The 57,671-nt window shown below is 35.5% G+C and carries 53 protein-coding genes, 1 tRNA gene and 1 pseudogene (2 of these 55 cut by a window edge); 24 read left to right on the top strand and 31 right to left on the bottom strand.

Features of this window, described 5'->3' with window-relative positions; genetic code table 11:
- From PXD56_RS12600 to PXD56_RS12655, 12 genes and pseudogenes are all read right to left on the bottom strand, one after another.
- Nucleotides 1-328 carry the 5' portion of a serine hydrolase domain-containing protein gene (locus tag PXD56_RS12600; protein ID WP_276493701.1) on the bottom strand. 74 nt of this gene lie to the left of the window's left edge, so the window shows 328 of its 402 coding nt (coding positions 1-328); it begins with the start codon at nt 326-328; its stop codon lies off the left edge, out of view.
- 41 nt (nt 329-369) lie between these two features.
- Entirely contained in the window at nt 370-1,644 is a 1,275-nt protein-coding gene (locus tag PXD56_RS12605; RefSeq protein WP_276493702.1) for a metal-dependent hydrolase family protein, read from the bottom strand.
- Between the two features lie 1,045 nt (nt 1,645-2,689).
- Nucleotides 2,690-2,912: pseudogene (locus PXD56_RS12610) on the bottom strand (hypothetical protein).
- Between the two features lie 68 nt (nt 2,913-2,980).
- A complete protein-coding gene (locus tag PXD56_RS12615) occupies nt 2,981-3,364 on the bottom strand; it encodes an endonuclease domain-containing protein (RefSeq protein WP_276493703.1) in 384 nt (127 codons plus the stop codon).
- Nucleotides 3,365-4,098: 734 nt separating this feature from the next.
- On the bottom strand, nt 4,099-4,605 hold the full coding sequence (locus PXD56_RS12620) for a hypothetical protein (RefSeq protein WP_338088460.1): 507 nt from the start codon (nt 4,603-4,605) through the stop codon (nt 4,099-4,101).
- A 172-nt stretch (nt 4,606-4,777) separates the two neighbouring features.
- Nucleotides 4,778-5,602 carry a sugar phosphate isomerase/epimerase family protein gene (locus PXD56_RS12625; RefSeq protein WP_276493873.1) on the bottom strand — a complete coding sequence of 275 codons (825 nt, stop codon included), beginning with the start codon at nt 5,600-5,602 and terminating at the stop codon, nt 4,778-4,780.
- Nucleotides 5,603-5,685: 83 nt separating this feature from the next.
- The gene (locus PXD56_RS12630; protein ID WP_276493705.1) at nt 5,686-6,369 is read right to left on the bottom strand and encodes an NUDIX hydrolase; all 684 of its coding nucleotides are present in this window, start codon (nt 6,367-6,369) and stop codon (nt 5,686-5,688) included.
- 177 nt (nt 6,370-6,546) lie between these two features.
- Nucleotides 6,547-7,410 carry a GNAT family N-acetyltransferase gene (locus PXD56_RS12635; protein ID WP_276493706.1) on the bottom strand — a complete coding sequence of 288 codons (864 nt, stop codon included), beginning with the start codon at nt 7,408-7,410 and terminating at the stop codon, nt 6,547-6,549.
- Nucleotides 7,411-7,442: 32 nt separating this feature from the next.
- Nucleotides 7,443-8,642 carry a glutamate-5-semialdehyde dehydrogenase gene (locus tag PXD56_RS12640; RefSeq protein WP_276493707.1) on the bottom strand — a complete coding sequence of 400 codons (1,200 nt, stop codon included), beginning with the start codon at nt 8,640-8,642 and terminating at the stop codon, nt 7,443-7,445.
- Nucleotides 8,642-9,430 carry a glutamate 5-kinase gene (gene proB, locus PXD56_RS12645; protein WP_276493708.1) on the bottom strand — a complete coding sequence of 263 codons (789 nt, stop codon included), beginning with the start codon at nt 9,428-9,430 and terminating at the stop codon, nt 8,642-8,644. The genes PXD56_RS12640 and proB overlap by 1 nt, the downstream gene beginning before the upstream one ends.
- Nucleotides 9,423-10,238: a pyrroline-5-carboxylate reductase gene (proC, locus tag PXD56_RS12650; protein ID WP_276493709.1), complete on the bottom strand. Its 816-nt coding sequence runs from the start codon at nt 10,236-10,238 to the stop codon at nt 9,423-9,425. Before proC ends, proB begins: the two co-directional genes overlap by 8 nt.
- Before the next feature lie 372 nt (nt 10,239-10,610).
- On the bottom strand, nt 10,611-11,471 hold the full coding sequence (locus PXD56_RS12655; RefSeq protein WP_276493710.1) for a sigma-70 family RNA polymerase sigma factor: 861 nt from the start codon (nt 11,469-11,471) through the stop codon (nt 10,611-10,613).
- 370 nt (nt 11,472-11,841) lie between these two features.
- Between PXD56_RS12655 and PXD56_RS12660 the strand changes: the two genes are divergently transcribed.
- From PXD56_RS12660 to PXD56_RS12685, 6 genes are all read left to right on the top strand, one after another.
- The gene (locus tag PXD56_RS12660; RefSeq protein ID WP_276493711.1) at nt 11,842-13,494 is read left to right on the top strand and encodes a PAS domain-containing sensor histidine kinase; all 1,653 of its coding nucleotides are present in this window, start codon (nt 11,842-11,844) and stop codon (nt 13,492-13,494) included.
- A 317-nt stretch (nt 13,495-13,811) separates the two neighbouring features.
- A complete protein-coding gene (locus tag PXD56_RS12665; RefSeq protein WP_276493712.1) occupies nt 13,812-14,354 on the top strand; it encodes a helix-turn-helix domain-containing protein in 543 nt (180 codons plus the stop codon).
- A gap of 38 nt (nt 14,355-14,392) precedes the next feature.
- A complete protein-coding gene (locus PXD56_RS12670) occupies nt 14,393-14,833 on the top strand; it encodes a response regulator (RefSeq protein WP_036156688.1) in 441 nt (146 codons plus the stop codon).
- A gap of 130 nt (nt 14,834-14,963) precedes the next feature.
- Complete coding sequence (locus tag PXD56_RS12675; protein WP_276493713.1) at nt 14,964-16,895, top strand: sensor histidine kinase; 1,932 nt, start codon at nt 14,964-14,966, stop codon at nt 16,893-16,895.
- 123 nt (nt 16,896-17,018) lie between these two features.
- Nucleotides 17,019-17,180 carry a hypothetical protein gene (locus tag PXD56_RS12680; protein WP_276493714.1) on the top strand — a complete coding sequence of 54 codons (162 nt, stop codon included), beginning with the start codon at nt 17,019-17,021 and terminating at the stop codon, nt 17,178-17,180.
- Nucleotides 17,171-18,166: a helix-turn-helix transcriptional regulator gene (locus tag PXD56_RS12685; RefSeq protein WP_276493715.1), complete on the top strand. Its 996-nt coding sequence runs from the start codon at nt 17,171-17,173 to the stop codon at nt 18,164-18,166. The genes PXD56_RS12680 and PXD56_RS12685 overlap by 10 nt, the downstream gene beginning before the upstream one ends.
- Nucleotides 18,167-18,351: 185 nt before the next feature.
- Here PXD56_RS12685 and PXD56_RS12690 read toward each other — a convergent pair whose 3' ends face one another.
- Nucleotides 18,352-18,795, bottom strand: a complete 444-nt coding sequence (locus tag PXD56_RS12690) for a response regulator (protein ID WP_276493716.1) — start codon at nt 18,793-18,795, stop codon at nt 18,352-18,354.
- Nucleotides 18,796-19,001: 206 nt separating this feature from the next.
- Nucleotides 19,002-19,433, bottom strand: coding sequence for a BLUF domain-containing protein (locus PXD56_RS12695; RefSeq protein ID WP_276493717.1), 432 nt, complete (start codon nt 19,431-19,433; stop codon nt 19,002-19,004).
- 339 nt (nt 19,434-19,772) lie between these two features.
- Here PXD56_RS12695 and PXD56_RS12700 point away from each other — a divergent pair, with 339 nt between their 5' ends.
- Nucleotides 19,773-21,029 carry a tyrosine-type recombinase/integrase gene (locus PXD56_RS12700; protein WP_276493718.1) on the top strand — a complete coding sequence of 419 codons (1,257 nt, stop codon included), beginning with the start codon at nt 19,773-19,775 and terminating at the stop codon, nt 21,027-21,029.
- 78 nt (nt 21,030-21,107) lie between these two features.
- On the opposite strand, the gene PXD56_RS12705 is transcribed toward PXD56_RS12700, so the two are convergent.
- The 3 genes from PXD56_RS12705 to PXD56_RS12715 all read right to left on the bottom strand — a co-directional run bounded on the left by PXD56_RS12705 (nt 21,108) and on the right by PXD56_RS12715 (nt 23,023).
- The gene (locus PXD56_RS12705) at nt 21,108-21,767 is read right to left on the bottom strand and encodes an SDR family NAD(P)-dependent oxidoreductase (RefSeq protein WP_276493719.1); all 660 of its coding nucleotides are present in this window, start codon (nt 21,765-21,767) and stop codon (nt 21,108-21,110) included.
- A 100-nt stretch (nt 21,768-21,867) separates the two neighbouring features.
- The gene (locus PXD56_RS12710) at nt 21,868-22,401 is read right to left on the bottom strand and encodes a peroxiredoxin-like family protein (RefSeq protein ID WP_276493720.1); all 534 of its coding nucleotides are present in this window, start codon (nt 22,399-22,401) and stop codon (nt 21,868-21,870) included.
- A 52-nt stretch (nt 22,402-22,453) separates the two neighbouring features.
- Nucleotides 22,454-23,023, bottom strand: a complete 570-nt coding sequence (locus PXD56_RS12715; RefSeq protein ID WP_276493721.1) for a Crp/Fnr family transcriptional regulator — start codon at nt 23,021-23,023, stop codon at nt 22,454-22,456.
- 361 nt (nt 23,024-23,384) lie between these two features.
- On the opposite strand from PXD56_RS12715, the gene PXD56_RS12720 reads away from it, so the two are divergent.
- The 6 genes from PXD56_RS12720 (at nt 23,385) to PXD56_RS12745 (ending at nt 30,568) form a co-directional block, all read left to right on the top strand.
- Entirely contained in the window at nt 23,385-24,101 is a 717-nt protein-coding gene (locus PXD56_RS12720) for an MIP/aquaporin family protein (RefSeq protein WP_276493722.1), read from the top strand.
- A 48-nt stretch (nt 24,102-24,149) separates the two neighbouring features.
- Nucleotides 24,150-24,992, top strand: coding sequence for a TorF family putative porin (locus PXD56_RS12725; protein ID WP_276493723.1), 843 nt, complete (start codon nt 24,150-24,152; stop codon nt 24,990-24,992).
- A 104-nt stretch (nt 24,993-25,096) separates the two neighbouring features.
- Nucleotides 25,097-26,167 carry a dihydroxyacetone kinase subunit DhaK gene (gene dhaK / locus PXD56_RS12730; protein WP_276493724.1) on the top strand — a complete coding sequence of 357 codons (1,071 nt, stop codon included), beginning with the start codon at nt 25,097-25,099 and terminating at the stop codon, nt 26,165-26,167.
- 33 nt (nt 26,168-26,200) lie between these two features.
- Nucleotides 26,201-26,848 carry a dihydroxyacetone kinase subunit DhaL gene (gene dhaL / locus PXD56_RS12735; protein ID WP_276493725.1) on the top strand — a complete coding sequence of 216 codons (648 nt, stop codon included), beginning with the start codon at nt 26,201-26,203 and terminating at the stop codon, nt 26,846-26,848.
- A gap of 1 nt (nt 26,849) precedes the next feature.
- Nucleotides 26,850-29,342 (top strand): phosphoenolpyruvate--protein phosphotransferase, encoded by a 2,493-nt coding sequence (ptsP, locus tag PXD56_RS12740; RefSeq protein ID WP_276493726.1) that lies wholly within the window; start codon nt 26,850-26,852, stop codon nt 29,340-29,342.
- A 344-nt stretch (nt 29,343-29,686) separates the two neighbouring features.
- A complete protein-coding gene (locus PXD56_RS12745; protein WP_276493727.1) occupies nt 29,687-30,568 on the top strand; it encodes a helix-turn-helix domain-containing protein in 882 nt (293 codons plus the stop codon).
- Nucleotides 30,569-30,736: 168 nt separating this feature from the next.
- Here PXD56_RS12745 and PXD56_RS12750 read toward each other — a convergent pair whose 3' ends face one another.
- The gene (locus PXD56_RS12750) at nt 30,737-30,973 is read right to left on the bottom strand and encodes a hypothetical protein (RefSeq protein ID WP_276493875.1); all 237 of its coding nucleotides are present in this window, start codon (nt 30,971-30,973) and stop codon (nt 30,737-30,739) included.
- On the opposite strand from PXD56_RS12750, the gene PXD56_RS12755 reads away from it, so the two are divergent.
- The 3 genes from PXD56_RS12755 to PXD56_RS12765 all read left to right on the top strand — a co-directional run bounded on the left by PXD56_RS12755 (nt 30,897) and on the right by PXD56_RS12765 (nt 34,546).
- Nucleotides 30,897-32,393 carry a dihydroxyacetone kinase subunit DhaK gene (locus tag PXD56_RS12755; RefSeq protein WP_276493874.1) on the top strand — a complete coding sequence of 499 codons (1,497 nt, stop codon included), beginning with the start codon at nt 30,897-30,899 and terminating at the stop codon, nt 32,391-32,393. The two genes, PXD56_RS12750 and PXD56_RS12755, sit on opposite strands and share 77 nt — an antisense overlap.
- Before the next feature lie 138 nt (nt 32,394-32,531).
- On the top strand, nt 32,532-33,545 hold the full coding sequence (gene fbp, locus PXD56_RS12760) for a class 1 fructose-bisphosphatase (RefSeq protein WP_276493728.1): 1,014 nt from the start codon (nt 32,532-32,534) through the stop codon (nt 33,543-33,545).
- A 173-nt stretch (nt 33,546-33,718) separates the two neighbouring features.
- Nucleotides 33,719-34,546, top strand: coding sequence for an RteC domain-containing protein (locus PXD56_RS12765; RefSeq protein ID WP_276493729.1), 828 nt, complete (start codon nt 33,719-33,721; stop codon nt 34,544-34,546).
- 42 nt (nt 34,547-34,588) lie between these two features.
- Here the strand turns inward: PXD56_RS12765 and PXD56_RS12770 are convergent, their stop codons facing one another.
- The 7 genes from PXD56_RS12770 to PXD56_RS12800 all read right to left on the bottom strand — a co-directional run bounded on the left by PXD56_RS12770 (nt 34,589) and on the right by PXD56_RS12800 (nt 39,102).
- A complete protein-coding gene (locus PXD56_RS12770; protein ID WP_276493730.1) occupies nt 34,589-34,876 on the bottom strand; it encodes a YciI family protein in 288 nt (95 codons plus the stop codon).
- 75 nt (nt 34,877-34,951) lie between these two features.
- Nucleotides 34,952-35,308 carry a winged helix-turn-helix transcriptional regulator gene (locus PXD56_RS12775; protein ID WP_276493731.1) on the bottom strand — a complete coding sequence of 119 codons (357 nt, stop codon included), beginning with the start codon at nt 35,306-35,308 and terminating at the stop codon, nt 34,952-34,954.
- A gap of 184 nt (nt 35,309-35,492) precedes the next feature.
- Complete coding sequence (locus PXD56_RS12780) at nt 35,493-35,876, bottom strand: JAB domain-containing protein (protein ID WP_276493732.1); 384 nt, start codon at nt 35,874-35,876, stop codon at nt 35,493-35,495.
- A 73-nt stretch (nt 35,877-35,949) separates the two neighbouring features.
- A complete protein-coding gene (locus PXD56_RS12785; protein ID WP_276493733.1) occupies nt 35,950-36,306 on the bottom strand; it encodes a single-stranded DNA-binding protein in 357 nt (118 codons plus the stop codon).
- 654 nt (nt 36,307-36,960) lie between these two features.
- Nucleotides 36,961-38,031, bottom strand: coding sequence for a DUF4238 domain-containing protein (locus PXD56_RS12790; protein ID WP_276493734.1), 1,071 nt, complete (start codon nt 38,029-38,031; stop codon nt 36,961-36,963).
- A 375-nt stretch (nt 38,032-38,406) separates the two neighbouring features.
- Nucleotides 38,407-38,480: transfer RNA gene (locus tag PXD56_RS12795), tRNA-Arg, on the bottom strand.
- A 175-nt stretch (nt 38,481-38,655) separates the two neighbouring features.
- On the bottom strand, nt 38,656-39,102 hold the full coding sequence (locus PXD56_RS12800) for a MarR family winged helix-turn-helix transcriptional regulator (RefSeq protein ID WP_276493735.1): 447 nt from the start codon (nt 39,100-39,102) through the stop codon (nt 38,656-38,658).
- Between the two features lie 120 nt (nt 39,103-39,222).
- Between PXD56_RS12800 and PXD56_RS12805 the strand changes: the two genes are divergently transcribed.
- The 5 genes from PXD56_RS12805 (at nt 39,223) to PXD56_RS12825 (ending at nt 44,935) form a co-directional block, all read left to right on the top strand.
- Nucleotides 39,223-40,329, top strand: a complete 1,107-nt coding sequence (locus PXD56_RS12805; protein WP_276493736.1) for a pyridoxal phosphate-dependent aminotransferase — start codon at nt 39,223-39,225, stop codon at nt 40,327-40,329.
- A gap of 63 nt (nt 40,330-40,392) precedes the next feature.
- A complete protein-coding gene (gene hppD, locus PXD56_RS12810) occupies nt 40,393-41,523 on the top strand; it encodes a 4-hydroxyphenylpyruvate dioxygenase (protein ID WP_276493737.1) in 1,131 nt (376 codons plus the stop codon).
- Between the two features lie 75 nt (nt 41,524-41,598).
- Nucleotides 41,599-42,759 carry a homogentisate 1,2-dioxygenase gene (locus PXD56_RS12815; RefSeq protein ID WP_276493738.1) on the top strand — a complete coding sequence of 387 codons (1,161 nt, stop codon included), beginning with the start codon at nt 41,599-41,601 and terminating at the stop codon, nt 42,757-42,759.
- Nucleotides 42,760-42,771: 12 nt separating this feature from the next.
- On the top strand, nt 42,772-44,007 hold the full coding sequence (fahA, locus tag PXD56_RS12820) for a fumarylacetoacetase (protein ID WP_276493739.1): 1,236 nt from the start codon (nt 42,772-42,774) through the stop codon (nt 44,005-44,007).
- Between the two features lie 31 nt (nt 44,008-44,038).
- Nucleotides 44,039-44,935, top strand: a complete 897-nt coding sequence (locus tag PXD56_RS12825) for a flavin reductase family protein (protein ID WP_276493740.1) — start codon at nt 44,039-44,041, stop codon at nt 44,933-44,935.
- Between the two features lie 2 nt (nt 44,936-44,937).
- Here PXD56_RS12825 and PXD56_RS12830 read toward each other — a convergent pair whose 3' ends face one another.
- Nucleotides 44,938-45,480, bottom strand: a complete 543-nt coding sequence (locus tag PXD56_RS12830) for a DUF4287 domain-containing protein (protein WP_276493741.1) — start codon at nt 45,478-45,480, stop codon at nt 44,938-44,940.
- Nucleotides 45,481-45,705: 225 nt separating this feature from the next.
- Here PXD56_RS12830 and PXD56_RS12835 point away from each other — a divergent pair, with 225 nt between their 5' ends.
- Genes PXD56_RS12835 through PXD56_RS12845 form a run of 3 tightly spaced genes read left to right on the top strand, consistent with a single transcriptional unit; the run spans nt 45,706 to nt 52,495 of the window.
- Nucleotides 45,706-49,029, top strand: a complete 3,324-nt coding sequence (locus tag PXD56_RS12835) for a transglutaminase family protein (protein WP_276493742.1) — start codon at nt 45,706-45,708, stop codon at nt 49,027-49,029.
- Between the two features lie 11 nt (nt 49,030-49,040).
- The gene (locus tag PXD56_RS12840; protein ID WP_276493743.1) at nt 49,041-51,602 is read left to right on the top strand and encodes a circularly permuted type 2 ATP-grasp protein; all 2,562 of its coding nucleotides are present in this window, start codon (nt 49,041-49,043) and stop codon (nt 51,600-51,602) included.
- Nucleotides 51,603-51,604: 2 nt separating this feature from the next.
- Nucleotides 51,605-52,495 (top strand): transglutaminase family protein, encoded by an 891-nt coding sequence (locus PXD56_RS12845; protein WP_276493744.1) that lies wholly within the window; start codon nt 51,605-51,607, stop codon nt 52,493-52,495.
- Between the two features lie 198 nt (nt 52,496-52,693).
- Here the strand turns inward: PXD56_RS12845 and PXD56_RS12850 are convergent, their stop codons facing one another.
- The 5 genes from PXD56_RS12850 to PXD56_RS12870 all read right to left on the bottom strand — a co-directional run.
- The gene (locus PXD56_RS12850) at nt 52,694-53,359 is read right to left on the bottom strand and encodes a response regulator (protein ID WP_276493745.1); all 666 of its coding nucleotides are present in this window, start codon (nt 53,357-53,359) and stop codon (nt 52,694-52,696) included.
- Between the two features lie 3 nt (nt 53,360-53,362).
- The gene (locus PXD56_RS12855; protein ID WP_276493746.1) at nt 53,363-55,024 is read right to left on the bottom strand and encodes a tetratricopeptide repeat-containing sensor histidine kinase; all 1,662 of its coding nucleotides are present in this window, start codon (nt 55,022-55,024) and stop codon (nt 53,363-53,365) included.
- A gap of 299 nt (nt 55,025-55,323) precedes the next feature.
- Nucleotides 55,324-55,992: a bifunctional 4-hydroxy-2-oxoglutarate aldolase/2-dehydro-3-deoxy-phosphogluconate aldolase gene (locus PXD56_RS12860; RefSeq protein WP_276493747.1), complete on the bottom strand. Its 669-nt coding sequence runs from the start codon at nt 55,990-55,992 to the stop codon at nt 55,324-55,326.
- Between the two features lie 9 nt (nt 55,993-56,001).
- Nucleotides 56,002-57,222, bottom strand: coding sequence for a 6-phosphofructokinase (locus tag PXD56_RS12865; protein WP_276493748.1), 1,221 nt, complete (start codon nt 57,220-57,222; stop codon nt 56,002-56,004).
- A gap of 35 nt (nt 57,223-57,257) precedes the next feature.
- A protein-coding gene (locus PXD56_RS12870) for a sugar kinase (protein ID WP_276493749.1) crosses the window boundary here: on the bottom strand, nt 57,258-57,671 show its end. It continues 633 nt past the right edge of the window; only the last 414 of its 1,047 coding nucleotides appear in the window; its start codon lies beyond the right edge, outside the window; it ends in the stop codon at nt 57,258-57,260.

Consider the following 57,671-nt stretch of genomic DNA (forward strand, 5'->3'; position numbering starts at 1 on the left):
CCTGAAGATCTAATTTGCCTTCTTCTGCCAATTGCAATATAAGCATGGCGGTAAATTGCTTGGTTACAGAACCCAATCTGTGTTTGGTATTAGGGCTATTGGGAATATCCCATTCCATATTTGCCATACCATATCCCTTTTTTAAAATAACCTTTCCATCTTTGGCAATTAGGGCAGAACCATTGAATTTGTCAAAAGATAGATATTCTTCTAGAAGCTCATCTATCTGTTCAGCCTGCGTTTGACTGAAAGCCATAGTCCCTGTAAATAATAATAAGAATAAATTTAAAACGATAGTTCTGATTAAAATTGGTTGCGCTGTTTTCATGCAATTCGTTTTTTGATTGATTATTTTATGAGTAAGCATTTTTATTTTTCATTCTTATAAATGACTCCGCCTTTCATCACAAATTTTACATTCTCTAAAGTGGAGATGTCATTTATAGGATTGGTATCTACTGCAATAATATCTGCCAGTAACCCTTCTTTTACTTCACCACGATCGGTAAGTTCTAACATTTCTGCACTATTAGTGGTTGCTGTTTTAATTGCTTCTTTATTACTCATGCCACATTCTATCAATGCAGCGAATTCAATTGCATTTTTACCATGAGGGATTATAGGAGTATCTGTGCCAAAAGCAATTTTTACATCTGCCTTGATAGCTTTTATAAGGTTTTGTTTGGCGATTGGCATTACGTAGTTTGCTTTACCGGCCATTACGGGGTCCATTTTGTCTATCATAGGTTCAATGATAGTAGCTAGACCCCTTGTAGGAACTAAATACACTCCATTTTCTTTCATTAACTGAATACCCTCATCATCGATAATAGATCCATGCTCAATAGAATACACACCAGCTCTTATTGCCTCTTTAATGCCTTCTGTACCATGTGCGTGGGCGGCAACTTTAATATGATGTCTAGAAGCTTCATCTACAATGGTCTTCATTTCTTCTTTGCTTAATTGTTGTGCACCAATAGCATCTTCCATAGATAGCACACCAGCAGTAGCGTGCATTTTAATGAATTTAGCCCCATGCTTAATTTGGTAGCGTACCGCTTCAATGGCGTCATATTTTCCATTGATGATGCCGTCATTAGGCCCAACGGTAACCAACCCTTCGGCTAGCCCTAACGAAATATCACCATGCCCGCCATTAATAGAAATCATATGTCCCGATGGAATGATTCTGGGTGCTTTTATCATTCCTTTGTCAGAAGCTTCGGAAACTGCAACATCTATAAGCTCTGGCGTAATATGCAACTGGCCTATACTTCTTATGGTGGTGAAACCGGCCATTAATGTTTTTTCAGCATTCACAATTGCCCTTACAGTACCTTGACTGGCACTTTCTTTATAGACATAGTCCCAGTTCCCTCTAAAATCGCCATCTAAATGCACGTGCATATCCATTAGACCGGGCAGTAAGATTTTACCGGTTAGGTCTACAGTTTCTACATCGTTAGGCAATGTCTTAGGGTTGATGGATTTTATAGTTCCGTTTTCGATTAGAAGATTAGCTGGAGAGATTAATTTACCAGTTCTAACATTTAAGTACGAATCTGCCTTAATCAATTTGGATTGGGCATGAATGGATATTGAAGAAGTAAAAAGTAGTGCTAGTAGTAAGAGATTTTTCATTTAATAATGGTTGATTTTAATGGTATTTATTCAGCTGGATAATATTAGATGAAAGTAGTGAAAATAAGTGGTATACGTTCTTGTTTTTATGGAAGAAATGGGGTTTGTTATTATCCAGCGGATCCCCCTTTAATCCCCTCTCAGGATGTGAGGATTTCATTTTTGGTTTTGAAATTTCAGGTGTTTTGGGGGATTAGGTTTTATAGTAGTTACTTCGCTTTTTTTTATCTAAAAAGATTTTTTATACTCACAATCTGTTCCCCTCTCGGGAGGGGCTAGGGGTGGGTAGTTTGTGAGTCAGGATAGTGAATGATTACGTGGTTTTAGAATTTGGTTAGAGTGGCGTTTGTAATTTAACATTGTACACCGTAGAACCCACCCCTCAATCCCCTCCGAGGAGGGGAGAATTACGTTTTTATTTGCGAATTTTTGGTTCGTTGGGAACTTCTGTTTCTACAACTGCTCTTTCTTTAAATGTATCTATGAATCAAATTACAGTCACGGTCTGTTCCCCTCTTGGGAGGGGCTAGGGGTGGGTAATTTGTGAGTTAGAGTAGTGAATGATTACCTGGTTTTAGAATTTGGTGAGAATGGCGTTTGTAATTTAAAATTATTGCATCGTAGCACCCACCCCTTAATCCCCTCCGAGGAGGGGAGGATTTTATTTTTGGTTGTGAATTTTTGGTTTGTTGGGAACTTCTGTTTCTACAACTGCTCTTTCTTTAAATGTATCTATGAATCAAATTACAGTCACTATCTGTTCCCCTCTTGGGAGGGGCTAGGGGTGGGTAATTTGTGAGTCAGAATAGTGAATGATTACTTGGTTTTAAAATTTGGTTAGAGTGGCGTTTGAAGTTTAACATTGTGCACCATAGCACCCACCCCTCAATCCCCTCCCAAGAGGGGAGGATTTCGTTTCTATTTGCGAATTTTTAGTTCGTTGGGAGCTTCTGTTTCTAGAACTACTAGTTTTTCTTATTTATCTAAAAAGCTAAATTATAGTCACTATCTGTTCCCCTCTTGGGAGGGGCTAGGGGTGGGTGTTTTATTCTATGATTTCATAGTCGATACTAAGTTTTCTCAAAGCCCTTAAAGCTGAACCAGAGTTTTTATCATCAACGTCAATATCTACTGCATCGCCTTCTAAATATACTTGTAAGTTCACTAGCGAGTGAATTACTCATGTTCGGCGAAATTTCGGAGATGCATTGCACTATCGCTCGTTTGTCAGGTCTTGGGGCATTACATGATAATAAGTTTAATTTCATAGTTATTTATATTCTTGCAAGTTGTTGGAAATTAATTTAGTCAGAATTCTTTTTGCTGTTTTGAGAGGCTAGCTGTGGGTATCTCTTCGTTCCAATTCTTCAATATACTCTTTAATTTCTACCATAACATGTGATAGGTTATTCTTTACGTCGGTATCTGAAAACCTTAGCATATGTACGCCTAAAGATTCTAAGCGTGCTTGTCTTCTCTTATCTCTTTCTTCATGTCCTTCTTTAAAGTGAATACTACCATCTACTTCTATGGCGAGTTGAAGTTCTTTACAATAAAAATCTACTATATATTGGTCAATAGGAATCTGTCTACTAAATTTTTGACCCAGTTTTTTGCCTTTAATTTCTCGCCATAGCGCAATTTCACCTAAGGTCATATTGTTCCTTAGCTTTTTAGCCAGTTCAACCAATTTTGGATTGTAAGGAATGATTTTTCTCATCGTAAGATTTAACCTTTGAACTCCACTGGAGTATAAATAAATACATTTTCAATTGTGTACTTATAGTTTAAAGAAGGCTTTGTTTTCATAAGAGAAATTTTATGGAATATAGCTAAAGTATATTATATCAGCGTATCACCCACCCCTCAATCCCCTCCCGGGAGGGGAGGTTTTCATTTTTGGTTTTGAAATTTCAGGTGTTTTGGGGATTGGGTTTTACAGTAGTTACTTCGCTTTTTTTTTTATCTAAAAAAAATTTTTTATAGTCACAATCTATTCCTAACTCTGGAAGGGCTAGGGGTGGGTAGTTTGTGAGTCAGAATAGTGTATGATTACTTGGTTTTAGAATTTGGTTAGAGTGGCGTTTGTAATTGAAATTAGTACACCATAGCACCCACCCCTCAATCCCCTCCCGGGAGGGGAGGTTTCGTATTTGGTTTTGAAATTTCAGGTGTTTTGGGGATTGGGTTTTACAGCAGTTACTTCGCTTTTTTTTATCTAAAAATTTTTTTATAGTCACAATCTATTCCCCTCTTGGGAGGGGCTAGGGGTGGGTAGTTTGTAGGTTGGAAGATTGAATGATTACTTGGTTTTTGAAATTGGTGAGAATGGCGTTTTGAAGTTAAACATTTTGCATCGTAGTACCCACCCCTTAATCCCCTCCCAGGAGGGGAGAATTGCGTTTTTGTTGGTTGCTAGAAAGAGCGGTTTTAGTATTAGAAAATATTTTCAAGCTATACGAATAGTAGTATAATAGTCAACACTATGCCGCCTAATGAAAAATATAGACCTTTTTTAAACACTGTAGTTTTTGGCATAAACATCCAAAAAGAGGAGACTACGAAAAACAGCAATGAGAGTCCGAAAAATATATTCAGAAAATATACGGGGCTATTCGTTGTTGCTTTATGAAGGTGTTCCATTTTATCTAAAATAAAAGGAAGTTCCATCTTTTTTATAGTAGCCATACCTGTAGCAGTGTTGTACTGGCCTTGTTTAAAGTAAACAATGTCGCCCTCGGTCTTTTCGGGTTTTACACCTCCTTTTATGCGTAGTGCACCACTAAGTTCAGCAGTTTTTAAATTTGGTTGTAACTGACGTTCTATAATTTTTTCACTTTTCAGAAAATCAGTATTTCTGTAAATCATGATAATTCCGCTAATGGCATACATAGCCATGATACCGGCTAAAAAGAAACCTAGGTAGCGGTGAATAATTCTCATACGTAAACTTGTGGTCATTCTCATTTTGTATTATTTATAAATTGGCATTGGCCTAGCAAAAATAGGAACATATTTTTATAAACGGTTATGACTGTTTTAAAGGAGAAAGGTTTAATGGTAGTTTGTAAAAAAAGAAAACCCCAAAGAGAAAAATCTCTTCGGGGCATTCTCCGTTGTTTGGTATTAATTATTATTTAAAACCTATTTCTTTAATACCTTCATGGCTAATTTTAATGGCGTCTAAAGGTTTTAAGCCGTCAAAGGTCATATCTTGCTCAACCATATAGTACTTCATTCCAGAAAGCTCTTTGTTCGTCAAGATATTTTTAAACCCTATAGAACCTGTACCCACCGGGGCAAACCTACCTTGTTCGTCCATATCTTTAACATGCCATATTTTAAAACGACCTGGGTACTTGTTGAAATAAGCAATAGGGTTGGCACCTGCTTTGGTAACCCAAAATAAATCCATCTGAAAGTTCAATAATTTAGGGTCTATATTTTCTAATAAATAGTCTATTGGTACAATACCTTCAGCATTCTTCTTGAATTCAAAATCATGATTGTGGTATAATAATTTTAACCCTGCTTTATTTGCCTTTTCACCAAGTGTGGTTAAAATTTTTGCCAAGTCTTCTACAGTGCCTGTCATACCCATAGTTCTGTCTTCTTGGTTGAAGGTAAACATACCCATTGGAGGAATTGGAACTACGAAATATTTAAAACCTGCAGTCTTGGCATCTGACATCATTTTATCTGCATTGTCAAGAGTTACTGCACTTTGGTGCGTACTGATAGGTTTTAATTTTAAAGATTTTAATAAGTCTTTAAAATCTGCAGGAGTCATACCATAATACTTGCCATCTTCATAACCGGCTGCTTCAATGTTTTTATAACCTGCATCTGAAACTGCCTGTAGCGTAGCCTTTGCATTTGTACCCATATCGTCTCTAACCGTGTAAAGTGCAAGACCGCCAAATTTCTTTTGGGCGTAGGTGGTCAATGTGCCGAACATAAAAGCTGCGAGAACGGTACATTTTAAAAAGTTGTTTAATGTTGATTTGTTCATTGTTGTTGTATTAATTGAGCGTGTTAGTTTTATTGTTTAAAGCTGTAGAGGTATGGAGCTTTATGCGCTTTGCCCTCAAAAAGTTTCTCATGTCGTTCTAAGATGTCTAACGATAACATTTTGCGTTGAAAACTTGTGCGTCTTAACGTCTGGTCTAAAATGGCTTCAAAAACTTGTTGTAATTGCTTCATCGTAAATTTTTGAGGTAGTAAATTCATACCTATTAATTTTTCACTGATGTTGTTACGAAGTACCTCAAGCGCTTTATCTACAATTTCGTTATGATCCATCATTAATTGTGGTACATTATCAATGTCATACCAACCAATACTATCAGAAAGGTGGTCTGGTTTTGGATCTACATCTTCATAATTAATAAGCGCATAATGCCCTACCGTTAAAAAGCGTTCTAGCATCCAACTATTTTCTTCTAGGTCTTTGTTGTTACCTTCTAAGATGCGGCGCATATCAAAAACATTGGCTCTATCGGGTTTATCAAAAACCTGAAACTGATCCATAAAAACGTTTGTAAGCCCCGTTCTATCTTCTACACCTTTGTTTACGGCGTCTTTTAAACTCTGGTCTTTTTTGATAAATCCCCCCGGAAGTGCAAATAAGCCCGTATTGTGATATTCTAGAATTAAAATTTTTAATGTCTTACCATTAAAACCAAATATTACACAGTCATAAGAAAGGTTAGGAATGAATTTCATATTTTTTGCACCTCTCGTTAGTGAATTTGATAATTTTTAGTTGTGATTTTCAAATAAAGCATAAAATAACGGGTTTTCAAAGGATTATTGTAATTAAATGAGACAATAGATAAAATGTGCCGATATGAATAGTTCATATTCACATCGGCACATTTTAAAAATCTAAATTAAATAAGATTACGGTCTACTTTGTTCTGGCTCTTTAAAATACCAGACATTCATACTTTCTAAAGTATCTCTGACCATGCAATTATTCTTCAAGGTTCCGGCAAAAATGAACCCGTGCTTACTAAAGGTAATGTTTAATCCGTAAGATGTAGATCTAACCATGGTATATATAGTTTTGCATGCAAAACTTTTCATTTTCTCCTTAATGTCTTGCACCAAGAAGTATGATAGATTTTGGCCTCTGTAATCTGGGTGTGTTACAAAATCTACAATTTCCATATTACCCTCTTCTTTGTTAATGCCAATGATGGCGGAAACAAGTAATTGTCCATTTTGAAAAAGCCCATAGAACTGATGATTTAATTCTTTTAGCTTTGAGAAATAGGTTACATCTTTAATTTGATTTGGATGATATTTATATGCTTTGTTATGCAAAGTTTCAAGCAAATGAAACTCATTGCTCGCAAGCTCTCTTAGGATCATATTTTCAGGCATATGAAAATAGGAATCAGAATCTGGTTTGTTGGCAGCTTGGGCAATAGATTTTACTGTAGCAATGGTCTTAGCTATTTTATCATTATACCCATGGCGTTCTTTGTTGATATAATCCGCTAGAAAATAACCATCAGTGGTGCCATTATATAAACCTGGAATTTTGGCTTCTATCTCAAAGCCTTTTGACTTTAAAATAGCTGCTTTTTCTTCGGTTGTCTTACTTAGAATTTTTTCATATTGCTTCTCGTTTGCAAGAGTCTTCATTTTTTGAAGCAAGTTGTCCAAGTCAACATTATCGGATTGAGAGAAATAAATACGTTTATGCATGTTGCCATGGTAAACCAAAGCACCGTCTATGTTTTCAATTGTTTCGAACATAAATTTCGATTATCAGATAAAAATTGCGTTAACTATTTACGAATTTGACCATCACCAAATACATAATATTTGTTGGTGACCAATTGTTTTAACCCTAAAGGACCACGGTGATGCAATTTGTCTGTACTAATAGCCAATTCTGCACCAACACCCATTTGTCCGCCATCTGTAAAACGCGTTGATGCATTTTGGTATACAGCCGCACAGTCTACTTCTTCCATAAATTGTAGGGCCGTGTTTTTATTTGAGGTCATAATTGTAGCAGAATGTCCGCCAGAATTATCATTTATTTTTTCAACTGCTTCATCTAAAGATTCAACTGCACCTAGACAACACTTCATAGCAAGAAATTCTTCCTGCCAGATAGCATCATCTTGAATGCGTTGTGCGTCTTTTAAAACAGTATTTACATTTGTATCTACTAATGTTTCTACACCATTTGCATTTAAAAGTTGGTAAATATCCGTTAGTTTTTGCTCGTAATTCTCAATTTTAGAATTGATCAATATTTTGTCAAGAGCATTGCAAGCCGATATTTTCTCGGTTTTGGCGTTCATGATGACTTTTATGCTTTTCTCCCAATCAGCTTCTTTATCTACAAACAAAAAGTTGTTACCTCTACCGCTCACCAAAACAGCACATTTGGCATGTTCTTTTACAAAACTGATCAAACGTTCACCTCCTCTTGGTACTATAAGATCAAGTTTTTCAGTTGGGTTTCTTAAAAACTCTTGCGTTTCTTCCCTATTCATGGTCAATTGTTGAATAAACGCTTCTGATAATCCGTTTTCTTCAAGAGCCTTATGCCAAAGTTTTACCAGAATGGTATTACTGTACAGCGCTTCTTTACCGCCTTTTAAAAGAATTTTATTGTTTGCTTTAAAAGCAAGAACCGCAGCTTCTATGGTGACATCTGGTCTAGATTCATAAATAATCATTATTGTACCAAAAGGAGCTGTTTTGTTACAGATGTCTAACCCGTTATCTAAGTGCTGTTGAGAAATTACTTTACCCACGGGATCGTCTTGAGACATTACCTTTTCTATAGAACCGATCATACCGTCAATTTTGTTGTTGGTTACGATAAGCCTATCGTACATGGCTTGATTATCTTTCTCAAAAAGATTAAGGTCTTTCTTGTTAGCGTCTAATACGCTACTTCGGTTTTCATCCAAAAGACGCATCATGCTGTTTAAAACCTTGTTTTTTATTTCCGTTGAAATTATTTTCATTATGCTTCTACTTTTTCTTCTAGGGTTACTTTTGTACCCACATTTTTTCCTTCTATAATATCAATTATTGTACGCTCTTTTTTACCATTGGCAATGTATGTCGGTATATTTTTGGCTGCTGCCTGTTGAGCATAATCTAATTTAGACCCCATGCCACCACGGCCTTCTCCTGCTTTCTTAGCATTATCCTGAATAAATTTATCTAGATTTTCTTCAGGGTTCACATGAGTTATAAGATTACTGCTTTCTGCATTTGGGTGACCGGTATAAAGACCGTCAATATCTGTTAGGATAATCATTTTGTCTGCGTCAATAAGTTGTGCAATTAAACTTGCTAGCTCATCATTATCTGAAAACATACTCATGGTAACCGAAACTGCATCATCTTCATTTGCAATAGGAATTACACCTTCAGATAATAATCCTTCTACACAATCAATCATATTCTGTCTATGCACGCCTGGCGTAAAATCTCGCTTTGTCGGTAATACTTGAGCGCACTTCATACCGTAATCATGAAAAATATTATAATATAAACGCATCATACGCGGTTGCCCAATAGCCGAGTATACTTGTCTGCGTTGTGTATCATCTTCAATAGATGAGGCACCTAAAACTTCACGCCCCGCAATAACGGAGCCAGAAGAAACTAGCACGGTTATAATATCTCTTTCATATAATTCTGCAATTTGTTGTACCAAATTTCGCAATACCGGTCTCACAATACGATTGTCCTTATTGGTCATTACGTTAGTGCCTACCTTAATTACTATTTTCTGTTTATACATTTACTTTTTCTTTTCCAAGTTCTACTGCACGTTCAAATGCTGCGAACGCTGCTTCTTTTATCAATTCTCCTACATTGTTATTTTCCATAGAATCTAGCGCTGCCCGTGTAGTACCACCTTTGCTGGCAACTTTGTCCATCCAAGAGTTTGGGGAAAGTTCGTTTTGATTAAAAAGCTCAATGGCACCGGTAAATGTTTGTGCTACCAATACTTTTGAAACCTTTGGGGTAAAGCCCATTTTTAGAGCAGCTTCCATCATGCTCTGCATGAAGTAAAATACATATGCAGGACCACTACCGGAAATACCTGTAGAGGCATCAATGAAATTCTCATCACTAACCAAAACAGATTTACCTGTAGTGTCCAGTAGACTTTCTATAGTCAGTAACTCAATTCTGGTAACATCTTCAGAAGCAACAAATGAAGTCAGCCCTTTACCAATTTGTGCCGGTAAATTAGGCATGGCACGTACTATTTTTGTGAGTCCGGTTAAGTTTTTAATCGTATCCATAGTAACCCCTGCCATAATGGAAATAAGAATTTGACCAGGTTTTACAAGAGGGTTTAATTTTAAAAATACGCTTTCTGCATGATAGGGTTTGACCGCTATAAAAATGATATCTGCCTCTGGGGCACATTTCTTTAAGTCATCAAAAGCATCAAATTGTGGGTTCTCGCGTAATGCCTCTAGCTTCTCTTCAGAAGTATCTAGCACCATTATATTTCTCTTCTTAAGTAATTTTGATTTCGACATGCCTTCTGCATAAGTCAAGCCCATGTTGCCGGCTCCTATTACTAGTATTTTCATGAATTCAATTTTAATTATTGGATTATATGTATGACTTTATAATTAGATAAATAACATTTTTTCGACAGCGTTGTTTTTATGTCTGTAATATATTTGTCTGTAGGTGTGTAAAGTTTTTATAGGTATACCCATAAAGTATTTTGTGATTGAGGTAACCTTAGACTTTTTTAGTCCTTTGCGTGTTCTGTACAATTCTTTGGTGTTGCTTTCTCTCTTGATGTAAAATAATTTCATGTAGTGATGTTTCAAATAGTAACATAACATATGTGTTACCAACTCCAAATTAGAGTTGTTAAGCTTGTGTTATTCTATTTTAAAAGGTGTTAATAATAAAAAGTATGCTAGTTTTAGCTTTGTGATGGGGGTAGTGTTTTATAGGTAAGCGCGTAGAATTTCTGTATTAGACGTGCGGCGTAAAGATTTTAAACCTTTATCTTTTATTTGACGTACACGTTCTCTGGTAACGTCAAAAACTTCACCTATTTCAACTAAGCTCATAGCGGGCTGATTGCCAAGACCGAAGAACAGACGAATAACATCGCCTTGTCTTTCAGGTATTTTCTTTAAAACTTGATTAATATCGGTTTCCAATGATTCTGCCATCATCTCTTTGTCTGGGCTATTCAATTTAGTAGACTCTAGAACATGATATAGAGATGACGATTCCCCATTTTTAAAGGGAGCATCTAATGAAATGGATTTACCTGAATTTTTCAAAGAACTTTTTACTTTTGAAACATTCATATCTAATTCTTTTGCAATTTCAGAAGCACTAGGTGCTCTTTCGTTTTCTTGTTCTAGAGCAGAGTATACTTGATAGATTTTAGAACTGACCGCAATCTTGTTCTGTGGTAAACGTATAAGTCGAGATTTGTTCGATAGTGCCTGAAGTATAGATTGACGAATCCACCAAACAGCATAGGATATAAATTTAAATCCCCTAGTTTCATCAAAGCGTTTCGCGGCTTTTACCAGACCTAAATTACCTTCGTTTATAAGGTCTGTAAGACGTAGACCTCTATTTTGATATTGCTTTGCCGCAGATACTACAAACCTTAGATTGGCACTCACCAATTTATCTAACGCTTTCTGATCACCTTCACGAATTTTTTTTGCCAATTCTACTTCTTCATCAGCAGTAATCAAATCTATTTTACTGATTTCTTGAAAGTATTTTTCTAATGATTTAGCATCTCTGTTCGTAATTTGTTTGGTGATCTTTAATTGTCGCATAGAATAAATTAAGGTTAAATTATAACATAGTATAATTTCGTTAAAATGCAAGAAATTGATCTATTTTGTGATTTATTTGACTATTTTAAAGGGTTTTTTGCTTGTTTTTGAGCTAAAAATGATGGTTTTTGAAAAATTTGGTTTTTAGCTTTTTTATAGAGAATACTTCTTGAAACTTATAAATAGGCATTAAAAAGTGTATAATGCCTAATTCAATTGTATTGAGTCAAATCTTTACTTACTAAATTATTTAATTTGTAAATATTTATTTGAATACGTGATTCAGTTTTATGTTGTTATTGTATTGCTATTTATAACTGTATATTCAACGTTTTAATCCTTAATTTAGAGACTTTAATTCTGCATTATTATGAACAAAAAATTTCATTTTCTTGATGATGGTGGTGAAATGGGTAGGCTAATGCGAGAAAAAGATTGGTCTCTTACTCCGTTAGGTGAACCAGATGGTTGGCCACAGAGTTTGCGCATTACCTTGAACATCATGTTGAACTCACCTTTTCCTATGTTCTTGTTTTGGGGAGATACTTTAAAAAGCTTTTACAATGATGCTTATAGACCTATTTTGGGAGATGATGGTAAACATCCAAAGATATTAGGGTTAAACGGAAAGGAAGCTTGGTCTGAAAGTTGGACGGATGTAGAACCTATGCTGAAAATAGTAACCGAAAAAGGGGAGTCTATCTGGAAGGAGAATTTGATGGTTCCTATTTTTCGTAACGGTCAAATGGAAGATGTTTATTGGACATTTAGTTATAGTCCGGTAAAGGATGAAGCTGGTAGCGTTTCTGGCGTCTTGGTAATTGTAACAGATACAACAGAAGCTGTATTGGCAGAAAGACGTTTAAAGGAAAGTGAACGCAGGTTTAGAGAAGTTGCAAATTTATCACCGGTTTGGATATGGATTACTGATAATGAAATTAATATTCAATATTCTAATCGTGCCTTGTTAGATTATGTAGGTGTAGAAAATGAATCTGACTTTACAGGTCAAGTTTGGATAGATGTGGTGCACCCTGATGATCTGGATGTTGTTTTCAAAGGATTTGGAAAAGCTGTTGAAGATGAGTCCGATTTTGCCCTAGAATATCGCGTTAAAAGAAAAGAAACCGGTAATTACGAATGGTTCAAAGTTTTAGGAGCTCCTAAATTTGAAGAAGGTAAAATGGTTGGTTTCATTGGTACGGGCATGAATATTGATAAGCAAAAATCATTTTCTGACCATCTAAAGAAAGAAGTAGATATACGTACCAAAGAGCTTGCGGATAGTAATGATAAGCTAGAGGCAATGAACAAAGAACTACAGTCCTTTGCATATATTTCTAGTCACGATTTACAAGAGCCGTTACGTAAAATACAAATGTTCGCTGAGGTGTTGATGGAGAATGAGTTTGATAAATTGTCCACATCTGGTAAGGCGAAATTTGAAAAAATACAATCTGCTGCGAACAGAATGCAGTCACTCATCAATGATTTACTTTCTTATTCTAGAACGGACACTGAAAAGAGGGTGTTTGAAGTTGTGGATTTAAAAGAAGTAATTGCAGATGTAAAAAATGATTTAGGGGATGAGCTTAATCATAAACATGGTAAAATTACTTTGCTGAAATCTTGTAAATTAGAGGTAGTGCCCTTTCAGTTTAGACAGTTAATGTATAATCTATTATCTAATTCTATAAAGTACGCAAAGAGTGATGTCTCTCCTGAAATTACTATAGATACTACAATCATTAAAAATGCGAATTCCATAGATAGTAGTTTAAAAAACAAAAAAGAATACGTTCAAATAACCATTACCGATAATGGTATTGGGTTCGATGAACAGTTTGCAGAAAAGATTTTTGAAGTATTTCAACGTTTACATTCCAAGCAAGAATATGTTGGTACCGGTATAGGATTGGCAATTGTGAAGAAAATTGTACAAAACCATTTTGGAGTGATAAGCGCTACGGGAAAATTAAATGAAGGCTCTGTTTTTGTAATTGTAATGCCCAAAGCACAATAGAACATCACGTTTAAAATAAATGACAAAAGTATTTTAGAGCTTTCTGAAGACAATGTAAAGGTTGTAGAAAAGAATACAGATGCTAAAAACTGGACCGGTAAGATGAATATACCGGCATGCGGCGCATTAATTTTTACTGAATAATAAGATTTTAGCTGTGATTCACTAATACAGAAGAACGTAAAGTAGGTTAAAACCTACAATTCGACACTTTTTTTGATTCAGGCTTAATTGTGGTAATAATTTATTGTATTTTGTTATAGTATCTATGGTTAAAACGATAATTTTACCAGCTTAAATGTGGCGAACTAATATTGATGTATTTAATGGAATATAGTTTCATATATGGCCCTGAAAAAATGGTTAATGAAATATTTCAAAGAACAATGATCGCTGCAGGAGTTGATTTTGAAATTTTGCATGACAATACTGTTAAGCTACCAGATGATTTAAGTGATGACAAGCTTCAATTTATCATAAAGGAACTTAATAGTTTTGGTGTAAAAGTTCAGACGAAAGAAAATCGTGATATTGTTGAAGAAATCAAGATTTACATTAAGAAAATGGTTTATGAGGGAGACATTAGAAATGTAAAAATATCAGAATTACTTTCTAATCAATTGGGGTTTAGTTACCCATACCTTTCTAATTTATTTTCTAGTAAAACATTTACCTCAATAGAGAATTTTTATATTTTAGTACGCATAGAAAAAGTGAAAGAATTAGTGCTATTAGAGAATACAAGTTTAGGTGAGATTGCTCACGACTTAAATTTTAGCAGTGTTCCTCATTTGTCAAATCAATTCAAAAAAGTAACTGGGTTAACCATCACCCAATACATGAAGTTTAGAAAAAGGTAAGAAGAACGGTTCTTCTTTTCAATACATGAATAGTGAAAATGGATAAATTAAAAATACTTCTCGTTGATGACGATGAAGACGACAGACAGTTTTTTGCAGATGCATTGGAGGGAGTTGAACTCAATACAGAGCTACGCCAGTTAGAGAACGGTAAAAGTTGTATGGAATTTTTGCTTAGCGACACCGATAATACGCCAGATTTGGTTTTTCTAGATTTGAATATGCCGATCATGAACGGGTTTGAGTGTTTGGAAGCAATAAGACGTACACCTCATTTAAAAGATTTGTTAGTAGCGATCTACTCTACATCTTCTGCGGAAAGAGATATTGAAGAAACCTTTGAAAAAGGAGCCAATATTTACATTAAAAAACCTTCAAGTTTTAGTGAGCTTAAAAAGTCATTAAAGCAAGTAGTTAAAATGAATTGGGCATATCACTTAAACGATTTTAAAAAGGAGAATTTTTTATTAAAAATTTAAGTTCTTTACACCCATTATAGTATTAAAGTTGTTTCATTAGGAACAACTTTTTTTGTTTTAGCACCAAGCAAGTCGTATCATAATCATTTATTTCGCAGTACCTTAACAAAGGCTTGAAAAGTTATATAGTATGGAGAATAGTTTAGTAGATGACATTTTTAAAACAATGGTAGATAATGCCGACACTGCTGTATTATATACTGAGCCATTGGTGCCTAATTCTTTAAATGCAAAAGAATACCTTGTTAAGTATGCAAACCAACAAGCGCAAAGTTTCTTTGTGATCTCTTCTGATAGTAATGAAAATTATACTTTAGAAGAAATCGTGAAATATGATGAACTTTTAATTTTGGCTAATAAGGTTCTTGAAACGGGTGAAGATGAAAATTTTAGTATTATAGTTAAGGAAGCAGTTAGTATACTTAATTATCATGTTAGAATAAGATCTTTTCATAAAGGTCTTTTGTTCGCCTTATCTTTAATTAAGCCGAAATTTATAACCGATAATGAATCTAAGCTTCCTTTAGGTAATTTAAAGTCAAGAAATAGAGAACTTGAAATTTTTAATCTTTTTGGTATACGGGTTCTAGATAGTAATGATAGTATTATTACGTATTTGAAACCGGTACTTAATACTACAGGCAATGTCAATGACTTTCGTATTGACTATATCAATAATCGTATAGGAGAGATAGCCAACGACGATTCTGCTTTTGTAGAAGGTAAGACCATTTTAGAATATTACCCCAAAAACTCGGAAAATGGGGTACTAGAAATTTTAGCAGAATGTTATACAACCGGTGAAAATAAAGAATATACAAAAGAGTTCATTTTCAATGAAGAGTCCGTATGGCTAACCACCAAGGCGGTTAAAATGAATGATGGGCTTATACTGTTCTCTAAAGATGTTACTCAAGAAAAAAAATATGAAGCGCAGTTATTTATACAAAACAGGTTGTTATCAGAGGCTGAACACGTAGCTAATATTGGGAGCTTTAGATGGAATTTGGTCGAAGATCAAATAAAGTATTCTGATAACGTTTATAGATTGTTTGGTTATGATCCCAATGAGTTTGATAATAAATATGATCGCCTGCTAACATTTTTACATCCAAATGATATTGAAAAAGTAAAATCTAGTTTTAAGGTAGCTAGAAGAAATAAATCCAAAACTGACTCGGTATTTCGTGTTTATACAAAATCTCAAGAGTTAAGATATATGAACACTATTGGTGAATGCTATCAGAAAGAAGGAAGTTGGTATATGGTTGGTGTTATCAGGGACGTCACCAAACAAATTGAAGCAGAATCTATACTCCAGATAAAGAATACAGAATTAAAACGTACAAATGCTGATTTGGAGGCATTTAATCGCGTGGCCAGTCATGACCTTCAAGAACCTCTACGTAAAATACAGATGTTCGTTAGTCGATTAGATGAAGAAGAAGAGGGGCGTTTAAGTAATAGGTCCCAAGGGTATTTGTCCAAAATCAAATACTCTTCTGATAGAATGCGTAACCTCATTAATAACCTTTTATCTTATTCAAAAGTAGATGAGGTAGGTGAGCAGCCCAAAAGAGTAGACTTAAATGATGTATTGAAAAATGTTTTGGAAGATTTAGGGGAGCGTATCAATGATTTAAATGCTCAAATTGAATCGGTAAGCTTACCGGTGGTAAACGGTGTTCAATTTCAATTAGAGCAATTATTCGCTAACCTTATAGGTAATTCTCTCAAATACGTAAAAGAAGGTGTGCAGCCTAATATTAAAATTTTGGGTAGTATAGTCAGTGGAAACAAAACAGAAGTTGAGACTTTACTGCCAAGCATTAATTACGTAAAACTGCAATTCATTGATAATGGTATAGGGTTTGAAAAAAAATACCAAGAGAAAATTTTCGAAATCTTCCAGCGCTTACATGGTAAAACAGAATTCTCTGGTACTGGGTTGGGGTTATCTATATGTAAGAAAATTGTCCAGTCCCATAATGGAACAATTATGGCCAAGGGGGAATTAGATAAAGGAGCAGAATTTACTGTTTATCTTCCTACATTACTATAATCTAAGGTGTATTACATCATTTTAATCCGTCTTCTTAAAATTGTGTAACAGCTTCTAAAAATGTTGTAACACAATTACTCGATATTGGCCGCATCTTTGTATCAACAAGAAATGTAAGCCTTTATGAATAATCTTCGATTTGCTAGAGTAGGTGCAGTAAGAAGCAAAAGTTCTTGCAACCAAGCTTCAACTATACAAGTAAATACTTCTAGTTCTTCAGATGCTTTTAAAGCACAAGAGGCTACATTAAATAATAACCATATAAACAATATATCATGCAAGTAGTCCATAATCAGTTAAGTTATTTCAATAGTGTATTAGGAGGAAGTATTTCTAGTTTTCAAGGAGATCGTATTCTTCAATATGATAACGATAAAGGAACAGGTAGAATACAGACCGTTTCATTAGGGTCAGGAATTTCTTATACAGAATATGATTTGGATTTGAACGATGATTTTAATTTCGATTTAAAATTAGATCAAAATCGTAGTCTATACTTTATATACTGCTTGGAAGGTAGTTTTAGATTTTCTAAAGGAAAAGAAAATAGTAAAGTAGAAGCTTTGCAAACAGTAGTTGTAGGTGGTTCTAATGAAAATATCAATATAAAATTAAGAGAAGGGACCAAGTCTAACTTGTCTATTATTAAAGTAACACAAGATGGCGAGGCGTTAACCAAAAATGCTAATAATAACGAGTTGTACGAGAAATTGTTTACGCAGTTTTTGAATGAAGATGGTAGTGCTCATATTGGGACCTTTAACCTTAAAATAAAAGAACAGTTATTACAGATTAGATCAATTACCCAGGTAGGTTTGGTTAGAAAACTACTAATTGAAGGTATTGTAAACTTCACTTTAGCATTAGAGATTTTACATTGTAAGCAAGATATTGAGAACAGTGGTCAGGTATCTACTATGTTGACCAAAAAAGAGTTGTTGAGAATTGAAGAAGCGGTCAATGCAATAAAAAGAAAGCCAGAGTTTCCTTATACGGTAACAGATTTGAGCAAAGAATATGGTCTTTCACCAACAAAACTACAAGAAGGATTTAAAGTAATGGAAGGTACTACGGTAACTAACTTTATTAGAAATGAAAGATTAATCCTAGCTGAAGAATTAATACAGACTTCTGATATGAACATCTCAGAGATTGTATATTCAATAGGTTTTACAAGTAGAAGTTACTTTTCTAAAATCTTTAGAAACAAATTTAAATGTACACCAAAGGCATACTTAATGAATATTAGAAACGTATCGCTTTCGGCATAAGATAAAATATGTGAAAATGATAAGGCCGGCTCCATAGAGCTGGCTTTTTTTGTTTTATGCAATTATGTAGAAAGCACACTATAAAAAAAGGTAGTTTGAGAATTAGAGTGTGATAGAAATTAGATAACCAACTAAACTGAATTAGTTAGTAATTTGCATTAATGTGAATAATAGTAAATAGTTGCTTAAATAGAAATGACAAACTCTCTTTCTAGTTTGTTATGCTCAGAGTTATCTACGTATCTAAGGCATTTATGTAAGAGCGTTTTAAGCTGATTATATGAAGATGGTTTCTGTAGATATAAAGACGCACCCATTTCATCTAGGCGGGTAATTTCTTTTGGGTGATATGAAGTGGAATAAATAATCACTGGAGTATCTGCATATTTTTCAAGATCACGAATATCGGCAAGACATTCAAATCCATCCATCATAGGCATCTTTAAATCTAAAAAGATAACATCTGGTTTTTCAATATCGTTGGATAGTAAACCCGCCATTAGGTCTACACCGTTATTAAACTCAGTTATTTTAGTTTGTATTGGGATTTCTCTCAATGCATCAGAAAAAAATGTTCTGTCGTCACTATCATCATCAGCTAGGAAGACATTTAGTACAGTTTTGCTCATGGCAATTTATAATTTAAACTCTAAATATTTTTCTTCAAAAAAACTTGAAGTAAGAATTTCTTTCAAAATTCAAAAGCAAGATAAAAATTGAGGGTGTTCTTCAATGATGCGATTGATTTTAAAAATAGCTCAATACCTAATTTATAACGTAAGCATAAGAGGGCATATTACTATTTTGAGTTAAAATGTATACATGAAATTTGGAGTTACATAGGTGGTTCTGAGATCATGGTTTTAATTTTCTTCCAGAATTGTTTTGAAGTAACATTGGTAGATTCAATAAGGTCTGCCATTAAAATTAGGTTTCTCTTAAATTGTTCATACTCATATTTAGTAGTGTTGTTCTCGTCAATAGGGTAATAGGCCATTCCCCAATTAGGAAAAGTCCTTTCGCTAATTTCATCGTCAGAGAACAAAGTAACATTTTTATGCCTTGGATCTTTTTTGATCTTGTCATAAAGTTCATTGATCTTTTTTTTGTTACCTTCTAAAAGTTGAACAAAGCCTCCTTTGTAATATATAAGGCATCCTGTAATATCGTCCCTTTTATTATTGGCACGAGCTTTTTCAAGAAGCTCCTCCATTTCCGGGGTTTTTAATTTATTCGTGGCAACAGATTCATATGTCAATGTATACATATTGTTGAAATTATCCTTAATGGGCAAAAATAATAAAAATGCTAAAAAATGTAGTACACCATTTAAAAAAGATAGTAAAAGACAGGGTTACGCAAATATTAGGCAACAAAAAAGCCCCTAGAAGGGGCTTTTGAGTGATCGCAGGAGGATTCGAACCTCCGACCGTCTGCTTAGAAGGCAAAAAAAACTGCACTAGCTATCACTATAAAATATTTTAACATATTGAAAATCAATGTTTTAATAAATTTCAATACCATTTGATATTGTTTGCTTTCAAGAAATAGTTTGCACAAAGTGTGCATTTTTTTTTACTACCTTGAAGTAAAATCAAACTGAAAAATGGCACGAGCAAGACTTATTTTAGACACAAGAAAGGCATCTCAAAGCTCAATTACTGGATTATTTCCAATTGCGGTTAGGGTATTTAATATTAAGCCTAGAATTATACGATTATCTCATTATACGTCTATAAAAGGTTGGGATGAGACCAATCTTCTTTTGAGAAAATCTGTAAAAGAAAACATTGGTCTTGACTGCGATGATATAAATATTGAAATCTACGATAAACTCGATGCCGCGAAAAGGGTAATAAACGAAATCGGCGAAAGCATCAACAATATTCATGTTGATACATTGGTTGAAGAAATTAAGGACAGATGGGAAGGGAAGAATAAATCGAACTTAAAAAAGAAGCATGAAAAGTGTATTACCCTATCCGAGTTTGGGCAAGTTTTAATAGACCGTAAAAACAAATCAAATAAGCCCGCAACAGCAAAATGGTATAAAGATTCTATTGATGCTTTTAAGGATGTAAATGGCGGAAAGGATTTGACGTTAAATGAAGTCACAGTTAAATTCCTTAAAACTTTCGAAGCTGAACATAGATCACGAAATAACTCAACAAATACAATTAGTGCCTACATGAGAGGTGTTAGTTCCGTCTATAATGCTGCAATTAGCGAAGATGAATTTAAGACTGAGAAAAATCCATTTAAACATTATAAAATTCCTAGAACAAAAAGGACTAAGAAGAAGGCTCTGCCAAAAGAAAATATAGCCGATTTTAAGAAAATTAGCTATGAGTTTGAAAGCCCAATCTGGCATACTAAAAATTACATGATGGTCATGTTTTTTGGCAGAGGCATGAACCTTATCGATTTGGCCAAACTCCAGGTCAAAGATATTTATTCGGGCTATTTGTTTTATGGAAGAAGTAAAACGGATGATCCTTTGTCCGTGAAGGTAACAAATGAACTTCAGGTAATTTTAGATTATTATTTAATCAATAAAGAACCGCACGACTTTGTGTTTCCTATAGGCAATGATGGTTCTGTTCAAATGTTCAAGAAGTATCGGTCCGATAGAAGATTGGTTAACAAGCACTTAAAAATTATAGCTCAAGATGCCGGGCTTGATTGTAAACTAACTACCTACTACTTAAGACATTCATGGGCTACGATAGCTAAATTTCTAGGCCTTCCTGTTTCTTTGATTAGTGATGCTTTAGGACATCAAAGCGTTGCAACTACTGAGGGGTATTTAAAGAGCTTTGTTGATGACAAACTTGATGAGGCAAATGAATTGGTCATTGCATAAGTATTTTTACTTTCAACTTTTTTAGCTTTTAAAAGACGACGTAATGTTTACCTAAAGAATTTCATTAAACATCTGATTTTACCAGCCTCGTACTTTTCCAAAATGCCAGAACTTACCTGTTTCAACATTGGATTGAATCAACTCTAAAATATCATTTGCGGCTTCTTCCGGTTCTCTATCGGCATTGCTACCGCCCATATCTGTTTTAGTCCATCCAGGATCTATAGAAGAAACAGTAATATTTTTTGAAATCAACCTTTTAGACATGGTTTTAGTATACATATTTAAGGCTGCTTTTGACATTTTATAGTGCGGTTGATACTCATCTAAATTCGGTTCACTAAAAGCACCCCAACCTGAAGAAACATTAACTATATGGCCTTTTGAAACCATCCTAGGAATTATAGCTTCAGCCAATTCAACAGTACCAAAAAGGTTCACGTTAAAAGTCTCCTTTAATTGAATGATACTTATTGCTGAATTATCCCATTTTTCTATAAGAATGCCTGCATTATTAATAAGATAATTAATTTCTTTGTTCTCAATTTTTTCAATGAAACTTGCTATTGATGAGCTTTTCGAAATATCTAATTGGTAACAAGTGAAATTCTTATCAGAAATGGGACAGGACCCTGATCTGGAGGTGCCAAGAACATTAAATTCTTGACTCTTAACCAAAAGGAGAACTATGGCTAAGCCAATTCCTCTGCTACATCCTGTTACAATTATTGTTTTCATTTTGTTTAGGCTTTAATTATGCTTGTTTTCTATTTAATACACTTTGGCTTACCAAAAAAAAATCGAATTCCTCCTATTTAGTGTTAGGAATAAAACACTCTTAGTTTAAAATTTCTTCTAAAGGCATATGGTCAATAAGACTACTGCCGTAATGTGCTATTTTGATTCTTTTATTTCTATCCAACAAAAAATCGGCGGGTATTTGGTTAAACTTGCCTTCTACCCTTCCTCCTAATTTGAATCCTTGTGAAGATGCGGCAAACGTACTTTTAATACCTTTTAGGCTTGCGGTTCGTAATAATTTGCCCCAAGAAGTTGTTACACCGTACATATCATATAATTTAAAATTTGGATCAGAAATTACAGTAAAATCTAATTCGTGCCTTTTATGGATAGATTCTTTTAGGCTTTCTTCATGACTTTGAAAAATAGTGATTACTTCGATGTCTTCTTTCTGAAAGACTTCGGATGCTCTTTTAAGTTCCGCAATTCTTAGGTTACATAGCGCACATTCCGCATATCTAAAAAATGAGATTAAAATTTTATGACTATCCATTTTTGATAAATCTATTTCAGTTCCAAAAATATCCTTTACTCTAAAGTTAGGTGCCTGTTCTTCTTTATTGAGTTTCATTCTTTTTTTTTACAAAGAAGAAAATATAAAAGACACGTTTCCTTGATTTAAATCAAGAAATCATTTTCCTGACCCTGCTAAGAGTTTCGGGAGTCATATTGAGATAAGAGGAAATGTATTTTAACGGAATTGAATTTACTAAATGCCCGCTTCGATTTAGGAAAGCTACATATCGCTCTTTAGGACTCAAGGTCAACATTTCTATTTCCCGATTTAAATGACCTATCAAGGTTTTTTCAATCAGTTTATTGTACCAATTGGCAATGGTAGAATTATTATTTACCAAATGCATTAAACCTTTCTTAGGTATTTTAATTAGTTCAACGTCCGAAATTGCCAGTAGGCTCAAATCAGAAGGAAGACCAGAGGCAAAGGATAAAAAAGATGTTATAATCGAATTTTGATAGCCAAAGCCTAGCACGTTATCTTTTTTCTCGGTTTGCACCATTAAGGCTATACAACCTGAACTTATAAAATAAAGGCAGTTTTCCTTTTGATACTTTTTAAGTACATACTGGTTTTTTGAAACCTTATAACTGGGACTTGATAAAGAGCATAGTTCCAAAACCGCATCTGAATCCTTAATGCTTCTTAAAAGAAAATCTTTTAATATGTTTTTCATATATCTAAAAATTCCGGTATATATTTCTTTTTACCAAAAAGGTTCCTACCCTATAAAACATCAACAATAATATCTCAGTACACATTAATCAGAGTTATCTATCTGGTACTTTTCTGGTCACTTTTTTTACAAATCAACCATTTTAATCACTGAAAATTGATGTTTTTGTTCAAAAAGGCCAAATCAAATATAATTTGGACTAAATAGAAAATCCTGCCCTTTCTTGAATCAATAAGTTTGAAAACTAAAAATAACGCAATATTAACGTTCATTTTTTGTCATATTCAAATTTACACTAATGTTTCAATGACAAATTCTGAACGTTGGATTAAAAACAACTAATCAATAAAAACAAACTATTATGGACATCAACATTTTATTAGGGGAATTTTTTGGAACAATGATTTTAGTGCTACTGGGTAACGGTGTAGTAGCAAATGTGCTTTTGACAGATTCAAAAGCAAACGGTAGTGGATGGATGGTCATTTCATCAGGGTGGGCTTTTGCAGTTTTAGTAGGAGTATTTGTAGCCTTAGCTTTTGGCGCACCTGCACACATAAATCCTGCGGTAACAATAGGTTTTGCAATTTCAAGTGGGGATTTTTCTAATGTATTTCCATTTATAAGTGTGCAATTACTTGGAGCAATGGTAGGAGCAGTCTTAGTGTACTTGCACTTTGGTCCACATTGGAAGGTTACTGAAGATGCAGGTCTTAAACTAGCTTCTTTTTCAACCGGTCCGGCCATAAGAAATACTGGATGGAATATTGTAAGTGAAGCAATAGGCACTTTTGTTTTGGTTCTAGGAGTTGCTGCAATTTTCGCTGGTGATATGTCAGCAGGTTTAGGGCCCTTCATGGTAGGTGGTCTTGTTTGGGGTATTGGGTTATCATTAGGAGGAACTACAGGATATGCGATTAATCCAGCTAGGGATTTTGGACCACGTCTTGTTCATATGCTACTTCCAATTCCAGGAAAGGGTGGTTCAGATTTTGCTTATGGATGGATTCCCGTAGTAGGTCCAATTATTGGAGGTGCAGCAGCCGGTGCGTTCATGATTTTCTTTCCTGTTTTTTAAAACATAAACTTATTTACAAAATAGATTTAATCAGATAAAACTAGAAATATGAAAAATATTAAATACATCTTATTGTTCGGATTGGCGATAAGTATTCAATCATTAATGGCGCAACAAGAAATCCAAGAATCTTTGGAGGTATCAGAAATCACTTCCTTAGATGAAGTTAAGACTTCAACACCAATGGAGAACAATACGGAAAGCGCTACTACTATCCAACAGGATGATGAAGAGACTAAAAAAAGCAAATGGAATGTCGCTTTTGATCTCACATTGAACAGTCGATTTATTTGGCGGGGACTTGTTTTGGGGGATCATCCAAATGCACAGGCAAGCGTGACCTTCTCTAAAGGCGGATTCTTTATTGGAGTATGGTCGTCATATCCCTTTTCAATAGCATCCGACGCACCCAACTATAAAGAGATCATCCCCTATATAGGCTACGGTGGCAAGATTGGTAAAAAATCTAATTTAGCTGTGATGATATTACCTCATTATGATCCAAATGTGGGTGGTTTTCTTGATTTTGATAATGATGGTGCCACCAACAGGTTAGAACTGAGAGCGGTTTATAATATCGGTAAATTAGATTTCTTTGTTGGATGGGATTTTTATAATTCCTTCCCTGGTAGTGATGCTCCACTATATTTAGAAGTTGGCTATTCCATTGACATGCCAAATAGTATTACCGTACGTCCTTTTGTTTCGGCTTCGCCCAATGATAACTATTATACTACAGATGGAGAAGCTAATGTTACTCAAATCGGGTGGTATACTTCAAAATCTTATTCCATAAGCAAGGAAGTGGGACTAGCACTAAAAGCAGATATGGTCTACAACCCGGACAGAGAAGAATTTAATGCTGCCTTTGGAGCTACTGTAAAATTTTAGTTGGTTGATTATTCCCTTTGATAGTATAATTAATGCTGTCAAAGGGATTTTCTTAAATTATATAAAACTTAAAAGAGTAAATTAAAGCATTCAATACACGAAATATGAAAAAATTAATAAATAAAATACCTGACGTTATTACCGAGCAAATGCAGGGAATGTTGGCCGCTCATCCTGAAATTGAAATAAGCTTAGAACCAAAGTATATAAAACGAGCAAGTGCAACCCGCAAAGGCAAGGTTGCCATAATATCAGGTGGTGGTAGCGGTCATGAACCAATGCATGGTGGCTTTGTAGGAACTGGTATGTTAGATGCAGCATGCCCAGGAGAAGTTTTTACATCCCCTACTCCGGACCAAATGTATGAATGTGCAAAAGCAACACAAAACGAAGGTGGGGTATTGTTTTTGGTTAAAAACTATACCGGTGATATTATGAATTTTGAAATGGCAGCCGAGATGCTAAATGCCGAAGGAATACAAACGCAAAACATTATTATTGATGATGATGTAGCAGTAAAAGACAGTTTATATACTGCTGGCAGACGCGGTGTTGGAACAACGGTCATATTAGAAAAAATAGTAGGCGCAGCAGCTGAAGCTGGATATGACTTAAATAAGTGTGCTGATTTGGCTAGAAAAGTAAATTCCAGAGGAAGATCAATGGGTATGGCTTTAACATCATGTATCGTACCTGCAGCCGGAAAACCAAATTTTGATATCGATGAAGATGAAATTGAAATAGGTGTTGGCATACATGGAGAGCCAGGTAGAAAAAGAATTTCCCATACTACTGCCGATGAAATCACACAGATGCTAACTACCGCAATTTTAGAAGACAAAGACTATTCCCGAATTTTAAGAGAGTGGAGCTTTTCAAATAATGGATGGGAAGAAAAGGAACTCACAAGTGATGCTTTCAAATCCGGAGATCAGATGATAGCTTTAGTCAATGGTATGGGGAGCACTCCTATTTCTGAATTATATACTGTTTATCGTAAATTGCACGAGATCTGTAGTGCGAAAAAAATTACGTTAGCAAGAAATCTAGTGGGGTCTTATATCACAGCATTAGACATGCAAGGATGTTCTGTAACATTGGTAAGAGCTGATGATGAGATTCTTAAATTTTGGGATGCCCCAGTATTAACCCCCGGACTTCGTTGGGGAGTGTAGTAATAATTAAAAAATTCAAACCAACTAAAACAAATGGAAACTATAAAGCAGGCTCAGGTTATTAATTGGCTGGAAAAAACAGCTCATGTGATAGGAGAGAATAAAGACTATTTAACAAAACTTGATTCAGATATTGGCGACGCGGATCATGGTTTCAACATGGAACGGGGCTTTAATAAGGTCTTGGAAAAAATCAATGAACTTGCTGCAAGCGAAGACCTTCAGGCGGTTCTTAAAAATACTGGAATGACTTTACTCTCTAGTATAGGAGGAGCTTCCGGACCGCTTTATGGTAGTTTCTTTTTGCAAGCTGCACTTCCACTTGAAGGTAAAACGGAGTTGACTGTTGAAGATTTAGCAAACAGTTTTGGAAAAGGAGTTGACGGAATCAAAGCACGAGGCAGAGCGTCTAAAGGAGAAAAAACCATGATAGATACATTGGAGCCAGCAATTGATGCTTTACTTCTATCGGTTAAGAATAAAGATTCTATTGAAACAGCTCTGAGCAATATGTTGGCTGCTGCTGAAGAAGGTATGAAGTTTACTATAGATATGATTGCAACAAAAGGTAGGGCAAGTTATCTTGGTGACCGTAGTATTGGACATCAAGATCCTGGTGCAACTTCAAGCTTTCTAATCTTAAAGACGTTAAAGGAATCAATTATTCAACCCAATTCTTAATATGGTAGGAATAGTAATTGTATCCCACAGTAAAAAACTTGCAGAAGGAGTTAAAGAGCTTGCGGAGCAAATGTCGCAGGGTAAGGTAAAAATTTTTGCTGCTGGAGGATTAAATGATGAAGTAGGTTCAATAGGTACAGATCCATTCGTAATCAAGGAAGCTATAGAAATGGCCGATTCTGAAGACGGGGTTTTAGTGTTAATGGATATTGGTAGTGCCGTTATGAATGCAGAGATGGCGACCGAGTTGCTGTCAGAAAATCTAAAAGAAAAAGTACTCCTATGTGAAGCCCCATTGGTAGAGGGCGCAATTGCCGCTGCCGCTCAAGCGATGTCCGGTTTTAAGCTAGAAAACGTTGCAATGGAAGCCAGAAATGGTCTTTTGGGAAAAGCCACCTTATTGGGTGCCGCCCCTCCTACTGGTTTAAATGGTCATAGCGAGGTTGAAACTACCGGAAGAGAAATAAAAATAGAAGTCCCCAATAAGTTGGGATTGCATGCGCGACCATCTGTTCGATTAGTTGAATTGGTTAATCGTTTTGATAATGAGGTAAGTGTAGCAGTCAATAATGGAAGTTTTGTATCTGCTACAAGCATTAGTCAAGTTGGAACACTTGGCGCTATGCAAGGTGATACCCTAGTTTTTAAAGTTCGAGGGAACCAGTTTTCAGAACTGGAAAGAACATTGAAAGAGTTCTCCTTAAACAACTTTGGAGATTCCAAAGAACTCAAAACACCCAAGGCGAAGACTAAAAAAGTTGAAATCTCAACAACATCAAATTTGGTTAAAGGCGGTGCTATTCTTGGAATTGGAGTTTCTAAGGGAATAGCTATTGCTCCTGCGAAGGTTCTTAGAAATGATAACATAACCGTAGAAAAGACAGAAATAGTAAATACCATAGAAGAAATAGGCAAACTCAAAGGTGCAATCAGCAAAGTCTTAAATGAAGTGGAGGCCATTCAACATAAGACAATGGTTCTTTTTGGGCAAGAGGATGCAGAGATTTTCAACTTTCATTTACTACTATTAAATGACAAGGATAAAATATCTGAAGTCGAGAATTTAATTGAGAAAGATTATTATTCAGCAGCATATTCATGGTACAAAGTATTCACTGGTTTGGAACAAAAATACCTAAAAATTGATGACATCTATTTACGCGAAAGAGCATCAGATGTCGTAGAAATTCGTAACAAAGTGGTTGACGAACTCTTGGATTCAAAACAAATGGAATTAATTCTAGATGAGCCAAGTATTCTGGTAGTAGACGAGATTGGCCCTGCACAAACCTTGAGTTTAGACACTAGTAAAGTCCTTGGTATTGTATCACAAATCGGAGGAGAAACTTCACATGCTACCATTTTGGCTAGGTCTCTAGGAATTCCAGCTATTACAGGTTTGAATGGCAAAATTGATGCAATAAAAGACAATTTTCTAATTGCGATAGATGGTAGTACAGGAGAGATATGGTCTGAGAAAGATTATCCCGAAATGATTGTACAGCTGCAAGCAAAGAAAGAGGTAGAGGAAAAAATTAAAAAAGAACGCTTTTCAAAGGCAAAATTATCCGCCAACAGTTCAGATGGCGAGACTTTCAAGGTGCTTGCCAACATCAGCAGCCCTAAAGAAGCTAAAATAGCATATGACAATGGTGCGGACGGAATTGGCTTATATAGAACCGAGTTTCTATATATGGATCAAGAGACTCCTCCTACTGAAGATGAGCAATATGCAGTTTATAAGGAGGTTTGTGAAAATATGAAAGGCTTGCCGATAACCATTAGAACTTTAGATGTTGGTGGGGACAAGCCGATTCCGTACTTGGGAATTCCTCATGAGGACAATCCATTTTTAGGACTTCGCGGTATTAGATATTGTTTACAAAATCAAGAAATTTTCAAAACTCAACTTAGGGCTTTATGTAGAATTTCCGCCGACTATGATATTGGTATTATGTATCCAATGGTAGGAATGGTTGAGGAAGTTTTAGAAGCTAATGCAATACTTGAAGAGGTAAGGGAAGATTTAAAAAGAGATGGCATCCCATTTTCAGATGACATGAAGGTTGGTATCATGGTTGAAGTGCCATCAGTTGCCTTTATTTTGCCATTGTTAGCCGAAGAACTAGATTTCATAAGCATTGGAACTAATGACCTTACACAATATCTTCTTGCGATGGATCGCGAAAACTCAGGTATTTCAAAACATTATAGTGCTTTGCATCCTGCCGTATTATTAGCTTTAAGGGTTATCCTAGATGAAGCAAATAGATTAGGAATAGAAGTGAGTCTATGTGGTGAGTTAGCCATGAATCCCCAGGCCACAAATTTATTGAGTGCTTTAGGTTTAAGGAGGTATAGTATGTCTGGACCTGCAATTCCCAGAATGAAGGATACCATCAGAAATATGAATGTTGGCCAAATCAAGTATCTCTGCAAAAAATTAGATACTTGGAGAACTCTTGATTCAGTAAAAAGCGCTCTAAATATTTGACTAAAAAATAAGGGATACCTCATGCAACAGAAGCATTGAGCCATTTTGAATAAAAATAGTGAAAGACAAAAATAAACACTCTCTTTTCAACATTATCTTCTATATAAATCTCTAACTATTAGATATTTATAATTTATTCTGAGATTTAATTAATTTACACTAGGTAGTCTACGGTCTTATTTTATCAGTTGGTTAATATTAATTCCGCAAATAAGTCCTTAAAAAAATACCGTTCTCCCATTTTACAGCCTTAAAAACTCAATAACGATACTATTTGAGCCAAATAGAACATTTTTTAGAGAGATTTATCGATATATTTATCTAGTTAAATTTTTGACAAAATAATGATTGACGAGGAATTACAAAGCTATTTTGAAAAGGCCGATGAGTATCAGGTTTTAGAGACCGACCAACAGTTATTGGTGCAATATTCGGTTACTGATTCCAAAGAGCGGGATAGGTTCTTCATCAGAGAACATATGTTAATGTTTGTACTGGAAGGAAACCAAGGAGTGGTAACGCCAAATTACTTTTACAAATTAGAAGCAGGAGAAGCGATTTTCGTTAAAAAAGGGTCCATCATTATTTGCGAAAAACTATTACACGGGAACAAATTGGAATGTCTTCTGGTTTTCTTGAACGATGATTTTTTAAAAAACTTCATCTATAAGCATAAACAAATGATAGCACCTTCTGAACTATTAGATGTGAAATCGCTAGGGGCATATCAGTTTTTTATGGATAAATGGATGAGCATTTACATTGATTCCGTAATGTCTTATTTTGAGCTTTCTACTTCCTCTCCTGTAAAGGAATTAATATCCCACAAGTTTGAAGAGCTCTTACTAATGCTTATCTCTGGCCAAGAACGAAGTTATTTTATGAGTTTTCTTCGTGAATGCCTCGTAGAAGAGCAATCTTCTTTAGATAATGTGGTGAAGACAAATATGTACACCAGCCTTAACGTAGACCACTTGGCTTATTTGTCGAATTTAAGCCTTTCTCAATTTAAGCGAGAGTTCAGAAAAAAGTATAAAGATTCTCCAGCGCATTGGTTAAGGGAGAAAAGACTTGAATACGCTGCCCATTTACTGATGACTACTAGCAAAAATATTAACGAAATCTGTTACGAATCAGGATTTAACAATACTTCTCACTTTTGCCGTGTCTTTCATGAGAACTATTCTTTATCTCCTTTGAAATTCAGGCAGAAAATTCCTGTTTAATTTTTCAAAAAAAACCACTATGAGAAGATAATAAACAGGATATAAAATAGCATACAGGTTCAGTCTTTGTTCTTATTCAGAACCTGTGAAATCAAGAACATTTTACATTTTTTTAAAGCTGATATTCATCGGCCAGGTACTCTATTTTCTATAATTAACTTAAAAATTTTAACTTATGAAACGATTTTTTAATGATTCAACAACAGTAGTCACCCAAGCCATTGATGGTCTTTTAAGCCTAGATGGTAACGGTAATCTAACACGAGCAGATGGATTTCCCTCACGGAAATTCGTCGTTCGAAGTGATTGGGACAAATCAAAGGTAGCCATAGTCTCAGGTGGAGGAGCAGGACATGAACCTGCCCATATTGGCTTTATTGGTAAAGGAATGTTAACAGCGGCCATCTCCGGTGAAGTCTTTGCTTCACCAAGCGTGGAAGCGGTTTTGGCTTGTATTTTACAGGTGACAGGCGACGCAGGTTGCCTACTAATTGTTAAGAACTATACCGGTGATCGATTAAACTTTGGGCTCGCCGCAGAACGGGCAAAAAAATTGGGTAAAAAAGTAGAAATGGTAGTTGTATCTGACGACATTGCCCTTGCAGATGCAGCTCAACCCAGAGGCGTTGCCGGTACTCTTTTTGTTCATAAAATTGCTGGTTACCTATCTGAAAAAGGTGAAACACTTGAGACTATCAAGGAGAAAGCCGATGAGACCGCTAAAAATAGTATGTCTTTAGGACTCGCAATTTCCACTTGTGCGCTTCCAGGAACGGAAATCGACACAATAACCATTTCTCCTGAACTAGGACTGGGTATACATGGAGAACCTGGTTTAGAGAAAATAGAATTTAAAAATGGTAAGGAAGCCGTGCTTTTGGTTCTTTCGAGGTTGTTCGCCAATACTGATCCAAAAGGGAGCTATGCCATTATTATAAACAACTTGGGATCGGTTACACCTCTTGAAATGTCAATTATTGCAAATGAAGTCTTGCTATCAAGTTATGCCGATCAGATAAAACTAGTTGTCGGTCCTGCGGGATTAATGACTTCTTTGAACATGTATGGCTTCAGCTTTTCCCTTTTGCCATTGACACCTGACGTAGAAATAATGCTAAAGGAACCAGTTGAACCCCGTGAATGGCCAGCTGTTGTAGTTCCGAAAAAGCCAAGCATATTCAAAATTGACCATTTGAGTTTAAGGAGAGAATTCAAGCCAAGTAAGAACCCTAAAACCCAAGATTTCCTTCAAACTATCTGTTCTGCACTACTACATGCGGAAAACCATTTAAATGAGCTTGACAAAAAGGTCGGCGATGGTGATACTGGAACTACGTTTGCAGCTGGGGCAACAGGCATTATGGAATTACTTGAATCTAACAGCCTTCCTTTGAACGAGCCAGGCGACCTTTTCGTAGCAATTGGTGAACTTTTAGCAAGTCATATGGGCGGATCAAGTGGCGTATTGGCATCTATTATGTTTACAAATGCAGGAGCATGTTTATCAAAGGGGAATGACTTACAAACATCGCTCAATTCAGGAGTAAAAATGATGATGAAATATGGAGGGGCAAAATTAGGCTCACGCACTATGCTTGACGCTTTAATACCCGCAATTGATAAGCTAAAATCAAGAGATTTGAGAGCCGCTTCTCTTGCGGCACGCGAAGGCGCGGATTCAACTGCCAAAATGAACAAGGCGGATTCAGGTAGGTCATCTTATCTAAGAGCTGAAAGTCTTCAAGATGTTGTTGACCCAGGAGCTGAGGCCATTGCAATTATTTTTCAATCTATTGAATCAAAAGCAAATTATAAAAGTCTGTAACTAGCCATTAGCAAAAAAGATTGTTTGCATCGAATAACCAATTTGATGCAACAGTCTTTTTTGAATGTTCAAAGTATCGAAGTCAGTATTTTATTTTGAATAAATCTATTAACACAAAAATCAATAATTCTCTAAAATATGATTAAAAATACTAGAACGCTCGGAGAGTTCATAATAAAACATCAACTGGCTTTCCCTTATTCAACTGGGGAACTTTCCAATTTAATAAACGGTATAAGGCTTGCGGCCAAAGTTGTAGGTCACGAGGTTAACAAAGCAGGATTGGTAGACATTTTAGGCTCCTACGGTGAAACTAATATTCAAGGTGAAAATCAACAGAAACTAGATGTTTTTGCAAATGAAAAATTCATTCAAGCTTTGGATAACAGAGAAATTGTATGTGGGATTGCATCGGAGGAAGAGGAAGATTTCATCGCACTGAACAGTAGTGATAAGAAAAATAACAACAAGTATGTCGTTTTGATAGACCCTTTGGATGGGTCGTCAAATATTGATGTTAATGTTTCCGTTGGAACAATATTTTCAATCTATCGAAGAATAAGTCCGATAGGAAGCCCAGTTCAGCTTGAAGATTTTCTCCAACCAGGAAAAAATCAGGTAGCTGCCGGTTATGTGGTATACGGCACATCTACGATGATTGTGTATACTACCGGAGATGGGGTAAACGGTTTCACCTTAAATCCTGCAATTGGCTCTTTCTATTTATCGCATCCTAATATTAAGTTTCCCAAGAAAGGTAACATCTACTCTGTCAATGAGGGTAACTACGTTCACTTCCCTGAAGGGGTAAAAAAATATATCAAGTATTGTCAAAAGGAAGAAGAAGACCGTCCCTATACAGCTAGATATATAGGGTCTATGGTGTCGGATTTTCATAGAAACATGTTGAAGGGAGGTATTTATTTGTATCCTAATAGTGAAATCAGCAGAGATGGTAAGCTTCGATTGTTATACGAATGCAATCCGATGGCATTCTTAGCGGAACAAGCAGGGGGAAAAGCCACTGACGGCAAAATAAGAATTATGGATATAGAACCAAAAGAACTACATCAACGAGTACCATTCTATTGTGGAAGTATAGAAATGTTAGAAAAGTTGGAAGAGTTTATTTCTATTGAGAATAATAATTAAAAATATGATTTGATGAATATTTTAAGTTTTGTTAGTTTGGTTTGAGCATTTGAGGGTAGTCTATATGGCTATCCTCTCTTGCTTTCTGGCTAAATCCTAAATAAAATTTAAAATTCTTAATACAAAACACCTAATCAACATAATCCTAGAATACGAACTTTAAATTAAGGGATATGTTATATTTTAAAATAATAGATGAGTTTCATGAGCATTTAAAAGAGATAAAAATAGGAACTTCAGCATTGTTAGATGAGTCTAATCTAACAATAGCCCTGTGCGCAAAAACTTTGGGCAAACTCAGTAGATATGTAGATGAATATGGCTTTGAAAGCACCAAATCAGAAATAGAATTCTTCAAGACTATAAAAGTGATTCCAATGCAATATTTGATTTATTATATAGAGGTAAGATCTTGCGAATTGCGGATGCCAAAAATAGGAAGAGTGAGTAAGCTGGAATTTTTACAGAAACAAACCGAAAAGATAAATTCTTTCTTTGCAAAACATACTGAGTTTTTAATTTACCTAGATTCAAACTACGAATATTTAGATAAGAATTATTTTACTAGAAAACATCTTGATAAATCCCCGTTAGTCAAGAGTTATCCATATTATAAAGACCCTAAATTTAACACTTCGCATGGCGAAATTTTAGCTAGATTACGTGGTTTGGGAATGTTTACTAACTACTTGAACGAAAAAATAAAAAAGTTTGGGCTCCTAGATACAAAAGATATTAATAATGCAGTGCTAAACTGGACAGGGAGTTATTCAAGTTTTGTAGAGCTAATCTATGGTTGCGAGGCAATGGGTTACTTTAACAACGGCAATATAACAATTACGGAAATTATAGAAGTTCTGGGAGATTTTCTTAGTATTAAAAGGGGTAATCCATCAAGAACCTATAATGAGATTAAAAACCGCAAAAATTCGCGTATTAAATTTTTCAATGAAGCCGGTCAAAAACTTCTAAATAAGATGGATAAAGAGGATGGAGTATAAAAGGACTCATTCTTGTTCCTTAACAAATTGTACGAATTAGTTTCAATGCATTAAAATTTCTAATTCTTTGCTGGTCCTGCTTGGTACAAATTCCACCAGTTCATAATCGGCCAAATCGTTCGTTTTGAAAGGGTCTTTTTCAATAATTTTCAATAACTCTTTTTTATTTGAAATCGTAGCTAGAATAATTCCACCAGTTCTAGGGACTTTTCTTCCTGATACTTCAAAATTTCCAAGTTCGTATTGTTCATTTAAATACTCGACATGCTGATTCAAATATTCATCCACTTTTTCTAGTGAAGTCTTATAGGTTATATTAATTATGTACATATATGGATTGTCTAATTTAAAGGGAAGCTTACAGTTTGACCGTATAAGGTAAGATCAAACCTGCCAAGAAATAGCTTAGATATGGCTTGCTGTTTTCATTTTTTCTTTTTCAATTTGGTCATCTCCCCACTTTCTTAAATGGTTAATGAACGGAATTAACTCTATTCCTGTTCCAGTCAGAGAATATTCAACTTTAGGAGGCACTTCCTTGTATACTTCTCTATGAATTAAATGATCACTCTCTAATTCTCTAAGTGTTTGAGTCAACATTTTTGAGGTAATGTTCTGCACCTTTCGTTTTAATTCCCCGTAACGGAGCGTATTTTGTTCGTTATAAATATACCAAAGAATCCTTCCTTTATATTTCCCGCCAATTCGTCTGAAAGCATAATCCAAAGAACAAATCGGCCCATCTGAAAATTTTTTACTCATAATACTTAAAATTTTAATATGTATCTATTTGATAATCAATATTAGTAACTAAAATCATACTATATTACTTTTTAGTATGTACTTGTCACAAATATACTAGATAGTTATTTTTATACCAAAATAAATTTTTAGACTTATGAAAGCATATCAATTAAAGAAATCTGGAGGAATCGACAACCTACAATTAGAGAATGTCGAAAAGATTTCCCGCTTTTTGAATCTTCTTCGTTATTTGGATATCCGCTTCGCTAGGCGACAGAGTTCCAGCAGGGTGGTTATGAGCCAAAATAATTGTGGTCGAAAGACTTTTGAGGATTACAGCAAAGAGTATTCGGATATCTACCAAAGTACCTGTAAGTCCACCTGAAGACACTTGATAAACACCCTTGACCTTATTGGCATTATTGAGCAATAGTACTTTAAATGTTTCCTGCAGCCCTATAGTGTTTTTGTTCCAATTCTCGTATAACAGCTTTGCAACAGGTTCCGACATTTGAATTGATTCGGATTCTATTGTTCCTAGGCTCTCGCAATAGCTTATCTTAATTTCGTTAACTTCGTTTCTCATTGTTATTCTATTATGGTTAATAATGAAAAGAGGGCGCAACTTTCGAGAGGAACGCCCTCTTTAATTTTAGGGATTAGGCACTTGCGGAATTACCGTTTTTAGCACCTAATAAAAGGACTTCATTGACAACGACTTCGGTGATGTATCGTTTTTCACCTTCCTCGGTTTCATAGGAACGCGAAACCAATTTTCCCTCTACAGCTATTTCCTTTCCCTTACCTGCGTACTTGCCGAGAATTTCAGCCGTCTTTCCCCAAGCAACTATATTATGCCACTCCGTAGTTTGCACCTTTTCGCTTTTCGGGTTTTTGTAGTATTCATTGGTAGCCAAGGAAACACGGATAACTTTTTTTCCGCTTTCCAAATTTGTGATTTCGGGACTGTTCCCCACGTTGCCAATTAAACTGACTTTGTTTCTAAGATTACTCATAATTGAAAAAAATTAAAGATTAATATGAACTGTTCGAACCTTTCGGACAGCTTTTGAAATGATTTACTTATTGTATCTAGAGCGTTTTCCTTTTTTATTTTTTGTGCCGCTTTCGATAAGTTGTTTTTGAACGATTTCATCATTTCCATTTTTAGATTTACTTCCCGTAGAGCCGTCGCTGTTACCTTTTTTTGTTGCTTTATCGGTCTCAATATTTTTAGAATGACGGACTTATAAAAAAGAGCGAGGCACGAGCCTGGCTTTATGCAGTCGGACCTTTTAAAAATGTTGTTGTTTTGCCGTCAAAAAAAGGAAACGGTGGCGGGTCGGGAGGTAGGTCTAAAACGCAAATGTGAAGTTTGGAAACAACAGAAAGTGGCACAAATGGAAATATGGAATTCCGTTTAAGCGAACGGTATCCCCGATTTTGTATTGGGAATGAAGCGCTCCGTTCAAGCGCAGCGGAACGGATAAGCGAAATGAAAAGGAAAAATTGGGGATACTGTTCAAGATTTTATGCAGAGAATCTCTTTGCCCGGAATGCAATGGAGGGGAATGTGCTGAACGGGTTATTCATTCTAATTATCACTACTTACATACATTTTACAAAATGGCAAATAGAAATCTTCTTGATTTATTTAAATGAAAAAAGATTCAACTATTTCTCCTTTTATCTCTAAAGAATCTCGCTAAATCCCTTAGCTCAGCAGCGGTACCGTTCAATTCGTAATACTTTGCATGAGGAGTAGGTTTAACAAAGGATAAATGAAGATTGGTGTCGATATAGTTTTTCTTTTGATGAATCAAGATCGATTGTTTCCCTTCACTTTCATCCATAATTGATTCAGGATATTCATTTACTTCAATTTTTTTTAAATCTTTATATTTTAAGGCTTTCTGAGAGAGTTTTTCAAAAAAGTAATCAGTCGCTTTTTCATTCGAAAATATTGTTTCATTCGCATTTAGAAACATCAATAAGTTGATTTGGTTCACATCCTTAACACTTGCTTCTATTCCAAAGAATTGTCTTCGATTACCAACTTTATAGACCTTTGGGTCATACATCAAAATGATGTTCTTCGGAGATATTGGGAAAAAGATTTGTAATCCCTTACAGCCCATGCCAGTTCTGCCAAACTCAAATTCTCTTCCCTTTAGAAACTGGTTATATTTAAAAGTTGGGTTATCTGAAGTAATGAAGGGAATATCTGTTGAATTTGAAATGATTTTTACTTCCATATCAGCCATCATTGGATAGGATTCTAATAGCATGCCTACATTTTTGACGGGAGCATCATCATATCCTATTTTAAATGAATCAAAGTCATAATTTTCAAAAGTCTTATCGTACTTCATTATGGTTTTAATAAAAGTATCTGTGAGTTGGTTGAGCTCATCGGCCTGAGCTTTGGTTCTAAAGGCCTGTAAAAGCATAAACAAAACCAATAGTTGATATTTTTTGGAGTTTTTCTTAGGTAGTTTTTCGGTTTTGGCAACATCTTTAATGATATGACCGCAAAGGTTCTCAACTTCTCCAAACCACTTTTCCATATTAAGGTTACTTCCATAAAAATACTTTTCTTGAGCTTGGTTTTTAAGACCACCTCGTTGAATTATTTTACCAGTTGCTTTCTGATATATTTTAATATGTAAACCTTTTTGAGCAATACTAAAAAGTCTCAAAAAAAATATGGGTACATAATGCTGTTTTTTGTTTTTAGCCATTCTATTTCAAATCATATAACCTCTAATTACAAAAGTAAAGAAGTAACACTATAGGGACTTAATATCCTTTAGGATGTATTAAAAATTCTGGCTATTCAAACTGCCCAAGTAGCATGGGGGTACTACATAAAAGAAAATTAGCTGAAAAACAGTAGCAACATTGTGCAAAAGCCGTCAATCGGAATCAAAAAATGTTAAAATTAATGATGAAACGTTAAAATTTAGAAATGTGTGCACAAAGTGTGCATTTCAAGAAAAGATAGGTAGAAATATTATCTGTAAATAATTTTAAATATGTTGAAAATTGATGTGTGCACAAAGTGTGCATTGACAACAAAAAAAGGGACAATCCTTTTGGAAGTCCCTTAATTATTGTGATGGCACTAGGATTCGAACCTAGGACCGCCTGCTTAGAAGGCAGGTGCTCTATCCAGCTGAGCTATGCCACCATTGTATTTTCATTATTTCAAATTCGCCTGCTTAGAAGGCAGATGCTCTATCCAGCTGAGCTATGCGACCGACACCATTTTTTCAAATGTGGGTGCAAACTTAGTGATTTTTATAGACTGGTAAAACGAAAATCAAACAAAAATTTCAATATTTTTTTGATATGCTCAAATAAGACTAAGAACGACCTTCATATTGGTCAAAGTTTTCCCATAGCTGATCAAGAACTTTATAGAAAGTTTCAAACTCTTCTTCAGTGATACCCAGTGTACTAACTTTTCTTAAATCGGTAATAAAGGGCATAACTTGTTTAATAAGAGCGGAACCTTCTTCAGTAATTACAAGTTTATATCTTTTCTGATCATCTCTAAATCTAGACTTCCTTAAGAAGCCTTTTTTACATAATCCGCTAATAACTCTAGAGGTTGTGGCTCTATTTCTAAAGTTAGATTTGGCAATATCTGCCTGTGAAGCATCTTTGCCCTCTAAATGTACACGTTGTAAAATTACCCATTGCTCAATGGTAAGATCAATATTATTCTCTGCAAATACCTGTAAAAAGGTACTTTGAACCTTTTTTAGGGTGCGATCAATGTAAACTCCAAATCCTTCCGTCCTGTCCATAATCCAAATGTTATTACTCCAAATGTAAAGGAGTTTATCGTTAAAATTGTTGTTAATGCAACAATATTCAAAAAAAATTGTATTTTTACTACAGATAAAATGGTCCAAACTCAAAGGAATATGCAACTAGGTTTTAAGAAATATATATTAGAGGATAGTACTTATAAAGGTGGTGGTAAGAAAATTGTAATGCCAGATGGTATTACAGTACACAAGCTTTCATCAAATGAAAATCCGTTAGGGTACTCGCCAAAAGTAAAAGAAGCATTGGCAAATGCGTTAGATGATTTGAGTTTCTATCCAGATAATACAGATGTAAGGTTACGTGAAGCTTTGGTAAAAGACTTTGACGGAGCTTTGGTTGCTGACAATTTTATTACTGCTAATAGTGGTTCAGAAATAATAGATATGATATCTAAAGCATTTTTGAACGAAAATGATGAGGTAATTATTAGTCAGCCGTGCTTTTTGCCCTATACTGCTTTTACCCGTTGGATGGGTGCAAAGGCAGTCAATGTACCCATGACCGAGAATTACGACTATAATTTAGATGGTATTCTTGAAGCAATCACAGATAAAACAAAGTTGGTATTTCTTGCATCGCCTAATAACCCATCGGGCAATTATATTCCCATGGCAGACTTAAGAAACTTTATTGAAAAATTACCTGATCATGTAGTGTTGGTTTTAGATGAAGTATACCGACATTTTGCTGAAGCTGAAGATTATACATCGGGCTTACCTTTTGTCGTAGAAGGTAAAAATGTAATAGCGATTAATAGCTTTTCTAAGACATACGGTTTAGCCGGCCTTAGGGTAGGGTATTGCTATGCTCCTTTAGAAATTAGCAGTTATATGCGTAGAATTTGCAAGCCTTTTTTGTTATCTACAATGGCTTTAGAAGGGGCTATAGCTGCATTGGAAGATGTTGATTTTGTGAATAAGACCGTAGCGTTGGTAAAAGAAGAAAGAAGGTTTATTTTGAACGGACTTGATGCTTTACAGATTAAATACTGGCCTGCACAAGGTAATTTTGTGCTAATAGACCCGCCAATCATTGATATGGAGTTTACTTCATTTTTAGAACAACGTGGTATTATGGTGCGCCCTGTAGGTAATTTTGGAGCTCCGGGAAAGGTGAGAATTTCATTTGGGGTAAGAGAAGCAAATAAAGCACTTTTGGCAGCGCTAGAAGTATTGATGAAAAGCCAAGCCACAACAGCATAAAAAATTTTAATATATATGTTGCATAAGCAACAATAAACGAAATAAAAATATAAAACCAGAACTATGTCAACAACAACAGTAGCACAAAACGATCACAAAGAGGCGCAAGACTTTATGCCTATCAACGGTACAGATTATTTAGAGCTTTATGTAAGTAACTCTAAACAAGCGGCACATTATTACAAAACAGCATTCGGTTTTAAATCTTTGGCATATAAAGGTTTGGAGACCGGCAGTAGAGATTTTGAATCTTATGTGGTAGAGCAAGATAAAATTAGGTTGGTATTGACGTCACCGTTAAAAAGTGGTACAGATGTAGGTAGGCATATAGATAAACATGGCGACGGTGTAAAAATTACGGCTCTTTGGGTTGATGATGCTACTTATGCTTATGAAGAGGCTATGAAAAGAGGTGCCAAAAGTTATATGGAACCTGTTGCCGAAGAAGATGAATTTGGTAAAGTAGTGCGTTCAGGTATTTATTCTTACGGTGAAGTAGGTCATATTTTCGTTGAAAGAAAAAACTATAACGGTACATTTTTACCGGGATACCAAAAATGGGAAAGTGATTATCAACCAACTTCTACAGGTTTAAAGTTTGTAGATCACATGGTAGGTAATGTTGAAGAAGGCAGAATGAACTATTGGGTAGATTTTTATGCCAATGTTATGGGCTTTAAGCAAATCATGTCTTTTGACGATAAAGATATTTCTACAGATTATACGGCGTTAATGAGTAAAGTAATGAGTAATGGCAATGGTCGTATTAAATTCCCTATTAATGAGCCGGCACCGGGTATGAAAAAATCTCAGGTAGATGAGTATTTAGAGTTTTATGAGGGTGAAGGAGTACAACATATTGCAGTTGCTACCGATGATATTGTAAAAACAGTATCTGATTTAAAAAGTAGAGGGGTTGAGTTTTTGACGATACCAACAACATACTATGATGTATTGACTGAAAGAGTTGGCGAGATTGATGAAGATATAGACTCTTTGAGAAAGCTAGGTATTTTAGTAGATCGTGATGATGAAGGGTATTTATTGCAAATTTTCACCAAAACGGTACAAGCAAGACCAACAATGTTCTTTGAGATCATTCAACGCAAAGGAGCTACTTCTTTTGGAAAAGGAAATTTCAAAGCTTTGTTTGAAGCTATTGAGCGTGAGCAAGAATTAAGAGGAACTTTATAAGTTCAACAAATTTCTTAAGCATTTAAGAATAGCGTATTTTTAAAAGTAGAGTATTAACTAGATTAACGAACGTATATGCCTATATATCATAAACAGGGAGCGTTGCCACCTAAAAGGCATACGCAATTTAGAAAACCAAATGGCGAATTGTACTCAGAGCAATTGTTCGGTACTATTGGTTTTGACGGTATGTCCTCTTTACTATATCACCATAACAGGCCAACAATGGTTAAGGAGATATTGAAGAGCACTGATGTTTCACCAAAAATTGCCTTAGAGAAGAATATACGTTCGTTAAAACTAGTGAGCTTTAATACGGCACCAAAAGATGATTTTTTAGATGCCCGCGAACCACTTTTGGTCAATAGTGATATAATTATCGGCGTAGCTGCACCACGAAAGTCGTTACGAGAGTATTTTTATAAGAATACAGATGCCGACGAAATGCTGTTCATTCATAAAGGTACAGGTACGCTAAGAACTATTTTTGGGCAAATTAAGTTTGAGTATGGTGATTATCTAATAATACCAAGAGGAACCATTTATCAAATAGATTTTGATGGAGAGGACAATCGTATTTTGTTCGCTGAATCATACTCGCCGATATATACTCCTAAAAGATATAGAAATTGGTTTGGGCAGTTATTGGAGCATTCTCCTTTTTGTGAGCGCGATTATAAGTTGCCAGAGAATTTAGAAACTTTTACCGATACTCATGAGCACTTGATAAAAGTGAAGAAGCAAGGGGTTATACATGATATGGTCTATGTAGGTCATCCTTTTGATGTCGTTGGTTGGGATGGATATAATTTCCCGTACGGATTCTCAATTCACAATTTTGAGCCCATTACTGGTAGAATTCACCAACCGCCACCGGTGCATCAAACTTTTGAAACAAATGCCTTTGTCATCTGTTCTTTTGTACCTAGGTTGTATGATTATCATCCGCAGTCCATACCGGCACCTTACAATCACTCTAACATAGATTCAGATGAAATGCTGTATTATGTAGACGGCGATTTTATGAGCAGAAACGGAGTGCAGCCAGGTAATATTTCATTGCATCCTGCAGGTATACCTCATGGTCCGCATCCAGGAGCTGCAGAAAGAAGTATAGGTCAAAAAGGGTCAGAAGAATTGGCGGTAATGATAGATACTTTTAAGCCATTAATGGTTACTGAAAATGCTTTAAAATTAGATGACGGTGATTATTACAAATCTTGGTTGGATAAATAAAATAATACAAACTTGACAACATTAAATACGTGGGTCCCAGTACCTGAAAAATCAGATTTTTCTATCTATAATCTCCCTTTTGGCATCTTCTCTAAAAATACGGAAGCACCTAAAGCAGGAATTGCCATTGGCGAACAGATTGTAGATTTAGCATTAGTGTCAGAGCTAGGTTTGTTAGATGTAGATGCCGGTTATTTTAAGAAATCTACCTTGAACGATTTTATAGCTTTAGGTAAAGAAATAACGAACAAGGTACGTTTAGATATTCAGAAGTTATTGGTGATAGAGAATTCGCCATTGAAAAATTACCCAGAAGTTTTTGTGCTACAGAAAGATGCTAGAATGCATTTGCCTGTTCACGTAGGTGATTATACAGATTTTTATTCCAGTATAGAACATGCCACCAATGTGGGTAAAATGTTTCGTGATCCAGAGAATGCTTTATTACCAAATTGGAGACATATTCCTGTGGGGTATCATGGTCGTGCATCATCTATTGTGGTGAGTGGCACTGAGATTAGAAGACCAATGGGGCAGGTGAAAACTAATGATATGAAAGCACCGGTTTTTCAAGCATCTAATCGGTTAGATTTTGAATTGGAAATGGGTTTCATAGTTGGTAAGAGTACTGAATTAGGTGAACGTGTTTCAACTAAAGATGCGGCTAATCATATTTTCGGATTAGTGCTGTTCAATGACTGGTCTGCTCGCGATATCCAGAAATGGGAATACGTGCCGTTAGGACCGTTTTTAGGGAAAAGCTTTGCATCATCTATGTCACCGTGGATTGTTACGTTAGAAGCCTTAGAACCATTTAAGATTAAAGGTCCAGAACAAGAACCAGAAGTGCTTTCGTATTTAGAGTACGAGGGAGATAGAAATTATGACATACAATTAGAAGTATCTATGTCTACTTCAACATCAGAAGATATCACCATTAGCAAATCTAATTTCAAATATATGTATTGGAATATGATGCAGCAATTGGCACACCATACCGTAAACGGCTGCAATATCAATGTAGGCGATGTAATGGCATCTGGTACCATTTCAGGAAAAGACGAAAGTTCGTATGGTTCGTTGTTGGAAATCTCTTGGGGAGGTAAAAAGCCGTTTGAATTAAAGGACGGAAGCAAACGTACTTTTATAGAAAACAATGATACGGTAACAATGCGAGGGTTCGCAGAAAAAGAAGGTAAGAGAGTAGGTTTTGGAGAAGTAACGGGAACCATTTTACCAAGTAGATAAAACAACATAATTCACGATATAAGTTTATAACATGTCACATAACGAAGAAATCAATTCTATAGATCCAAATAATATTTCTCAACAAGAATTACATGGGTATTTATTATCTGCCGTAGCACCAAGACCTATTTGTTTTGCTAGTACTGTTGATAAAGATGGGAATGTAAATTTGAGTCCGTTTAGTTATTTTAATCTATTCAGTGTAAATCCGCCAATGATGGTTTTTTCACCTTCTAGAAGAGGTCGTGATAATACCACTAAGCATACATTAGAGAATGTATTAGAGGTAAAGGAAACGGTAATCAATATTGTGAATTATGACATGGTAGAGCAAATGTCATTGTCAAGTACTGAGTATGGCGACGGCGTAAATGAATTTGTAAAAGCAGGTTTTACGCAAGTACCAAGTGATAAGGTTCAGCCGCCAAGAGTAGGTGAGGCACCGGTTGCTTTTGAGTGTGTAGTAGACCGAGTAATTGCATTGGGTGACGGACCGGGAGCTGGTAATTTGGTGCTAGCCAAAGTGGTTCAGATTCACGTAAAGAAAGCCTTTTTAGATGCGGAAGGAAAATTAGATACTCCTAAGTTAGATCTAGTAGCTCGTATGGGGGGAAATTGGTATTGTAGGGCTAATGGCGATGCTTTATTTGAAATCCCTAAACCAATCCGTACAAAGGGCATCGGTGTAGATATGTTACCGGAAGCGGTACAGAACAGTACGGTGTTAACAGGTAACAATTTAGGTAGGTTAGGTAATTTGGAACAACTGCCAACCAAAGAAGCTATAGTTGCGATTGCAGAACACGCTGAGGTAAGATCAATTTTAAATGGAGATGAAAGTGTTACCGCTTTACATAAACTAGCGCAACAGTGGTTGGCAGATGGTAAAACGGAAGATGCCTTGGCATTGCTACATTTGGGGGTTTAGCATTACTCCGCTTTCTCATAAGCCTCCTTCAACCAATCGGTCAGTTCCTCATCAACCTGCCTAATATCTGTAAGTTGTACTCGGTGTGTACACATACTTCCAAAAGGTCCGGAAGATTCTAGTCGGTCTGTGGTTGATTTATCTTTTATTTTAAGTCCTAAGTCTATTCTAGTTTTGGTAGCGGGTTTGATTAAAGCGAATTGCTTTTTGCGAATAACGCTTACAGTGGTTTTCTTTGGGGTAACGGTAACATCATCGCCAAATGTCGTCACTACCTTTAAAAGGGCTTCGTAAATTGGGATTAGGTTTTCCTTGCCTTTATATTGTTGATTGACCAAATCTGTAGGTGAATTGTTTTCTTCTTTGGATAAGGTGACTATGGTATTTGCAAACCCATGAGTAACACCATGTTCTTTCTTTAAATAATTGACACCTTCTAAATGTTTAGTAAAAGATTTTGTTTTCAGAATTGATTTCCATTCACTTAAAGACTTGCCGGTTTTCTCTGGCATATTATCAATCATGGTTTGTAGTGCCTTTTCCATTTTCTTAGGTTTGGTTGAACACATCAATTTACAAAAATTAAAATCATCCTTCTATTCCTTTTAATACATCCGCAGAAAAACAAGAATTACGTCTTATCATTATGAATCTTTCAATAAAATACGTTCCAACTTTAATATGAATAATAATTTTAGGAATAATGGCTGGTAATCTCTAATTGCTAATATTAGTTGTTATATTAGGTAATACCGAAATTCCACAACCACATGGCATTAAAAGTTGCGATCAAACACAAGACAAAATATATTTATGATAGAAGTATAAATCTATCTCCTCACATATTTAGGTTAAGACCTGCGCCACATAGTAGAACACCTATCGAAGCATATTCTATAAAAATTAAACCTGAGAATCATTTTTTCAATTGGCAACAAGATCCTTTTGGAAATTATATGGCAAGAATTGTATTTCCAGATAAGACCACAGAGCTTTCTGTAGATGTAGAAATCATTGCCGATTTAAAGACAATAAATCCGTTCGATTTTTTCGTGGAAGAATCTTGTGAGGAATTTCCTTTCAAGTATTCAGAAGAAGCAAAGAAAGAACTTTTACCTTATTTGGAGAAGGTTGAAAGTGGTCCATTATTAAAAAAATGGGTAGATGATATAGACTTGACTCCGAAACGAAGCATTGATTTTTTAATCGGTCTCAACAGTAAGTTATACAATCACTTAGATTATACGTTGCGTATGGAACCTGGTGTGCAGACCTGTGAAGAAACCTTAGAAGCCAAATTAGGGTCTTGTAGGGATTTTGCTTGGTTATTGGTGCAGACACTTCGTCATTTAGGATTGGCGGCACGTTTTGTATCGGGTTATTTGGTACAATTGAAGTCGGATGAAAAGTCATTGGATGGTCCTTCTGGTCCAGAAGAAGATTTTACAGATTTACACGCATGGGCAGAAGTGTATTTGCCAGGTGCCGGTTGGATTGGTTTAGACGCCACATCAGGACTTTTTACCGGCGAGGGGCATATTCCGCTTGCATGTACGCCATCATATGAGAGTGCTGCTCCGGTAAGTGGTTATAGTGATTTTGCAGAAACGACTTTTGAATTTGAAAATTCGGTTACTCGAATATTTGAATCGCCTCGTGTTACCAAACCATATACAGAAGAACAGTGGAACGCTATTTACAATCTTGGTTTTAAAGTAGAAGAAGAATTACAGGCTAATGATGTGCGATTAACCATGGGTGGTGAACCTACTTTTGTTTCTATAGACGATATGGAATCTGAAGAGTGGAATACCGCAGCAGATGGTCAGCACAAAAGAGAATTGGCGAGTAAGCTATCTACAAGATTGTTAGAAGTTTTTGGTAAAGGCGGAGTTCTGCATCACGCTCAAGGTAAATGGTACCCGGGTGAGGCTTTACCTCGTTGGTTGATCGGTATTCACTGGAGAAAAGATGGAAAACCAATTTGGAACGATCCAAGCTTATTGGCATCTTTTTCTGAGGAATATAAAATGCCAAGGAATATTACCAAACGATTTTTAAAGACTTTAGGTGGGTATTTAGGTTGTAAGACCAATAGTGTAATACCTGCATATGAAGATGCATTTTATTTTTTATGGGAAGAGAGTAAGCTGCCCGTAGACGTAGATCCTAAAAAATATAATAAGGACGATAGCCACCTACGTAGAAAACTAGGTGAGATATTGGAAAAAGGCATTGGTGAAGCGGTAGGTCATGTATATCCGCTGACCAAAAAGAATAATAAATGGCTAACCAATAAGTGGAAGTTCAGAAATAAACACTTGTTGTTGACACCTGGTAATTCTGCAATTGGTTTAAGGTTACCTTTGGCGGCTCTGCCAAAAGATCCACCAATACCGTCAGAACCTACGGCAGAAGTAGAGTTGTTTGAAAATACACCGGACTTACCAAATTCGAGCGATGCTTTAGAAAAAAGGCTTAAGCTAAAATCATCATCTCATCCAAGAAAACACCCTTATGTAAGAACAGCTATTTGTGCAGAAGTACGTGAAAGTAAATTGTTCTTATACTTACCGCCACTAGATAGTGCTGAAGACTTTTTAGATTTGGTAGCAAGTATAGAAGCCACTGCAAAAGAATTGAAGGTTCCGGTAGTTTTAGAGGGCTATGAACCACCAAGAGATAACAGGTTAGAAGTATTAAAGGTAACTCCAGATCCGGGGGTGATAGAGGTAAATGTACATCCGGCGAAAAACTGGCAAGAACTTACCGATAATACGTTGACATTATATGCCGAAGCAAAACAAGCACGTTTAGGTACGGAAAAATTTATGTTAGATGGCAAACACACCGGTACCGGTGGTGGTAACCATGTAACTTTGGGTGGTGTAACACCTGCCGATAGTCCGCTGTTACGTAATCCGCAGTTGTTACGAAGTCTTTTGACCTTCTGGCAACATCATCCTGGATTGTCATATTTATTTTCAGGAGCGTTTATTGGTCCAACTAGTCAAGCACCACGTGTAGATGAGGCAAGATTGGAAAATCTGTATGAACTTGAAATCGCTTTTTCTCAAATACCCGATGATAAGGAAGTCCCTTTTTGGATTACGGATAGGTTGTTTAGACACTTGTTGACAGATATTACCGGCAATACCCATAGGGCAGAATTCTGTATAGATAAATTGTATTCGCCAGATTCATCTTCTGGGCGCTTAGGTATTTTAGAGCTACGTGCTTTTGATATGCCGCCCCATGCGCAAATGAGTTTAATGCAAATGTTATTGGTGCGTACCCTAGTGTCATGGTTTTGGAAAAAACCGTACAAGCACAAGTTGGTACGTTGGGGCACAGAATTACACGATAAATTTTTGTTAGAGCATTATGTAAAAGAAGATATCAAGGATATTGTAGAACAGTTGAACGAAGCAGGATATCCTTTTAAATTAGACTGGTTTGATCCATTTTTTGAATTCCGTTTTCCTCTTTATGGTATGGTAGATGTTAACTCCATTCAGATGGAACTGCGCATGGCCATAGAACCTTGGAATGTGCTTGGAGAAGAAATGACGGGCGGCGGTACATCACGTTATGTAGATTCTTCTTTAGAACGTGTACAGGTTAAAGTCAATAATTTCAATAACAAACGTTACACATTAACCTGTAACGGTGTAAAAATTGAATTAAGCGCTACCGGTACAAAAGGGGAATATGTAGCAGGAGTTCGTTTTAAAGCTTGGGAGCCGTGGTCTGCATTGCACCCAACAATTGGTGTAGATACGCCGTTGGTTTTTGATATTGTTGATGATTGGAACGATAAGTCAATTGGTGGTTGCACCTATTTTGTGGCACACCCAGGTGGTAGATCTTATGATACCTATCCAGTAAATAGTTTAGAGGCAGAATCAAGAAGAATCAATAGATTTTGGGATATTGGTATGACACAAGATGAGGTTACTCCTACAGAATTGGTCGCTTCAACAAATTTTACGGGTAGAATGGTAGAACCTAAGAAAGGTTCAAATACATTTGCATACAAAGAGATGCCTGTAAATCCTGAATATCCACATGTGACGGATTTACGTAAGAAGTAAATGAAGAGGTAATGCCAACAACAAAAACAAACTGGTTCAATAATTATAGTACCCAACGCGGCAATGATGAAATGTATGCGTTGAACAATGGTATGAAACCCTATTGGACAAAATTATTAAAGGGTTTTGATTCTTTGGGAGTCACCGGTATAAATGCTAGGCAAAAAGATATTGACTGGTTATTGTCAGAAAATGGAGTAACCTATAATGTATACAATGACCCTAAGGGAATGCATAGGCCATGGAATTTGAATGTAATTCCTTTTATGTTGCACCAAGATGAATGGACAAAAGTTGAAGAGGGATTAAAACAAAGGGCAGAACTGCTAAATTTGGTTTTAAAAGATGTCTATGGTGAGCGAAAACTTATTAAAAATGGAATAGTTCCTTTTGAAGTAATTTATGGTCATCGCGGTTTTCTAAGACAATGTTCAGATATGGAGCTTCAGTTAGAGAAATATTTGTCCATATATGCAGCAGATCTTTGCCGTGGTACAGATGGGCGATTATGGGTTGTAAATGACCGTACAGAAGCACCATCTGGTATGGGTTATGCATTAGAGAACAGATCAACAACAAGTAGGATTTTACCGGATATGTATGCCGATATGAAGGTTAAGCGCTTGTCAGGTTTTTTCCAAGAGTTCAATCAAATGCTTATTGATGCCGCACCTGGTAAAAAAGAAAATCCGAATATTGTTATTCTTACGCCCGGCTCTCATAACGAAACCTATTTTGAACATGCCTATATGGCTTCATTTTTAGGTTATCCTTTGGTACAAGGAAATGATTTGGTGGTGAGAGATGGCTTTCTTTGGATGAAATCGTTACAAGGTTTAAAACAGATAGATGTTGTATTACGTAGGGTAGACGATGCTTTTACAGATCCTTTGGAACTGCGTGAAGATTCACATTTAGGTGTAGCGGGATTATTGGATGTCGTAAGAAGAAAAAATGTCGCCGTTATTAACCCTATAGGAAGCGGTGTTATAGAAAACCCTGGTTTAATACCCTTTATGCCAGCAATTGCCAAGTATTTCATGGATGAGGACTTGAAACTACCGCAAATAGCATCTTGGTGGTGTGGGCAAGAGAAAGAAAGGAATTATGTACTTAAGAATATATCAAAATTAGTAATCAAAAGAATAGACCGCACCAATAGGGAGAGTATCTATTTTGGTGAACAAATGAGTGAAGAAGAACTAGATGATCTTATAAAAGTTATTCTAGAACGCCCGTATAGATTTGTAGCCCAAGAACGGATCAATTTTTCTACGGCACCTAATTTTAGCGAAAAAGAATTAGAACCTAGAAATGTGGTGGCCAGAGCATTTTGCATTGCTTCAAAAGAACAATATGCAGTAATGCCGGGAGGTTTGGTAAGGGTAGCTCCAGATGGTGAAACGGTAAGGGTATCTAACCAAAGGGGCGGTACAAGTAAAGATTTTTGGATTTTAGATGATGCTAATCTAAAAGAAGATAAAAATAGAAATTGGCAACAAAAGTCATCTATAGCTATTTCTGGTCTGGACGATTTACCTAGTCTAACGGCAGAGAATTTATATTGGGCGGGCCGTTATGTTGGTCGTACCCTGGTTAACGCAAGATTTTTGCGAACCGTAATGCGCCAAATGGCCATAGATCAAAAAAGGGCGGAAAAACCAGATTCGGAAAAGCTCACGGTACTGTTCAAAGCTGTTACACAACTAACAGGTACATACCCAGGATTCATAGGTAAGGATGAAGACGGTAAGTTGGCAATGGACAATCCGTATGAAGAAATGTTATCGGTTATTCTAGATAAAAATAGAATAGGTAGTCTGGCACATACAATAAGTATGTTCAGTAATTCTTACTACTCCATTCGTAATCTTTGGTCTTCTGATATGTGGCGTGTGTTTGAAAATATTCAGCAAATTTGGACTTCACTTGTAGACGGTGAAGATCATTCCATAAATAAAATACTTAAGGTTTTAAATCAATTAATTACTCGCTTAATAGCTTTTATGGGGTTAATTGAAGAAAGTATCATGGTACAGCAAGGTTTGTTGCTATACTTTATTGGTTTACAATTAGAGCAAAGTACTTTGAACATTACAAAATGTAGGGCATTGTTGACTATAAAGTATGATGAGCAAGTAGAGTACGATCTGTTAGAGTATTTATTGACCAGTCATGAAAGTTTAAATATATATAGGTACAGTTACCGTTCTCATATAGAGTTGGCACATGTGTTAGATTTAGTGGTTTTTGATCTTGATTATGCCCGTTCATTAACTTTTATGATCAACCGTATTCAGAAAGATATAGCACGGTTACCGCATTCAAAATATGACCACCAATTAAACAATTACCAAAAATATATTTTTGAGGCGTTCTCTAAGTTAAGGTTGGCAGAGTCTACAAAATTGGCACAAACCAATTCTGAAACAGATTTTAAACGAGGAGAATTGGATACGCTATTAAATGAGCTTTCAGATTTGTTGTACAAAGCATCACAATCCATCTCAAATACTTATTTCAATCATACAGACAAACAGACCCAATTGTTTACACAGTCTTTTCCTATTTGATTATGATATTCAACGTTACACATATTACAAAGTACGATTATAATGCCCCGGTCAGCTATTGTCATAATATAGCAACATTGCGTCCTAGGGAATCTAAAGGGCAAGAGTTGATATTATATAGTATTGATATCTCACCAGAACCTGCAGAAATAAGTGAGCGCAAAGACTTCTTCGGAAATTATATCACTCGTTTTTCTATACAGACAGAGCATAAGACTTTGAAGGTTACCACTAAGAGTAAGATCAATAGAGAATATGCAAAGTTTCATGAATCGTTCAATAGCGATGCTTGTAAAAGCATTACCATGAACGATGCGCTCGCGGCATTGAACGGCATGCACCCAGAGATACTTGAGGCAAAGCAATATGTATTAGAATCTATTTTTATTAAAAGAACGGATAAGGCAATTCGTGATTATGCCGAATTATCCTTTAAAGGAGATAGATCTGTTTTTGAAGCAGCCTATGAATTAATGCAACGTATTTATACCGATTTTGATTTTGATTCAGAATTCTCAACGATTTCAACGCCAATAGAAGAGGTAATGAAAGAGAAGAAGGGCGTATGTCAAGATTTTGCTCAGATTGCTATAGCTTGTATACGTTCCGTTGGGTTACCAGCTAGATATATTAGTGGGTACATAGAAACCTTGCCGGCGCCCGGTAAAGAGAAGTTAGTAGGTGCAGATGCATCTCACGCTTGGTTTGCTATTTATATACCAGGTTTTGGATGGGTAGACTTTGATCCAACAAATAATCAAATACCAAAAGACCAACATATTGTTGTGGGTTGGGGTAGAGATTATTATGATGTGCCTCCTTTAAAAGGAGTCGTGTATGGTAGTGGTCAGAGTAAACTGAATGTTGCGGTTGATATTGCTGCGGTGGTTTAAAAGGAACCTATGGCTTAGATTATAAATAGGCCATTCCCACCAAATCGGTTAGTTCCCCCGAAATACCTCATCAGTAGGATGGCCATAGCATTTATGTTATAATTTTTGACTAGTGTTTATACTTATTTTTAAGTACGGCAAACCTAATACCATTTTAAAGAATATGATTACGGTTTTCCGTAACGGTGGCTACTATATTTAAATTAGACCTAAATCTTTTACAATTGCTACAAGGTGAATTGCATTATTGGCATTAAATTGAATGCGTAGTTTGTTTAAACGCTTTTCAATAGAACTAAGGCTTGCAGGTGAAATATTCTCTTTTCTATATAAAGCGCTTATTTCATCTTGAGATAAACCTTTGCTAAGATTATCTAATAATGAAATATCATAATCATCTATTTCAAGTTCGTTTTCACTACTGAATGCATTAGAAACTTCTGGCGATAAGTATTTTTCATCATTAGCTATCTCACTTATTGCCGTAGTAAGGTTTTTAAGTCCGGTTCTACTCTTACAAACATATGCATCTATATGATGTTGATTGAAGAGCGTACGTACCGCCTGTAGTCGGTCTTCGACCGAGTAAACAATTACCTTTAAATTAGGAAATTCAGATTTTAACTTGGCAACCAACGAGTGCCCAGATGGGTAGGTTTGAAATCTGTGGTCTACTTTGAATGACAGATCGGATATCACCAGATCAAATGGTATATTATCAAGATCAGCTCTCTTAATTTTTAGGTACGCATCATCACAATACTGTACTTGATCTATTTGTATAACTCCCAATTCGGTCAGTAAAGAAAACACACCTTTGTTAATGTCTTCCATATCCTCCGCAACTAAAACTTTTTTGAACATGCCTTAAATTATTATTGATGCCTTAAAGCCATCACCTTGCTTAGATTCAAAATTAATAGTTCCATTTATAGAAGCGATACGGGATTCCGTATGTTGTAGCCCATTTTTTTTAAAAAGATCACATCCAACGCCATTATCCTTATAATTTATAATCATTTTAGACCCCTCTTTTTTAAAAACTAGAGTAACGAAAGTTGCTTGGCTATGTTTTCGCATATTGGTCATGAGTTCTTGCAATACCCTGTAAATAGTAGTCTTTTTGAGTTCAGGAACGGTATTCCATGGCATTTTTGAAAGGTTTCGGGTAATTACTTTTACTTGATCGTTCTTATACCCTAGTAGTAAATCATTTAATTGTAGCCCAAAATCTTCACTAAGATCAATTGCACTATTTTCTCTAGAAATATCTCGTGTTTTGGTGTAAATTTTTTCCATTTCGTCCAAAATAGCATTGTTGGCACCTAAATTGTTCTCAAGAGAAGTCATCACTTTGTACATATCATTCGCTACTTCATCATGCACTTTTTTAGCAATTCTAGTTTCTGTTTTATAGATTTCTTCAATTTTGGCTTTTCGGTATCTATTTCTATAAATAAAATAAGAGCCTATTAAAATTAGAAAAATTATAAATGCCAGTGCCTGGTAAGCTAGTCGCTTACGAGATTCAATTTCCTGAAGAAGAATACTAGCTTGTGTTTTCTTTTGTTCTTCGGCAACATTGTATTTTAAAAACGCATTTTTATTTTCTGCAATTTGTTTGGCATTAGCTATACTGTCAGTTAGTTTTTTGTATTCATGAATTAATGGATTTTTGTCCATTTTCATTAGGGTAGAAATTGCATCTAATTTAAAGGAGCTACTATTTATTTTATCTGATAATTCTAACGCCTTTTTAGCATATGTAGCAGCCTTAATAGTATCGTTTCTATCTAAATAATACTCGGCTAAGTGGGTGTTACTTGCATGTAGACCAATGAAATCATTATTTTCTTCACGCAATACTAAGGCATCTTTTAAATTTTGTAGCGCTTCGGGTAAATTCAATTTAGATTGTACATGTCCCAAATTATCAACTACTAACGTATATTCATAAGGTTTGAGTTGCGATTTCTTTGTAGTTAAAAATGTGTATATCTCAAACGCCTTATTATAATTTAATTCATCTTTGTAGATATTGGCCTTATTATTAAGAATGACAACACTGTCCTTTAATTTATTGGCTATTTCTAGAGCTTTATCAAAAGTTTTTATAGCTTCAGTAGGGTTTTTTGACGTTCGGTAAATTCGCCCCAGTTGATTGTACAGACCAACTCTAGAATTAATTAAAGTGTCTTTTGTGGCCATTGCTTCAATTAAGTTTAAAGCTTCTACAACATGGTCTTCACTACTAAAATTATTTCCAATTTTAAATTCAGCTATAGATAAAAGTCTTAGGTCATAAATAGCATTTAGAGTATCATTTAGGTCTAAGTCTATTTCTTTTTTTTTGGTGTAGTAATGAATGGCAGAAGGTAGGTCTTGAGGCTCTGCGGGTTCTATTATCGCTTTTCTGTATATAAAGGAACTATCGGTAGGTGTTTGTGCATTTAATTTTGATGAAGAGCAAAAAATAAAAATAGCACAGGTTAAAAGACTTAGAAAAACTGAAAATTTATGGTATTTCATTCCTCTAATGTATAAACATTTTATGTATTTGTTTTTTCATTTGAATCTTGACATCATATAACCGTATACAAATATTATAAGATAAATTGTATTTGCCTTATAGCTAATTGTTTAGTTCATTATGTTATGGTTTTGTAATTATTTCAAAGAGGTATTACATAAATGCCAAAACAAAAAGAGCACCAAACTTCAGCGTTATGCTAAAGTTTAAATGCCCTTTTCCAACTAACAACTTAAATATGCACTTTTAAAAGATGCCAATAATTAGAGGAAGTCCAACTAATGACACTTTATATCTTCTATGCTCTCAGTTTTTTGATTTTGGCTAATGTATCTTTTACCAAAGCTTCTAAACCTGCATAATCTTTATTTTCTAAAATATCTTTACTGATCAATTTTGATCCCATACCAACGCAAGTAACTCCTGCATCGAACCAACCTTTTAGGTTGTCTTCATCTGTACTAACCCCACCTGTTGGCATAATACTTGTCCATGGCTGAGGTCCTTTAATTCCTTTAACGAAACCAGGTCCGTAAAGAGAACCAGGGAATAACTTAACAATCTCACAACCCATTTCTTCAGCCTTATTGATTTCGGTCAATGAACCACAACCAGGAGACCATAAAACTTTTCTACGGTTACAAACAATTGCAATGTCTTCTCTTAAAGATGGTGTTACAATGAAATTTGCACCAAGAGACATGTAGTATGAAGCTGCACCAGCATCTGTAATTGATCCTACGCCCATAATCATACCAGGTAGGTTTTTTATTGCGTATTTGTTCAATTCAGAAAATACTTCGAAAGCGAAATCGCCACGAGCGGTAAATTCCATTAAACGTGCACCACCATCATAACAAGCCTGTAAAATCTTTTTACCTAGCTCAATGTCTGGGTGATAGAATAAAGGTACCATACCAGATTCCTTCATTACATTTGCTACTTCTATTCTTGAATATTGTGCCATTTGAATTTTTTATTTCTCAGTTAAAATTTTGTTGAAATCGTAGTCTGAAGGATTGTCCACATATTTTTTTGCATCCTCATAATCACCTTCACCTACATAGAATAAATTTTGAAAGCATAATTCTGCCAATTCTGAATTGATATTGACCAAGCGAGGAGCAATTTTACCGTTCTCATCTTGTATTTCTGATAAGAATAGGGGAGTAATCTCACCTCTAGAATTTGCGGTGACCATACAGCCACTTTTACCTTCGTCAAATAATTTTTTTACGCCAAGACCTAGTACCGTACAAAGCGTAAGGTCAAAACCTATTGGTCTACAGCAGCGTAATTCATAGCCCAGTTCTACCGGTCTACTTTTAATATCTATACCTAACTCCTTTAATTTCTTTTGAACGAGCATATTAAAAATATGCGCTTTACTAACATTCCCTAATTCTGGGTGCCCATGATCATCATAAGTGAATTTAATTTCACACTTGTCTAATTCAGACTCTGGCATATTATGAAAGACACCTTCACTGATTAATGCAACACCATAATGAATATCTTCTATCTTACGTTTGATCATGGATGAAATTACCATTCTTACCACTTTATCAAAAGTGATTGAAGTACGATCAAACATCTCAGGTATGATCATCATAGGGTAGTGGCAGCTGGCAGCAATGCCAAATGCTAAATGACCCGCAGAACGCCCCATGGTAGACATTACGAACCAGTTTTGGCTGGTACGTGCATCTTCATAAGTTGTATTCCCTATACGTACACCTTCATCTTTTGCAGAATGAAAACCAAATGTTGGGTTTCTATCTGGTAACGGTAAATCGTTATCAATAGTTTTAGGTACGTGAATGTTAGAAATTGAAATGCCTTCTTTTTTTAAAAAGCCAGTAATTCTGTTGGCAGTAGAAGCGGTGTCATCACCACCTATGCTAACCAACAGTTTTACATTATTGTCAATAAATAGGCTAGTGTTTAGTTTTTCGTTTTTAGGTTTAAAACGGCTCATTATTAAAGTGGAGCCACCCCTACTGAAAATCCTGTCTGCATGGAAAAAATCGAATTCCTTGATTTGCGGATTCTCATCGAAAATTCCTTTAAAACCTTCATGCAAACCTAAAACACGATAATTATCTTTTAAAAAAGCCTTTGCCACGGTACTGATTACGGTATTAATACCGGGTGCAGGTCCGCCACCGCAAAGAATTAAAATAGATTTTTTCGACATTTTTATTTTTTAGAAGGTCTAAAGTAGTTTTCTAATTATCTAGCAACTCTACCAGAAGCATCACCACCCATAAGTTTTTCAACTTCAGAAACCGTTACTAGGTTGGCATCTCCTTTAATAGTATGTTTTAAACATGATGCAGCTACAGCAAAATCAAGTGCATTTTGGTCATCTTCTGGGTATTTCAATAATCCGTAGATTAAACCACCCATGAAAGAATCTCCACCACCAACACGGTCAACGATATCTGTAATTTGGTATTGACGAGTTTCGTACATTTTAGTACCGTCCCATAAAACACCTGCCCATGTGTTGTGCGATGCAGAGATAGAACCTCTTAGCGTTGTAATTACCTTTTTAGCTTTAGGGAATTTCTTCATCATCTGCTTACAAACAGATAAGAAAGCTTCCGCTTTAACATCGGCACCATCTTTATGTACGTCTAATCC

The organism is Maribacter zhoushanensis, from assembly GCF_029350975.1.
Taxonomy (GTDB): Bacteria; Bacteroidota; Bacteroidia; order Flavobacteriales; family Flavobacteriaceae; genus Maribacter; species Maribacter zhoushanensis.

Excerpts from the sequence above, each read along its gene's own strand:
- PXD56_RS12605 (WP_276493702.1), bottom strand. The coding sequence starts at position 1,644 with ATGAAAAATCTCTTACTACTAGCACTACTTTTTACTTCTTCAATATCC.
- PXD56_RS12615 (WP_276493703.1), bottom strand. The coding sequence starts at position 3,364 with ATGAGAAAAATCATTCCTTACAATCCAAAATTGGTTGAACTGGCTAAA.
- PXD56_RS12620 (WP_338088460.1), bottom strand. The coding sequence starts at position 4,605 with ATGACCACAAGTTTACGTATGAGAATTATTCACCGCTACCTAGGTTTC.
- PXD56_RS12625 (WP_276493873.1), bottom strand. The coding sequence starts at position 5,602 with ATGTTCGGCACATTGACCACCTACGCCCAAAAGAAATTTGGCGGTCTT.
- PXD56_RS12630 (WP_276493705.1), bottom strand. The coding sequence starts at position 6,369 with ATGAAATTCATTCCTAACCTTTCTTATGACTGTGTAATATTTGGTTTT.
- PXD56_RS12635 (WP_276493706.1), bottom strand. The coding sequence starts at position 7,410 with ATGTTCGAAACAATTGAAAACATAGACGGTGCTTTGGTTTACCATGGC.
- PXD56_RS12640 (WP_276493707.1), bottom strand. The coding sequence starts at position 8,642 with ATGAAAATAATTTCAACGGAAATAAAAAACAAGGTTTTAAACAGCATG.
- proB (WP_276493708.1), bottom strand. The coding sequence starts at position 9,430 with ATGTATAAACAGAAAATAGTAATTAAGGTAGGCACTAACGTAATGACC.
- proC (WP_276493709.1), bottom strand. The coding sequence starts at position 10,238 with ATGAAAATACTAGTAATAGGAGCCGGCAACATGGGCTTGACTTATGCA.
- PXD56_RS12655 (WP_276493710.1), bottom strand. The coding sequence starts at position 11,471 with ATGCGACAATTAAAGATCACCAAACAAATTACGAACAGAGATGCTAAA.
- PXD56_RS12660 (WP_276493711.1), top strand. The coding sequence starts at position 11,842 with ATGAACAAAAAATTTCATTTTCTTGATGATGGTGGTGAAATGGGTAGG.
- PXD56_RS12665 (WP_276493712.1), top strand. The coding sequence starts at position 13,812 with ATGTATTTAATGGAATATAGTTTCATATATGGCCCTGAAAAAATGGTT.
- PXD56_RS12670 (WP_036156688.1), top strand. The coding sequence starts at position 14,393 with ATGGATAAATTAAAAATACTTCTCGTTGATGACGATGAAGACGACAGA.
- PXD56_RS12675 (WP_276493713.1), top strand. The coding sequence starts at position 14,964 with ATGGAGAATAGTTTAGTAGATGACATTTTTAAAACAATGGTAGATAAT.
- PXD56_RS12680 (WP_276493714.1), top strand. The coding sequence starts at position 17,019 with ATGAATAATCTTCGATTTGCTAGAGTAGGTGCAGTAAGAAGCAAAAGT.
- PXD56_RS12685 (WP_276493715.1), top strand. The coding sequence starts at position 17,171 with ATGCAAGTAGTCCATAATCAGTTAAGTTATTTCAATAGTGTATTAGGA.
- PXD56_RS12690 (WP_276493716.1), bottom strand. The coding sequence starts at position 18,795 with ATGAGCAAAACTGTACTAAATGTCTTCCTAGCTGATGATGATAGTGAC.
- PXD56_RS12695 (WP_276493717.1), bottom strand. The coding sequence starts at position 19,433 with ATGTATACATTGACATATGAATCTGTTGCCACGAATAAATTAAAAACC.
- PXD56_RS12700 (WP_276493718.1), top strand. The coding sequence starts at position 19,773 with ATGGCACGAGCAAGACTTATTTTAGACACAAGAAAGGCATCTCAAAGC.
- PXD56_RS12705 (WP_276493719.1), bottom strand. The coding sequence starts at position 21,767 with ATGAAAACAATAATTGTAACAGGATGTAGCAGAGGAATTGGCTTAGCC.
- PXD56_RS12710 (WP_276493720.1), bottom strand. The coding sequence starts at position 22,401 with ATGAAACTCAATAAAGAAGAACAGGCACCTAACTTTAGAGTAAAGGAT.
- PXD56_RS12715 (WP_276493721.1), bottom strand. The coding sequence starts at position 23,023 with ATGAAAAACATATTAAAAGATTTTCTTTTAAGAAGCATTAAGGATTCA.
- PXD56_RS12720 (WP_276493722.1), top strand. The coding sequence starts at position 23,385 with ATGGACATCAACATTTTATTAGGGGAATTTTTTGGAACAATGATTTTA.
- PXD56_RS12725 (WP_276493723.1), top strand. The coding sequence starts at position 24,150 with ATGAAAAATATTAAATACATCTTATTGTTCGGATTGGCGATAAGTATT.
- dhaK (WP_276493724.1), top strand. The coding sequence starts at position 25,097 with ATGAAAAAATTAATAAATAAAATACCTGACGTTATTACCGAGCAAATG.
- dhaL (WP_276493725.1), top strand. The coding sequence starts at position 26,201 with ATGGAAACTATAAAGCAGGCTCAGGTTATTAATTGGCTGGAAAAAACA.
- ptsP (WP_276493726.1), top strand. The coding sequence starts at position 26,850 with ATGGTAGGAATAGTAATTGTATCCCACAGTAAAAAACTTGCAGAAGGA.
- PXD56_RS12745 (WP_276493727.1), top strand. The coding sequence starts at position 29,687 with ATGATTGACGAGGAATTACAAAGCTATTTTGAAAAGGCCGATGAGTAT.
- PXD56_RS12750 (WP_276493875.1), bottom strand. The coding sequence starts at position 30,973 with ATGGCCGCTGTTAACATTCCTTTACCAATAAAGCCAATATGGGCAGGT.
- fbp (WP_276493728.1), top strand. The coding sequence starts at position 32,532 with ATGATTAAAAATACTAGAACGCTCGGAGAGTTCATAATAAAACATCAA.
- PXD56_RS12765 (WP_276493729.1), top strand. The coding sequence starts at position 33,719 with ATGTTATATTTTAAAATAATAGATGAGTTTCATGAGCATTTAAAAGAG.
- PXD56_RS12770 (WP_276493730.1), bottom strand. The coding sequence starts at position 34,876 with ATGTACATAATTAATATAACCTATAAGACTTCACTAGAAAAAGTGGAT.
- PXD56_RS12775 (WP_276493731.1), bottom strand. The coding sequence starts at position 35,308 with ATGAGTAAAAAATTTTCAGATGGGCCGATTTGTTCTTTGGATTATGCT.
- PXD56_RS12780 (WP_276493732.1), bottom strand. The coding sequence starts at position 35,876 with ATGAGAAACGAAGTTAACGAAATTAAGATAAGCTATTGCGAGAGCCTA.
- PXD56_RS12785 (WP_276493733.1), bottom strand. The coding sequence starts at position 36,306 with ATGAGTAATCTTAGAAACAAAGTCAGTTTAATTGGCAACGTGGGGAAC.
- PXD56_RS12790 (WP_276493734.1), bottom strand. The coding sequence starts at position 38,031 with ATGGCTAAAAACAAAAAACAGCATTATGTACCCATATTTTTTTTGAGA.
- PXD56_RS12800 (WP_276493735.1), bottom strand. The coding sequence starts at position 39,102 with ATGGACAGGACGGAAGGATTTGGAGTTTACATTGATCGCACCCTAAAA.
- PXD56_RS12805 (WP_276493736.1), top strand. The coding sequence starts at position 39,223 with ATGCAACTAGGTTTTAAGAAATATATATTAGAGGATAGTACTTATAAA.
- hppD (WP_276493737.1), top strand. The coding sequence starts at position 40,393 with ATGTCAACAACAACAGTAGCACAAAACGATCACAAAGAGGCGCAAGAC.
- PXD56_RS12815 (WP_276493738.1), top strand. The coding sequence starts at position 41,599 with ATGCCTATATATCATAAACAGGGAGCGTTGCCACCTAAAAGGCATACG.
- PXD56_RS12825 (WP_276493740.1), top strand. The coding sequence starts at position 44,039 with ATGTCACATAACGAAGAAATCAATTCTATAGATCCAAATAATATTTCT.
- PXD56_RS12830 (WP_276493741.1), bottom strand. The coding sequence starts at position 45,480 with ATGGAAAAGGCACTACAAACCATGATTGATAATATGCCAGAGAAAACC.
- PXD56_RS12835 (WP_276493742.1), top strand. The coding sequence starts at position 45,706 with ATGGCATTAAAAGTTGCGATCAAACACAAGACAAAATATATTTATGAT.
- PXD56_RS12840 (WP_276493743.1), top strand. The coding sequence starts at position 49,041 with ATGCCAACAACAAAAACAAACTGGTTCAATAATTATAGTACCCAACGC.
- PXD56_RS12845 (WP_276493744.1), top strand. The coding sequence starts at position 51,605 with ATGATATTCAACGTTACACATATTACAAAGTACGATTATAATGCCCCG.
- PXD56_RS12850 (WP_276493745.1), bottom strand. The coding sequence starts at position 53,359 with ATGTTCAAAAAAGTTTTAGTTGCGGAGGATATGGAAGACATTAACAAA.
- PXD56_RS12855 (WP_276493746.1), bottom strand. The coding sequence starts at position 55,024 with ATGAAATACCATAAATTTTCAGTTTTTCTAAGTCTTTTAACCTGTGCT.
- PXD56_RS12860 (WP_276493747.1), bottom strand. The coding sequence starts at position 55,992 with ATGGCACAATATTCAAGAATAGAAGTAGCAAATGTAATGAAGGAATCT.
- PXD56_RS12865 (WP_276493748.1), bottom strand. The coding sequence starts at position 57,222 with ATGTCGAAAAAATCTATTTTAATTCTTTGCGGTGGCGGACCTGCACCC.